This is a genomic window from Kitasatospora sp. NPDC085895 (genome assembly GCF_040702125.1).
Classification (GTDB): domain Bacteria; phylum Actinomycetota; class Actinomycetes; order Streptomycetales; family Streptomycetaceae; genus Kitasatospora; species Kitasatospora arboriphila.
The window spans coordinates 263,843-318,968 of sequence record NZ_JBFBJY010000001.1 but is presented as its reverse complement, the minus strand read 5'-3'; the positions used below and the strand labels follow the sequence as shown (position 1 = coordinate 318,968).

53 protein-coding genes and 1 tRNA gene (2 of these 54 cut by a window edge) are annotated in these 55,126 nt (G+C 75.2%); 36 read left to right on the top strand and 18 right to left on the bottom strand.

Annotated features, from left to right (window positions below):
- Nucleotides 1–1,069: the 5' portion of an acyl-CoA dehydrogenase family protein gene (locus tag AB0442_RS01510; protein ID WP_366159909.1), read on the bottom strand. The gene continues 89 nt to the left of window position 1, outside the view; 1,069 of the gene's 1,158 nt are visible here — the first part of the coding sequence; it begins with the start codon at nucleotides 1,067–1,069; the stop codon falls past the left edge of the window.
- A 158-nt stretch (nucleotides 1,070–1,227) separates the two neighbouring features.
- On the opposite strand from AB0442_RS01510, the gene AB0442_RS01505 reads away from it, so the two are divergent.
- The 6 genes from AB0442_RS01505 (at nucleotide 1,228) to AB0442_RS01480 (ending at nucleotide 11,276) form a co-directional block, all read left to right on the top strand.
- A complete protein-coding gene (locus AB0442_RS01505) occupies nucleotides 1,228–2,475 on the top strand; it encodes a helix-turn-helix domain-containing protein (RefSeq protein WP_366159908.1) in 1,248 nt (415 codons plus the stop codon).
- A gap of 23 nt (nucleotides 2,476–2,498) precedes the next feature.
- Nucleotides 2,499–4,331, top strand: coding sequence for an ATP-binding protein (locus tag AB0442_RS01500; RefSeq protein WP_366159907.1), 1,833 nt, complete (start codon nucleotides 2,499–2,501; stop codon nucleotides 4,329–4,331).
- Between the two features lie 49 nt (nucleotides 4,332–4,380).
- Nucleotides 4,381–6,732 carry a hypothetical protein gene (locus AB0442_RS01495; protein WP_366159906.1) on the top strand — a complete coding sequence of 784 codons (2,352 nt, stop codon included), beginning with the start codon at nucleotides 4,381–4,383 and terminating at the stop codon, nucleotides 6,730–6,732.
- A 200-nt stretch (nucleotides 6,733–6,932) separates the two neighbouring features.
- Nucleotides 6,933–8,687 carry a threonine/serine exporter family protein gene (locus AB0442_RS01490; RefSeq protein WP_366159905.1) on the top strand — a complete coding sequence of 585 codons (1,755 nt, stop codon included), beginning with the start codon at nucleotides 6,933–6,935 and terminating at the stop codon, nucleotides 8,685–8,687.
- Between the two features lie 56 nt (nucleotides 8,688–8,743).
- Nucleotides 8,744–9,862 carry a hypothetical protein gene (locus tag AB0442_RS01485; protein ID WP_366159904.1) on the top strand — a complete coding sequence of 373 codons (1,119 nt, stop codon included), beginning with the start codon at nucleotides 8,744–8,746 and terminating at the stop codon, nucleotides 9,860–9,862.
- Nucleotides 9,863–9,971: 109 nt separating this feature from the next.
- Nucleotides 9,972–11,276: a GNAT family N-acetyltransferase gene (locus tag AB0442_RS01480; protein ID WP_366159903.1), complete on the top strand. Its 1,305-nt coding sequence runs from the start codon at nucleotides 9,972–9,974 to the stop codon at nucleotides 11,274–11,276.
- 41 nt (nucleotides 11,277–11,317) lie between these two features.
- Here the strand turns inward: AB0442_RS01480 and AB0442_RS01475 are convergent, their stop codons facing one another.
- Nucleotides 11,318–12,097 (bottom strand): TetR family transcriptional regulator, encoded by a 780-nt coding sequence (locus AB0442_RS01475; RefSeq protein WP_366159902.1) that lies wholly within the window; start codon nucleotides 12,095–12,097, stop codon nucleotides 11,318–11,320.
- A 231-nt stretch (nucleotides 12,098–12,328) separates the two neighbouring features.
- On the opposite strand from AB0442_RS01475, the gene AB0442_RS01470 reads away from it, so the two are divergent.
- Nucleotides 12,329–12,856, top strand: coding sequence for a GNAT family N-acetyltransferase (locus AB0442_RS01470; RefSeq protein WP_366159901.1), 528 nt, complete (start codon nucleotides 12,329–12,331; stop codon nucleotides 12,854–12,856).
- On the opposite strand, the gene AB0442_RS01465 is transcribed toward AB0442_RS01470, so the two are convergent.
- Nucleotides 12,844–13,323 (bottom strand): macro domain-containing protein, encoded by a 480-nt coding sequence (locus AB0442_RS01465; protein WP_366159900.1) that lies wholly within the window; start codon nucleotides 13,321–13,323, stop codon nucleotides 12,844–12,846. The genes AB0442_RS01470 and AB0442_RS01465 overlap by 13 nt on opposite strands.
- 201 nt (nucleotides 13,324–13,524) lie before the next feature.
- Complete coding sequence (locus AB0442_RS01460; RefSeq protein WP_366159899.1) at nucleotides 13,525–14,808, bottom strand: MFS transporter; 1,284 nt, start codon at nucleotides 14,806–14,808, stop codon at nucleotides 13,525–13,527.
- Between the two features lie 131 nt (nucleotides 14,809–14,939).
- On the opposite strand from AB0442_RS01460, the gene AB0442_RS01455 reads away from it, so the two are divergent.
- Nucleotides 14,940–15,911: a LysR family transcriptional regulator gene (locus tag AB0442_RS01455; protein ID WP_366159898.1), complete on the top strand. Its 972-nt coding sequence runs from the start codon at nucleotides 14,940–14,942 to the stop codon at nucleotides 15,909–15,911.
- A 28-nt stretch (nucleotides 15,912–15,939) separates the two neighbouring features.
- On the opposite strand, the gene dmpI is transcribed toward AB0442_RS01455, so the two are convergent.
- The 3 genes from dmpI to AB0442_RS01440 all read right to left on the bottom strand — a co-directional run bounded on the left by dmpI (nucleotide 15,940) and on the right by AB0442_RS01440 (nucleotide 17,908).
- Entirely contained in the window at nucleotides 15,940–16,224 is a 285-nt protein-coding gene (gene dmpI, locus AB0442_RS01450) for a 4-oxalocrotonate tautomerase DmpI (protein ID WP_359979005.1), read from the bottom strand.
- 38 nt (nucleotides 16,225–16,262) lie between these two features.
- Complete coding sequence (locus AB0442_RS01445; RefSeq protein WP_366159897.1) at nucleotides 16,263–17,171, bottom strand: LysR family transcriptional regulator; 909 nt, start codon at nucleotides 17,169–17,171, stop codon at nucleotides 16,263–16,265.
- Between the two features lie 128 nt (nucleotides 17,172–17,299).
- Nucleotides 17,300–17,908 (bottom strand): YceI family protein, encoded by a 609-nt coding sequence (locus tag AB0442_RS01440; RefSeq protein ID WP_366159896.1) that lies wholly within the window; start codon nucleotides 17,906–17,908, stop codon nucleotides 17,300–17,302.
- A gap of 177 nt (nucleotides 17,909–18,085) precedes the next feature.
- Between AB0442_RS01440 and AB0442_RS01435 the strand changes: the two genes are divergently transcribed.
- The 4 genes from AB0442_RS01435 (at nucleotide 18,086) to AB0442_RS01420 (ending at nucleotide 22,711) form a co-directional block, all read left to right on the top strand.
- Nucleotides 18,086–21,169, top strand: a complete 3,084-nt coding sequence (locus AB0442_RS01435; protein WP_366159895.1) for a DEAD/DEAH box helicase — start codon at nucleotides 18,086–18,088, stop codon at nucleotides 21,167–21,169.
- A gap of 8 nt (nucleotides 21,170–21,177) precedes the next feature.
- On the top strand, nucleotides 21,178–21,405 hold the full coding sequence (locus tag AB0442_RS01430) for a hypothetical protein (RefSeq protein ID WP_366159894.1): 228 nt from the start codon (nucleotides 21,178–21,180) through the stop codon (nucleotides 21,403–21,405).
- Nucleotides 21,406–21,496: 91 nt separating this feature from the next.
- The gene (locus tag AB0442_RS01425; RefSeq protein ID WP_363543500.1) at nucleotides 21,497–22,057 is read left to right on the top strand and encodes a carboxymuconolactone decarboxylase family protein; all 561 of its coding nucleotides are present in this window, start codon (nucleotides 21,497–21,499) and stop codon (nucleotides 22,055–22,057) included.
- An 81-nt stretch (nucleotides 22,058–22,138) separates the two neighbouring features.
- Nucleotides 22,139–22,711 (top strand): DUF4291 domain-containing protein, encoded by a 573-nt coding sequence (locus AB0442_RS01420; protein WP_366159893.1) that lies wholly within the window; start codon nucleotides 22,139–22,141, stop codon nucleotides 22,709–22,711.
- Between the two features lie 20 nt (nucleotides 22,712–22,731).
- Here the strand turns inward: AB0442_RS01420 and AB0442_RS01415 are convergent, their stop codons facing one another.
- Nucleotides 22,732–23,253 (bottom strand): MarR family winged helix-turn-helix transcriptional regulator, encoded by a 522-nt coding sequence (locus AB0442_RS01415; protein WP_366159892.1) that lies wholly within the window; start codon nucleotides 23,251–23,253, stop codon nucleotides 22,732–22,734.
- 64 nt (nucleotides 23,254–23,317) lie between these two features.
- On the opposite strand from AB0442_RS01415, the gene AB0442_RS01410 reads away from it, so the two are divergent.
- From AB0442_RS01410 to AB0442_RS01390, 5 genes are all read left to right on the top strand, one after another.
- Nucleotides 23,318–23,767, top strand: coding sequence for a MarR family transcriptional regulator (locus tag AB0442_RS01410; RefSeq protein WP_366159891.1), 450 nt, complete (start codon nucleotides 23,318–23,320; stop codon nucleotides 23,765–23,767).
- Nucleotides 23,764–24,606 (top strand): nucleotidyltransferase domain-containing protein, encoded by an 843-nt coding sequence (locus tag AB0442_RS01405; RefSeq protein ID WP_366159890.1) that lies wholly within the window; start codon nucleotides 23,764–23,766, stop codon nucleotides 24,604–24,606. The genes AB0442_RS01410 and AB0442_RS01405 overlap by 4 nt, the downstream gene beginning before the upstream one ends.
- A gap of 85 nt (nucleotides 24,607–24,691) precedes the next feature.
- Nucleotides 24,692–25,078, top strand: a complete 387-nt coding sequence (locus AB0442_RS01400; protein ID WP_344625233.1) for a helix-turn-helix transcriptional regulator — start codon at nucleotides 24,692–24,694, stop codon at nucleotides 25,076–25,078.
- 82 nt (nucleotides 25,079–25,160) lie between these two features.
- Complete coding sequence (locus AB0442_RS01395) at nucleotides 25,161–25,706, top strand: hypothetical protein (protein ID WP_366159889.1); 546 nt, start codon at nucleotides 25,161–25,163, stop codon at nucleotides 25,704–25,706.
- A 123-nt stretch (nucleotides 25,707–25,829) separates the two neighbouring features.
- Complete coding sequence (locus AB0442_RS01390) at nucleotides 25,830–26,171, top strand: DUF2516 family protein (RefSeq protein WP_363543489.1); 342 nt, start codon at nucleotides 25,830–25,832, stop codon at nucleotides 26,169–26,171.
- An 87-nt stretch (nucleotides 26,172–26,258) separates the two neighbouring features.
- Here the strand turns inward: AB0442_RS01390 and AB0442_RS01385 are convergent, their stop codons facing one another.
- The gene (locus tag AB0442_RS01385; RefSeq protein ID WP_366159888.1) at nucleotides 26,259–27,881 is read right to left on the bottom strand and encodes a SpoIIE family protein phosphatase; all 1,623 of its coding nucleotides are present in this window, start codon (nucleotides 27,879–27,881) and stop codon (nucleotides 26,259–26,261) included.
- Nucleotides 27,882–28,118: 237 nt separating this feature from the next.
- On the opposite strand from AB0442_RS01385, the gene AB0442_RS01380 reads away from it, so the two are divergent.
- A complete protein-coding gene (locus AB0442_RS01380; RefSeq protein WP_366159922.1) occupies nucleotides 28,119–28,667 on the top strand; it encodes an O-acetyl-ADP-ribose deacetylase in 549 nt (182 codons plus the stop codon).
- A 276-nt stretch (nucleotides 28,668–28,943) separates the two neighbouring features.
- Here AB0442_RS01380 and AB0442_RS01375 read toward each other — a convergent pair whose 3' ends face one another.
- Entirely contained in the window at nucleotides 28,944–29,762 is an 819-nt protein-coding gene (locus AB0442_RS01375) for a class I SAM-dependent methyltransferase (RefSeq protein ID WP_366159887.1), read from the bottom strand.
- Between the two features lie 470 nt (nucleotides 29,763–30,232).
- On the opposite strand from AB0442_RS01375, the gene mshA reads away from it, so the two are divergent.
- Both mshA and AB0442_RS01365 read left to right on the top strand, forming a co-directional pair.
- Nucleotides 30,233–31,513 carry a D-inositol-3-phosphate glycosyltransferase gene (gene mshA, locus AB0442_RS01370; RefSeq protein WP_363543524.1) on the top strand — a complete coding sequence of 427 codons (1,281 nt, stop codon included), beginning with the start codon at nucleotides 30,233–30,235 and terminating at the stop codon, nucleotides 31,511–31,513.
- A 93-nt stretch (nucleotides 31,514–31,606) separates the two neighbouring features.
- A complete protein-coding gene (locus AB0442_RS01365) occupies nucleotides 31,607–32,158 on the top strand; it encodes a YbjN domain-containing protein (protein ID WP_366159886.1) in 552 nt (183 codons plus the stop codon).
- Nucleotides 32,159–32,171: 13 nt separating this feature from the next.
- On the opposite strand, the gene AB0442_RS01360 is transcribed toward AB0442_RS01365, so the two are convergent.
- Entirely contained in the window at nucleotides 32,172–33,515 is a 1,344-nt protein-coding gene (locus AB0442_RS01360; RefSeq protein WP_366159885.1) for an MFS transporter, read from the bottom strand.
- Nucleotides 33,516–33,664: 149 nt separating this feature from the next.
- Here AB0442_RS01360 and AB0442_RS01355 point away from each other — a divergent pair, with 149 nt between their 5' ends.
- The 4 genes from AB0442_RS01355 (at nucleotide 33,665) to AB0442_RS01340 (ending at nucleotide 37,027) form a co-directional block, all read left to right on the top strand.
- On the top strand, nucleotides 33,665–34,423 hold the full coding sequence (locus tag AB0442_RS01355; RefSeq protein ID WP_366159884.1) for a phosphoglyceromutase: 759 nt from the start codon (nucleotides 33,665–33,667) through the stop codon (nucleotides 34,421–34,423).
- Between the two features lie 153 nt (nucleotides 34,424–34,576).
- Nucleotides 34,577–34,978, top strand: coding sequence for a YciI family protein (locus AB0442_RS01350; RefSeq protein ID WP_366159883.1), 402 nt, complete (start codon nucleotides 34,577–34,579; stop codon nucleotides 34,976–34,978).
- Nucleotides 34,975–36,234, top strand: a complete 1,260-nt coding sequence (locus tag AB0442_RS01345) for a DUF6596 domain-containing protein (RefSeq protein WP_366159882.1) — start codon at nucleotides 34,975–34,977, stop codon at nucleotides 36,232–36,234. The genes AB0442_RS01350 and AB0442_RS01345 overlap by 4 nt, the downstream gene beginning before the upstream one ends.
- 205 nt (nucleotides 36,235–36,439) lie before the next feature.
- On the top strand, nucleotides 36,440–37,027 hold the full coding sequence (locus AB0442_RS01340) for a lytic polysaccharide monooxygenase (RefSeq protein WP_366159881.1): 588 nt from the start codon (nucleotides 36,440–36,442) through the stop codon (nucleotides 37,025–37,027).
- A gap of 112 nt (nucleotides 37,028–37,139) precedes the next feature.
- Here the strand turns inward: AB0442_RS01340 and AB0442_RS01335 are convergent, their stop codons facing one another.
- Nucleotides 37,140–37,322: a hypothetical protein gene (locus tag AB0442_RS01335; RefSeq protein ID WP_366159880.1), complete on the bottom strand. Its 183-nt coding sequence runs from the start codon at nucleotides 37,320–37,322 to the stop codon at nucleotides 37,140–37,142.
- A 225-nt stretch (nucleotides 37,323–37,547) separates the two neighbouring features.
- Nucleotides 37,548–38,225 (bottom strand): phosphate signaling complex protein PhoU, encoded by a 678-nt coding sequence (gene phoU / locus AB0442_RS01330; RefSeq protein WP_366159879.1) that lies wholly within the window; start codon nucleotides 38,223–38,225, stop codon nucleotides 37,548–37,550.
- Nucleotides 38,226–38,523: 298 nt separating this feature from the next.
- Here phoU and AB0442_RS01325 point away from each other — a divergent pair, with 298 nt between their 5' ends.
- Nucleotides 38,524–39,825: an ATP-binding protein gene (locus AB0442_RS01325; protein ID WP_366159878.1), complete on the top strand. Its 1,302-nt coding sequence runs from the start codon at nucleotides 38,524–38,526 to the stop codon at nucleotides 39,823–39,825.
- Entirely contained in the window at nucleotides 39,822–40,517 is a 696-nt protein-coding gene (locus AB0442_RS01320; RefSeq protein WP_366159877.1) for a response regulator transcription factor, read from the top strand. Before AB0442_RS01325 ends, AB0442_RS01320 begins: the two co-directional genes overlap by 4 nt.
- A gap of 91 nt (nucleotides 40,518–40,608) precedes the next feature.
- Here AB0442_RS01320 and AB0442_RS01315 read toward each other — a convergent pair whose 3' ends face one another.
- Nucleotides 40,609–41,271 carry a DUF461 domain-containing protein gene (locus tag AB0442_RS01315; protein WP_366159876.1) on the bottom strand — a complete coding sequence of 221 codons (663 nt, stop codon included), beginning with the start codon at nucleotides 41,269–41,271 and terminating at the stop codon, nucleotides 40,609–40,611.
- Nucleotides 41,272–41,730: 459 nt separating this feature from the next.
- On the opposite strand from AB0442_RS01315, the gene AB0442_RS01310 reads away from it, so the two are divergent.
- From AB0442_RS01310 to AB0442_RS01285, 6 genes are all read left to right on the top strand, one after another.
- A complete protein-coding gene (locus AB0442_RS01310; protein WP_014136563.1) occupies nucleotides 41,731–42,213 on the top strand; it encodes a CarD family transcriptional regulator in 483 nt (160 codons plus the stop codon).
- A 308-nt stretch (nucleotides 42,214–42,521) separates the two neighbouring features.
- Nucleotides 42,522–43,307, top strand: coding sequence for a 2-C-methyl-D-erythritol 4-phosphate cytidylyltransferase (gene ispD, locus AB0442_RS01305; protein ID WP_366159875.1), 786 nt, complete (start codon nucleotides 42,522–42,524; stop codon nucleotides 43,305–43,307).
- Nucleotides 43,297–43,824, top strand: coding sequence for a 2-C-methyl-D-erythritol 2,4-cyclodiphosphate synthase (gene ispF / locus AB0442_RS01300; protein WP_366159874.1), 528 nt, complete (start codon nucleotides 43,297–43,299; stop codon nucleotides 43,822–43,824). Before ispD ends, ispF begins: the two co-directional genes overlap by 11 nt.
- Nucleotides 43,825–43,982: 158 nt before the next feature.
- On the top strand, nucleotides 43,983–45,374 hold the full coding sequence (cysS, locus tag AB0442_RS01295) for a cysteine--tRNA ligase (RefSeq protein WP_366159873.1): 1,392 nt from the start codon (nucleotides 43,983–43,985) through the stop codon (nucleotides 45,372–45,374).
- Nucleotides 45,375–45,509: 135 nt separating this feature from the next.
- Nucleotides 45,510–46,502, top strand: a complete 993-nt coding sequence (gene rlmB / locus AB0442_RS01290; RefSeq protein WP_363543467.1) for a 23S rRNA (guanosine(2251)-2'-O)-methyltransferase RlmB — start codon at nucleotides 45,510–45,512, stop codon at nucleotides 46,500–46,502.
- Nucleotides 46,503–46,782: 280 nt separating this feature from the next.
- Nucleotides 46,783–48,321 (top strand): DoxX family protein, encoded by a 1,539-nt coding sequence (locus AB0442_RS01285; RefSeq protein ID WP_366159872.1) that lies wholly within the window; start codon nucleotides 46,783–46,785, stop codon nucleotides 48,319–48,321.
- Nucleotides 48,322–48,482: 161 nt separating this feature from the next.
- Here AB0442_RS01285 and AB0442_RS01280 read toward each other — a convergent pair whose 3' ends face one another.
- The 3 genes from AB0442_RS01280 to ugpC all read right to left on the bottom strand — a co-directional run bounded on the left by AB0442_RS01280 (nucleotide 48,483) and on the right by ugpC (nucleotide 51,306).
- Nucleotides 48,483–49,256 carry a nucleotidyltransferase family protein gene (locus AB0442_RS01280; RefSeq protein WP_366159921.1) on the bottom strand — a complete coding sequence of 258 codons (774 nt, stop codon included), beginning with the start codon at nucleotides 49,254–49,256 and terminating at the stop codon, nucleotides 48,483–48,485.
- A gap of 255 nt (nucleotides 49,257–49,511) precedes the next feature.
- Entirely contained in the window at nucleotides 49,512–49,940 is a 429-nt protein-coding gene (locus AB0442_RS01275; protein WP_366159871.1) for a hypothetical protein, read from the bottom strand.
- A gap of 274 nt (nucleotides 49,941–50,214) precedes the next feature.
- Nucleotides 50,215–51,306, bottom strand: a complete 1,092-nt coding sequence (ugpC, locus tag AB0442_RS01270) for a sn-glycerol-3-phosphate ABC transporter ATP-binding protein UgpC (RefSeq protein ID WP_363499271.1) — start codon at nucleotides 51,304–51,306, stop codon at nucleotides 50,215–50,217.
- Nucleotides 51,307–51,613: 307 nt separating this feature from the next.
- On the opposite strand from ugpC, the gene AB0442_RS01265 reads away from it, so the two are divergent.
- From AB0442_RS01265 to AB0442_RS01255, 3 genes are all read left to right on the top strand, one after another.
- Nucleotides 51,614–51,687, top strand: a tRNA-Thr gene (locus AB0442_RS01265).
- Nucleotides 51,688–51,935: 248 nt separating this feature from the next.
- On the top strand, nucleotides 51,936–52,169 hold the full coding sequence (locus tag AB0442_RS01260) for a hypothetical protein (protein ID WP_363543429.1): 234 nt from the start codon (nucleotides 51,936–51,938) through the stop codon (nucleotides 52,167–52,169).
- A 216-nt stretch (nucleotides 52,170–52,385) separates the two neighbouring features.
- On the top strand, nucleotides 52,386–52,934 hold the full coding sequence (locus tag AB0442_RS01255; protein ID WP_366159870.1) for a methylated-DNA--[protein]-cysteine S-methyltransferase: 549 nt from the start codon (nucleotides 52,386–52,388) through the stop codon (nucleotides 52,932–52,934).
- A 31-nt stretch (nucleotides 52,935–52,965) separates the two neighbouring features.
- Here AB0442_RS01255 and AB0442_RS01250 read toward each other — a convergent pair whose 3' ends face one another.
- Nucleotides 52,966–54,033 (bottom strand): ATP-grasp domain-containing protein, encoded by a 1,068-nt coding sequence (locus AB0442_RS01250; RefSeq protein ID WP_363543425.1) that lies wholly within the window; start codon nucleotides 54,031–54,033, stop codon nucleotides 52,966–52,968.
- A gap of 488 nt (nucleotides 54,034–54,521) precedes the next feature.
- Here AB0442_RS01250 and AB0442_RS01245 point away from each other — a divergent pair, with 488 nt between their 5' ends.
- Nucleotides 54,522–55,126: the beginning of a family 2B encapsulin nanocompartment shell protein gene (locus AB0442_RS01245; protein ID WP_366159869.1), read on the top strand. It continues 820 nt past the right edge of the window; only the first 605 of its 1,425 coding nucleotides appear in the window; its start codon is at nucleotides 54,522–54,524; its stop codon lies off the right edge, out of view.

The window sequence follows — 55,126 nt, the reverse complement described above, 5'->3', positions numbered from 1 at the left end:
GGGCGATCGGGTACTCCAGGATGTAGCCGTAGCCGCCGTGCAGCTGCAGGCACTTGTCGATCACGTCGGAGGCCGACTCGGTGCAGAACAGCTTGGCGGCCGCCGCGTCCGCGACCGTCAGGTCGCCGTTCTGGTAGAGCTCCAGGGCGCGGTCGACCATCGACTGCTGGGCGACCACCTGCGCCTCGCAGTCGGCCAGGGTGAACTTGGTGTTCTGGAACTCGGCGACGGCCTGGCCGAAGACCTTGCGGTCCTTCACGTACTGCACCGCGAAGCGCACCGCGGCGGCCGCCGCGGCGTACGCGCCGACGGCGATCGCCAGACGCTCCTGCACCAGGTTGTGGGTGAGGTAGCCGAAGGCCTTGCCCTCCTCGCCCAGCAGGTCCTCCACCGGCACCTTGACGTCGGTGAAGGAGAGCTCGGCGGTGTCGGAGGTGCGCAGGCCGATCTTCTGCAGCTTCCGGCCGACCGCGTAGCCCTCCGACGTGGTGTCCACGCAGAGGATCGACAGGCCCGCCCGGCGGTTCGCCGGGTCGTACGGGGCGGTGCGGGCCACCACCAGGACGAGGTCCGCCAGCACACCGCCGGTGATGAAGGTCTTGGCGCCGTTCAGGACGTAGTGGGTGCCGTCCTCGGAGAGCTTCGCCGTGGTCGCGATGCCGGCCAGGTCGGAGCCCGCGCCCGGCTCGGTCATCGCGATCGCCGTCATGATGTCGCCGGAGACGAAGCCGGGCAGCCAGCGCTGCTTCTGCTCCTCGTTCGCGTACTCCAGCAGGTACGGCAGCACCAGGCCGGTGTGCACGCCGGACGAGCCGAAGCTCACGCCCGCCCGGGCGACCTCCTCGGTGACGACCGCCTGGTACTTGAAGCCGCTCTCGCCGGCGCCGCCGTACTCCTCCGGCACCTCGATGCCGTACACGCCGAGGGCGCCGAGCTTGCGGTAGAAGTCGCGCGGCGGGTGGCCGGCCGCCTCCCAGCTCTCGTAGACCGGGACGACCTCCTTGGCGATGAAGTCCCGGATGGTCGCCCGGAACGCCTCGTGGTCCTCGTTGAACACCGTCCGGCGCACGGCGGCGCTCCCTTCGTTCGGCGGCTGATCGCCAGACAAGTTAATCGCCGGTAGCTGCGGCTGTAAAGCATCCCGGCGGCTTTTCCGCGCAGGTCACAGGCGCATAAGTGAATCCTTGCTACCCTGGCGTCGATCATTGGCGAGGTGGAGGAGCGCACGTGGCGGCGGAGCGCGTACCCGGGGCGGGCGCGGCGGGGCGGGTGGTGCGCCGACCGCCCGGACGGAAGGCGCAGATCCTCGCCGCCGCCGCGGAGCAGTTCCACCGGCGCGGCTACCACCTGGTGTCCATGGCCGACGTCGCCGCCGAGGTCGGCATCACCGCCCCCGCGCTCTACCGGCACTTCCGCAGCAAGCCCGAACTGCTGCTGCGCGCCGTCGACACCGACCTCCAGGCGCTGCGGACGGCCGTGCGGGCGGGCGCCGGCAGCCCCGCCGACCTGTGCGCCGCACTCGCCCCGGCCGCCGTCGACCACCGGGCCCTCGGCACCCTCTGGCACCGTGACGCCCGGCTGCTCGCCCCCGCGCAGCGCGCCGCACTCCGCCGGGAGCTGCGCACCGACGTCCGCGCGATGGCCCGCACCCTCGCCCGCTCCCGTCCCGAACTCTCCGCCGAACAGGCCGAGTTCCTCTGCTGGTCGCTGCTCTCCGGGTACGGCAGTCTCTCGTACCACACCTTCGCGCCGCCGCGGCGCTGGTTCGAGACGCTGCTGCGGCGGATCGGCGGCGAACTGCTCGCCGTCGCCCCGCGGGCCGAGGACCGCACCGGGCCGCCCGCCGCACCCGCCGGACAGCCCGCCGCCCCGGCCGCCGGCGAGTCCCGCCGGGAGGAACTGCTGCTCGCCGCCGTCCGGCTGTTCCACGAGCGCGGCTTCGACAACGTCTCCACCGACCGGATCGGCGCCGCCGTCGGCATCGCCGGGCCCAGCGTCTACAAGCACTTCGCCACCAAGGCCGAGCTGCTCGCCGCGGCCCTCGTCCGCAGCCGCGAGCGGCTCTGGCACGAGGTCGAGGGGGCGATCGCCGACAGCACCGGGCCGGCCGGGGCACTGGACGCCGGCCTGCGCTCCTACCTGGACTTCGCCCGCAGGCACAGCCACTACCTCGGCGCCATGCTCAGCGAGACCGAACGGCTCGACCCGGCCGACCGGCGGGCCGCCGTCGACTTCCGCCGGGACTTCCTGCGGGTCTGGGTCGGCCTGCTCCAGCAGGTGCGGCCCGACTACGACACCGCCGAGGCCCGGATCCGGGTGCACGCCATGTTCGCCGTCGTCAACGACGGCGTCCGGCACCGCCCGGGCGGCAGCGGGACGGCCGCGGCCGGACTCCTGGAGCCCGCCGCCCGCGCCGTCCTCGGACTGCCCGCGGCCTCCCCGTCCGGTACGGGAAAAGAGCTGGTCGACGGATAGTCGTACTGGCAGAATCCGGCCTCATGTCCCAAGGTCTGCCGCCCGCCGACAATCTGCGTACGACCGAGGTCGACCTCGGCGGGCTGGTGAGCGTGCTCGCCACCCACCTCTACTCCACCCCGCTGGTCGCCCTGCGCGAACTCGTCCAGAACGCCCACGACTCGCACACCCGCCGCCGGCTGGAGGACCCGGAGTCCACCGCCGCCCCGGTGATCCGCGTCCGGGCCGACGCCGCCCGCCGCACCCTCACCGTCGAGGACACCGGCGCGGGCCTCACCGAGCCCGAGATCCACGCCTACCTCGCCACCGTCGGCACCGGCTACACCCGGATGCTGCGCGACCTGACCGGCAACCAGGACCTCATCGGCGCCTTCGGCCTCGGGTTCCTCTCCGCCTTCTCGGTCGCCGACGAGGTCACCGTCACCACCACTTCGCACCGCGAACCCGGCCTCGGCCACCGCTACCGCAGCCGCGGCGGCGAGCAGTACAGCGTCGAACCGGTCGAACCGCGGCCCGCCCCCGGCACCGCCGTCGAACTCCGCCTCAAGGCCGAACACGGCCACCTCGCCGACGAGGAGGCGCTGCGCGAGGTCCTCGGCCGCTACTGCGTCCTGCTGCCGATCCCGGTGCACGTCGGCGAGGACGAACGCCCCGTCAACGACGTCCCGGTGCCCTGGCGGCAGGACGTCGACGGCGACCCGCACACCGCCCGGATGCGCTTCGCCTCCGCCTTCGGCCGCCGCTTCGAGCCGCTCACCGCCTTCCCCGTCGCCCCGGTCGAGGGCGCCACCGACGCCGTCGGCCTGCTCTGGGTCCAGGACGGCGGCACCTACGGCTCCACCGACAACCGCGACCTCGCCGTCTACCTGCGCGGCATGCTGCTCGCTGACGACGCCCGCGACCTGCTGCCCAGCTGGGCCGGGTTCATCGGCGGCGTCGTCGAGTCCAGCCGGCTCACCCCCACCGCCAGCCGCGAGGACCTGCAGCGCGACGAGCACTACCGCGCCCTGCAGAAGGCCCTCGCCGACGCCGTCGTCGACGGCCTCTACGAGACCGCCAGGCTGCACCCCGCCGCCTGGCGCCGCATCCTCGCCCGGCACGGCCAGGACCTCCTCGGTGCCGCCCTCTGCGACGACCGCCTCTTCACCCTGCTCGCCGACGACGTCCCCGTCCCCACCTCCCAGGGCGACCTCACCGCCGGCGCCCTGCGCGCCGCCGGACGCGGCGCCCTGCACGTCGCCCTCGGCAGCGGCGGCGGCTTCGAGGAGATGCTCTACCGCGCCATGCAGGTGCCGATCGCCCGCGGCGACCGGTACGCCGTCCTGCCGTTCCTGCGGCGGTACGCCCAGCTCAAGGACTGCCGGATCGTCGAACTCGGCAGCGAGAGCGGCAACCGCGAACTCTTCCGCGACCCCGCGGAGCCGCTCGCCGCGGAGGAGACCGCCTGGCTCGCCGCCGCCCTCGCCGACGACGGCGAACAACTCGTACCCGCCCGCTTCGACCCGCCGGGGCTGCCGCTCGTCCTCGTGCCCGACCGGGAGGCCGAACTCAAGGCCCGCATCGAGGACGACCAGGCGGACGCCCGGATCCCCTCCGCGGCGCTGCGGCTCGCCCGGGCCTTCACCGCCCGCACCGACGGCACCGTCAAGGCCCGGCTCTACCTCAACCTCGCCTCGCCGGCCGTCCAGGACCTGCTCACCGCCTACCGCGCCGGGCACACCGGGAGCGCCACCGCCGCGGGGCTGCTGCGGTCGCTCAAGGTGATCATGGCCGCCGCGGGCGGCTCCGCCAACGGCGACCTCACCGCGGCCCTCGCCGGCATCGGCACCGCGGTGGCCGCGCTCACCTGGGCTTGAGGCCGGCTCTGCGGGGGCGCACCCCACTCATCCGAGGAGTTCAGACCGTATGACCACCGACATCTGGGCCTGGGTGCGGGACACCCACGAGCAGCTGTCCGAGGCGGGCCACCACCGGCTCGCCGCCGCCCTGGTGGAGATCGCCGGGCACGCCGTCGAGGGCCGCAACGAGCAGCTCGACGCGATGTACCCGGAGGCGCTCGCCTCCGCCCGGGCGCTCGGCCTGCCGTGGGTCGAGGTGTTCCTGCGGCACTGGCGGATGCAGAACCTGCTGAACAAGCGCCACCAGGGCGAGGCCGCGATGGCCGAGGCCGTCGACCTGCTGGAGTTCGCGCACCGCGAGGAGACCGCCTCCTGCCCGCAGTCGGTCTGCGCCGTGCAGGACTTCACCATCTGCCACGCCAACATCGACGGCCCCGGCTACGTCGCCGAGCGGCTGGCCGTGCTGGAGGAGACGCTGGCCCGGGTCGAGCCCGCCCGCGCCTGCTTCGACTGCCTGTCCCGGGAGTACGCCGACACCCTGGAGGACGACGGCCGGCCCGCCGACGCCCTCACCCACCTGGACCGCGCCCAGGCCCGGATCCAGGCCGCCGGCGACCAGGTCTCGCTGGCCTTCGGGCACAGCCGGGCCACCGCGCTGCTGAACCTCGGCCGCCCCGAGGACGCCCTGGCGGCCTACGACACCGCGGAGCGGGCCTACGCGGCCCGCCACCAACTCGACGACGACGACCGGCGCAAGCTCGCCGCCGGCCGGGCCGTCGCCCTGGCCGCGCTCGGCCGCAGCGCGCAGGCGCTGGAGCAACTGCCGGACGGCGAGGAGGCGGACCGCTACCCCGACATCCGCCACCGCTGGGCGACCGCGGTGCAGACCCTCGCCGAGGCCGGTGCGCTGCCGCACGGCGAACTCGACAACGACGCCGCCCTCGGCGTCCGGCTCGCCCGGTGGGTGGCCTACCTGGACACCGCCGGCTCGCACCGGCCCTGCCTGGACCTGCTGTTGATCGCCGGCCGGCTGGCCGTCGCCCGCGGCGCCCGGACGGTCGCCCTCACCCTCGCCGCCACCGGCGAGCGCAAGCTCGGGCAGCTGCGCCGCACCGACGGCGTCGCCGAACGGCTCGCCGGGCTGAGGGCCGCCGCCGAGGCGCTGCCGCTGCCCGGGACCCCGGTGCCGGCCGCCGAACTGCCGGAGTGGCTCGGCACCCGCCGGGTCACCTTCGAGCAGGCGCTGGACCACTTCACCGCGGCGAGCGCCGAGTCGGCGGAGGCCGCGGCGGCGCTCGTCCTGCAGCGGGCGCGGGCGTTGGACGCGCTCGGCCACCCGCGGGCCGCCGCCGACCTGCTCTGGGCCCGCCTCGACGAGGACCCGGCGGACGAGCACCTGCCCGGCATGCTCGGCCAGGTGCTGATCGACGCCGAGGACGGCGACGGCGTCCGCCGGCTCGCCGACCGGCTGATGCCCGCCAACCCCTCCGAGGCGCACTGGATCCGGGCCCGCTGGGCCGCCGAGCAGGGCCGCTGGGAGGAGGTCGGCGAGCACTGCGACGGCGTCCTCGCGCACGAGCCGGACGCGCTGAACACCCGCCGGCTCGCCGCCACCGCGGCCACCCGCCTCGGCGACCACGCGCGGGCCCAGCGGCTCTACCAGGAACTGCTGGAGCACGCGGTGCCCGCCGACCGGGCGGGCGAGGACGAGGAGCACCGCACCGTCCAGGAGCCCGACCTGTGGCACCTGATCACCGCCGCGACCGCCAACCGGGACTGGGCGGTCGTCCGCAGCACCGGCGCGCTGATCGGCATCGAGTTCGACGCCGACGAGGGCCCGGTGGACGAGGAGTGGCAGATGGTCACCGTCCGCACCACCCGCGCCAACGGGGCGAGCGTGGACCTGCCCGCCGTCCGCACCGGGCCGGCCACCGCGCGGATCGTGCCGGTGCTCGGCGAGGACGTGCCGCTCAACCACCGGGACGTCGTCGTCTTCGGTCCGGCCGTGCTCAACGAGCGCCCCGAGGACGGGACCGAGCGCGAGTCGTGGCGCCCGGTCTTCCGGCAGCTGGCGCTGCTCGACCCGGCCGGCTACACCACGCACTGGCTGGACGGCGCCTGGCCCGGCGAGGACGCCTGGTTCGCGCTCCGCGGTGCGCTCGCCGAGGAGCGCTACGGGCTGTGGGCGTACAGCGGCGACCAGTACGCCGTCACCGACCCGGCCGGCGGGGACGCCGGCCTGCCCGGCGTCTACGCCGCCCTCGGCGTGCCGCCGACCGCCACCTCGGCGGACGCCGACGCGCTGCTGCAGCGGCTGACGGCGGACTGGGAGCACCCGCTGAGCTGGCTCGACCTGGCGAAGGCGGCGGGCGCGGACACCGCCCGGCACGAGGACGTCGTGCGCCGGTACGGACTCTGAGGCGCGGGGGCACCGGCCGGCCGGTGCCCCCGCCCCGGGGCGGATGTCCGTGATGTCCGTCACGTCCGCCCGCCGGCCCTGCGGTTGCCGCGCCCCCGGCCTCGATGGACATGTGCGTCCGCGCGTTCGATCGGGCAAGGTGGGGCGCAGGATCGGAGCGTGGCCGGCGCGGCCACCAGGGGCGGCGAGGAGTGGCGGACGTGCCGAAGCGGGGCCGGCCGGGCGGCGGCAAGAAGGCCAGGGGCGGCCGCGGACGGCCCGCCCCGGCCCCTGCTGCGGCGCCCGCGGACCGGGCACCGGAGCGGGCCGTCCGCGGCCCGGCCGGGCAGGCGCCGCCCACCGAGGGCCTGCTCGGGCCCGCCGTCCCCGCCGCGTCGCCGCGGACCGCGGTGCCGCTCGCCCCGCCGCCCCCGCCGACGGAGGGCCTGCTCGCCCCCGCCGGCGGACCCGAGGACACCCTCACGCCGGAGGACTGGCGCGCCGCCGGTTACACCCCGGCGCACGGCGTGGACCTCTCCGAGCTGCAGGCGGGCGCCCCCGGGTCCGCGCCCTGGCCGGACCGGATGCGCACCCTGCTGCGCACCCCGATGACCGAGCGGCCCGCCTTCGAGCGGACCCCGCGCGACCTGCACCCGTCGGCCGCCCGGCACGTCCCCCGGGTGCTCGACCTCACGCTGCGGATCGGCGAACTGCTGCTCGCCAGCGGTGAGGCCGCCGAGGACGTCGAGGCGGCGATGCTGGGCATCGCGCACGCCTACCGGCTGGACCACTGCGAGCCGCAGGTCACCTTCACGCTGATCTCCATCTCCTACCACCCGTCGCTGATCGACCCGCCGGTGAGCGCCGCCCGGACGGTCCGCCGGCGCACCTCGGACTACACCCGGCTGGCCGCGGTGCACCGGCTGGTCGCGGACATCACGGCGGAGAAGATCCCGGTCAACGACGCCTACCGACGGCTCGCCGTGATCCGCCGCAACCGGCACCCCTACCCGGTCTGGCTGCTGGCGCTGGCCACCGGACTGCTGGCGGGCGCGGCGACCTTCCTGGTCGGCGGGCGGATCGACGGCAAGGCGTGGCTGGTGTTCGCCGGCGCCTTCCTCGCCGCGGTGGTCGGCGACCGGCTGGCCTCGACGATCGCCCGGCGCGGGCTGCCGGAGTTCTACCAGTTCGTGGTCGCGGCGACGCCGGCCGCGCTGATCGGCATCGTGCTCTCCTTCAACGACCTGCACCTGCGCGGCTCGGTGGTGATCACCGGCGGCCTGTTCGCGCTGCTGCCCGGCCGGGCGCTGGTCTCCGCCGTCCAGGACGGCCTGACCGGCTTCTACATCACCGCCGCCGCCCGCCTGCTGGAGGTGCTCTACCTGATCGCCGGCATCGTGATCGGCGTGATGTCGGTGCTCTACCTCGGCGTCAACTACAACGCGAAGCTCCGCCCGGACGAGTCGATCGGCGGCGCCGTCGACCCGCCGATCCAGCTGCTCGCCGCGATGGTGCTGGCGCTGGCCTTCGCGGTGCTGCTGCAGACCGAGCGGCGGACGCTGCCGATGGCCGTGCTGATGAGCGGCATCGGCTGGTCGACGTACGGCGTGCTGACGAACGCCGGGGTCTCGCCGATCGCGGCGACCGGCGCCGCGGCCGGCCTGGTCGGCCTGTTCGGCCAGCTGACGGCCCGCTACCGGCGGGCCTCCGCGCTGCCGTACGTGACGGCGGCGATCGGCCCGCTGATGCCCGGTTCGGCGCTCTACCTCGGCATGCTGGCCTTCGCGCAGGGGCACGCCAGCGCCGGGCTGGTCTCGGTCACCCGGGCCGCCGCGCTGGCGATGGCCCTGGCGGTCGGCGTCAACCTGGGAGGCGAGGTCGCCCGGCTCTTCCTGAAGACCCCCGGCGCGACCGATCCGCTCGCGCCCCACCTGCTCGTCCCCCGCCGGGCCGCCAAACGCACCCGCGGGTTCTGACCGGTCGTTGGCCCCTCGACGCCCCGGAGCACCACCCGAGAACGAAGGCACCACCCGTGATCAACGACCTGCTGGACGGCTACCGCGAGCACATCGTCGACGCGCACAAGCAGCCGCTCTTCCTGCTGCTCGTCGGCTTCATCGTGTCCTTCGTCGGCATCCGCTTCAGCGTGCGGATGATCCGCGCCCAGGTGCGCTGGTGGCCGGGCAACATCACCCCGGGCGGACTCCACATCCACCACATGGTGTTCGGGCTGGGCTTCCTGCTGGTCGGCGGGATCGGGGTGTTCGCCACCAACGGCGGCCACCCCTGGATCGACTGGTTCGGGCTGTGCTTCGGCATCGGCTGCGGCCTGGTGCTGGACGAGTTCGCGCTGATCCTGCACCTGGACGACGTCTACTGGAGCGAACAGGGCCGCAAGTCCGTGGACGCCGTGGTGCTCGTCCTGCTCGGCACGGCGCTGCTGCTCACCGGCTACGTCCCGCTCGGCGTCGTGCCCGGCCAGACCTCCGCGACGGGCGAGGGCCGGTGGGGCCTGGTCGCGGTGATCTCGGTGAACGCGCTGGTCTCGGTGGTCGCCCTGGTCAAGGGCAAGATGTGGACGGGCCTGCTCGGCATCATGGTGCCCGGCCTCGCCTGGGTCGGTGCCGTCCGCCTCGCCAGGCCGGGCAGCCCGTGGGCCCGCTGGCGCTACCCCTCCCGGCCGCGCCGGATGCAGCGCGCGGTGCGCCGCGAGCGGCGGCTGCACGCCCGCGCCGACGTGGCCCGCACCTGGCTGTTCGACCTGATCGCGGGCGCCCCGGACAAGGTGCCCGCGCACCACACCGCCACCCACCGGGTCGCCGAGCGGATGGCCGCCCGGGCCACCGCCCACCTCGACGTGCAGCACGCCCGGGCGCTCGCCCGCCGCTCGGCCCGGCTCGCCGACCGGCGGGCCGCCGCGCTGGCCGCCGCCCGGCGGGCCGGAGGGGCCGCCGCGGTGCTGCCCGCCGGCCACCCGGCCGCACCGCCGGAGCCGGAGCGCCAGGCCCTGGCGCACGCCCGCCGGCGGACCGTCCGGGCCGGCCGGCAGCGGGTGTACGCGGCCCGTCCGTCCGCCGCGGAGTCCCCCGAGCCGTACGCCCCCTACCGCCACCCGAAGCTGCCGCACCCGCAGCCGCGCCGGCAGGGCTGACCGCCGGGCCGCGCCCGGGGCGCGGGAGGTGACCGCCGCCGGTGCCGCGGGCCGCGGGCCGCGCCGAAATTCGGATGCCGGCCCCCGGGACCCGCCGTACCGTGGCCGGATGAGCAAGGACGCACCGGCCGGGGCCGGCCGGCACACCGAGGGGCGGCCGACCGCGCCGGACGCCGTCGAGGTCCGGGCCGTCACCGAGGACGAACTCCCGCTGTGGGACCGTGCGGTGGCCCGCGGATTCCTCCGCCCGCACCTGGCCGAGGGCACCGAGTACCGACGGCTGACCTTCGAGCCGGGCCGCTTCCTCGGCGCCTTCGACCCGTACGACCCGTCCCGCTGCGTGGCCACCTTCCGCAGCTTCGACACCGGGCTCACCGTGCCCGGCGGCGCCCTGCTGCCGGTCGACGCGATCACCGCCGTGACGGTCAACTCCACCCACCGCCGCCGCGGCCTGCTCCGCCGGATGATGGGGCAGGACCTCGCGGCCGCGAAGGAGCGCGGCAGCGCCGCGGCGATCCTGATCGCCGCCGAGCACCCCATCTACGGCAGGTACGGCTTCGGCCCTGCCACCCGCAACCAGTCCTGGACGGTCGACCTCGGCCGCGGCCGACTCCGCGAGGACCTGCCCGCCTCCGGCGGGCGGACCGACTTCGTCACCATGGCCGAGGCCCGCAAGCACGGCGCCGAACTGCACGAGCGCTGGCGGCGGCGGCAGCCCGGCGCGATCGGCCGCAGCGACACCTGGTGGAAGCTGCACACCGGCGAGGTCACCCTGCCCGGCTTCGACTGGAAGGAGCCCTTCCTCGCGCTGCACCGCGACGCCGAGGGCACCGTCACCGGTCTGATCGCCTACACGGTGGACGACGTGTGGGAGGGCAACCTGCCGAACTGCACCCTCACCGTCCAGGACTTCCTGGCGCTGGACCGCGAGGCCGCCGTGGCGCTGTGGCGCCTGGCGTTCTCGGTGGACTGGGTCCGCACCGTCGCGATCGGCAACCTCGCGCCCGACGACCCGCTGCCGCTGCTGCTCACCGACCCCCGCGCGGCCGTCCCCGGGCGGGACAGCTCCGACTTCCTCTGGCTGCGGCTGCTCGACCTGCCCGCCGCGTTCACCGCCCGCAGCTACCGCGCCCCCGGCCGGCTGGTGCTGGAGGTCGCCGACCCGGACGGCTTCGCGGCCGGCCGCTGGGCGCTGGAGACCGCCGCCGACGGCACCGGCCGCTGTACCCCGACCGAACAGGCCCCCGACCTCGCGCTGGACGCCTCGGCGCTCGCCGCGCTGTACCTGGGCACCGAGTCCGCCGTCCGGCTGCACGCGGCAGGCCTGCTGGCCGAGCTGACCGGCGGCGCGGCGGACCGGGCCGACCTGCTGCTGCGCACCGCCGTACAGGCCTGGAACCCGGACGGCTTCTGACCGGTGGGCCCCGGGCCGGCGCGGGACGCCGGCCGGGGGCCTCAGGTCGCGGTGCGGCCTATCGTCGGCAGGATGAAGTCCTGGATCAGGCCCTTCACGTCCCGCACCAGCGGGCGGAACACCCGGTAGCGGGAGAGCACGACCACCTTGGCGACCATCGGGGTGGACCGGCGGACGAACTCGCGGGTGCGCTCCTGGCCGGGGGTGTGGTCGAAGACCCAGTACAGCACGATGATCATCAGGTGCAGCCAGAGCAGGTCCGGCAGCAGTTCGGCCAGCTCCTTGTCCAGCTTGGGCGCGACGTCGGAGCCGGTCAGCACGTCCCGGAAGAGCCCGACGGCGGTGGCCCGGGCCCGGTGCGACTCGTTGGCGAACGGGCTGAGCGAGCTGTTCGGGTCGGCGGCCGTCCGGAAGAACTGGGCGGCGAACTCGTGGTACGGCGCGGCGGTGTCCAACCAGGAGGACAGCGCCAGGTGCAGCCGGTCGGCGAACTCGGTGTGGCCCTGCATCCGTTGCGCGGCGTCCACGGCGTGCTCGACCGTCATCCCGTCGTAGAACCCCTGGATGAGGAATTCCTTCGAGGCGAAGTAGTAGTACGCGTTGCCGACCGAGATCCCGGCCTCGGCCGCGATCGCGCGCATGGTGGTCTTCTCGTAGCCGCGCTCCTGGAACAGGCGCATCGCGGTCTCGAGGATCAGCGCCCGGGTCTGCTCGCTCTTGCCGGTCTTGGGGCGCGCCCGGCCACCCGGGAGCTCCGCCCCGAGCCCGGCGTCCTGGGCGCTCTCGTCCATGCCTGGGGTGCCGCCCTTCTGCTCGTCCACGGCCCTGAGCCTAGCCGGGCGCGGGGGGTGTCCCGCCCGGCCCGGGCGGCGCGGGTCGGGCGGACCGCACCGGATCTCCCCTCCGTACCCGGTGCGGTCCACCCGAGCAGGTTTCGAACGCGTTCAAAACCTGCTCCGGGAGACTCTAGGGCCGTGCCCGGGACGACTTCAAGCGGAACCGGCCGCGGCCGCGCCGGACCGGGCCCCGACGGGCCGTGAAAGGCTCGGGACATGACCGCCGAGATCACCGTCCGCGAGGGCGGACCCGCCGACGCCCCCGCCGTCGCGGCCCTGCACGCCGACAGCCGGCGTACGGCCTACGCCGGCCTCGTCCCCGCGGAGGCGCTCGGCGACGGACCGCCCGCCCAGCGCCTGGAGATCTGGGAGCTGCGCCTCACCGCCGACTACGGCGGCCCCGAGCACACCCCCGTCCTGCTGCTCGCCGAGGAGCCCGGCGGCGCACCGGTCGGCTTCGCCTACCTGGTGCCCGAACCCGACGGCCGCGTCCTGCTCGACAACCTGCACGTCCGCCCCGGCCGCACCGGCGGCGGCATCGGCACCCGGCTGCTGCGCGCCGCCCTCGACCGCGCCGCACCCGCCGCCCTCCGCCTGGAGGTGCTGCGCGACAACCACCGCGCCGTCGCCTTCTACGAGCGCGAGGGCGGGGTGCGCACCGCCGAACGGACCGCGGTGTTCCCCGGCGGCCACGAGGTCACCGAGTACGAGTACAGCTGGCCCCGGCCGGCTCACCGGTCGTAGACCGTCACGGCCACTCCCTGCTCGGCCAGCCGGGCGCGGACCAGCGGCTCCACCCGCTCCCAGCGGCCGCCGGCCAACCCGCAGCCGATCCGCGGCATGTGCACCGACGCCCCCAGCCGCAGGGCGTGCCCGGCGAGCTCCGCCAGCCCCGCGTCGATCGCCTCGTACCGCACCGGCACCCCGCTGGAGCGGCCCGTGCGGATGCCCCGCTGGCCGACGAGGTTCGCCACCCAGACGTACCTCTCCACCTGGACCAACTGCACCGCGCCGAGCCCGAAGCCGTTCCGGGCCCGGTCGCGGTGCCACGCCCGGTAGGCGGCCTCCGGCTCCGGCCAGCGCCGCGACAGCGCCAGCACGAAGCCCTTGCCCCAGCCGCCCAGGTCGTTGCAGACGTGCGCGATCACCTTGACCCCGGCGCCCTGCGGCGCACTGGCGTCCCCCCGTACGTACGTGATCCCTGCGGTCATGCCCGCGACGCTAACGCCCGGCGCCGACAGCGGGCACGGGGATTTCCGCCGGCGCGCGGCGGGTGACGCGGGGTCGGCCGGGGGGTGGCCGGGACGGCGCGGTGGTGTCTGCGTGCAGGGGCGTGGTCCCTTCGGCGACGGCCTGCGGTGCCGGTGGCCGGTGGGACGGGCGGGTGCCGGGGTTTCGTGCGTGCGGTGGGGTCAGTCGACGCAGGCCGCAGCGGGTACGGCCCGGTCGGTGGTCCGGCGCTCGGCGGGGGAGGGGGCCGCGGCGCGCAGCCGGCGGGCGCCGGTCGCGGCGATCAGCAGGGCGGTGGCCGCGGCCGCGGCCGGGACGAGGTAGCCGGCGCCCGCGGGGAGGCGCTGGGCGACCGCGCCGCCGATCGCCGAGCCGGCCGAGATGCCGACCAGGATCGCCGAGACCGCCGCGGCCATCGCCTCGTTCAACCGGCCGGCCGGCACGAGCCGCTGGACGAGCGTCATCCCGCTCACCATGGTCGGCGCGGTGCCCGAACCCGCCAGGAAGAGAGCCGCCGCCAGCACCGCGGGCCCCGCGCCGAAGAGCCCGGCCGCCGCGGGCAGCAGCATCAGGCCGGCCATCGCCGCGACCCCGCCGAGCAGCCGGGCGGCCGGCCCGCGGCGCGGCCGCAGCAGCCCGGACACCAGCCCCGACACGCACGATCCGGCCGCCACCAGGCCCAGCAGCAGCCCGGCCAGCGAGCCGTGCCCGGTCGCGTCGGTGTACGCGATGGTGGTGACCTCCATCGAGCCGAACACCACCCCGGTGGCGAGGAACATCGGCAGCAGCACCCGGAGGCCGCCGCGCCCGCCCGCCGGCCGGCCGGCCCCGCTCGTCCCCTCCCCGCCGGCAGCGCCCGCGGACGCCGGGGCGAGCGGTGGTTCGGTGCCGCGCTGCACGGCCAGCAGCAGCACACCGGCCGTGCAGAGCACCCCCGCGGCGAGCAGCCCGGTCTCCGGGGTGAACGCCCGGCAGAGCAGGACGGCCAGCACCGGGCCGAGCATGAAGCAGAGCTCGTCCAGCGCTTGCTCCAGGGAGTTGGCGAGGTGCCGGCCGGCCTCGTCGCCGCGCAGCAGGTGCGCCCAGCGCGCCCGGACCATCCCTCCGACGTTGGGCGCCGTCGAGGAGGCCGCCCAGCACAGGAACAGCGTCCAGTCGGGTGCGCCGGACCGGACGCAGAGCAGCAGCCCCGCCGTCGGCACCGCGGCCGCCAGGACGGAGGGCACCGCGACCCGGGCCTGCCCGTACCGGTCGACCAGGCGGCCCAGCAGCGGCAGCAGGACGGCGAGGGAGACCATCCCGGCGGCGGAGACGGCCCCGGCCAGTGCGTAGGAGGCGCGCCGTTCCGAGATCAGGACGACGGCACAGACCCCGCTCATCGACATCGCGAGGCGGGCCGGCAGCGCGGCGAGGGTGAAGGCGAGCGCCCCGGGCAGGGCGAGGATGCGGCGGTACGAGGCGGACACGGGTCTCCCGGTCGAGGATCGGCGGTGCCACCAGCCTCGCCGCCGCGCGGGCCGCAGGTCCAACACCTGTTCGGCCCGATTCACGCACCTGCGTTGTCAATCGGAGGCCGGTTGCCTACGCTGCCGTGATCATGCCCCAGGACCTGCACCCCCGGCTGCTGCGCGGATTCGTCGCGACCGCCGAGACCCTCCACTTCGGCCGGGCGGCCGCGCTGCTGCACCTCGCCCAGCAGGTGCTCAGCCGGGACGTCCGGGCGCTGGAACGGCAGTTGGGCGTGGTGCTGTTCCACCGCACCACGCGCAGCGTCCAGCTGACCCCGGCCGGGGAGGCCCTGCTGCCGCAGGCCCGCCGCCTGCTGGCCCTGCACGACGAGATCGTCTCCGCCGTCCGGGCCCGGCCCCTGCTGGTCGACCTCGGCAACGACGTGGACGGCGTCGACCTCACCCCCGGCCGGCTGCTCGCCGCGGCCCGCGCCGCGGAGCCGGAGGCCGAGCTGCTCGCCCGGTTCCACGGCGGACTGGCCGCCGCCGCGGCGGAGTTGCTCGCGCACCGGCTGGACGTGGCCTTCGGCCGGCAGCCCGGCCTGCCCGCCCGGGTCCGGGCCCAACTCGCGCACGTCCCCGTCCGGCTGGAGCCGATGGCGGTCTTCCTGCCGGCCGACCACCCGCTGGCCGGCCGGGCGGCCGTCCCGGTGGCGGCCCTGGCCGGCCACCCCGTGGACGTCCTGGCCGGCAACCCGGCCACCACCGAGTGGACGGACCTGGGGCTCGACCTGCTGGCCGCGCACGGTCTGACGGCCGCACCCGGGCACGCCCCGCCGGTCGGCGTGCCGGAGCTCGCCCGCTACCTCGCCCGGCACCGCGAGCCGGTGCTGACCACCGTCGGCGGACCCGAAGTGCCGGGGTGCGTCACCCGGCCGCTGGTCGACCCGGTGCCGCTCAGCCTGGTGGGCCTGGTGCACCGGCTGGGCCTGCGCCACCCCGGGCTGACCGCGCTGCTCGCCGCGGCGGCGGACCTGGGGCGCCGGGAGGGCTGGCTGCGGCGCCCGCCGGGCAGCTGGCTGCCGGCGGAGGACGCCGCCCTGCTGCCCGGAACGGGATGACCCGCGGCCCCCGGCGGCGCGGTCGCGGCTACTTGTCCGCGATCAGGGTGCCGGCGGCGCCCCAGCTGTCGGCCGGGACCTCGTGGATCCACACCTGGACGGTCTCGGCCGGGATCTCGTAGGCCTCGACGAAGGCGTCGGTGATCTTCTTGACCAGCTCGCGCTTCAGCTCGACGGTGCGGGGGCCCTGCTGCACGGTGACGATCGGCATGGTGCTCTCCTCGGTCCTCGGCCGTCCGGTGCGGCTCCTCCGCCCGGCCCGGCCTCCTGGGAGGAGTCCACACCCGGGGGTGGGCCGCGACCCAGACCCGATCGGCTCTGGCAGCGATCACGAACCCTGATCGTTGCGGGTCAGCGGCTTTTCTCCGGGGGCGCGGCGGACTGTGCCCGGTCCTGCCGGCAGGCGCTGAGCAGCAGCCGGGGCAGCGGTGCGCCGCGCCGGACGGCCAGCGAGGTGGGCAGGGCGAGGCGGGGGGTGCGCAGCGGACGGAAGGCCACCCGGCCCGCCACCGTCCTGCGGGCGTTCTCCGTGTAGACCACCGTCCAGGTGGCCGGGCCGGAGCCGATGGCGGCGAGGGTGTCCTGCAGGGTGCCGGAGGCCGGGCCCGGGACGGGCTCGAAGCCCGCCCCGCGGCAGGCGGCCGTCACCAGGTCGACCAGGGCGGGGTGGTTGCGCCGCTCGGTGAGCCGCAGCGGGAGGTCGGCGAGGTCGGCGAGGTCGATCGTGTCCTGCTCGGCGAGCGGGTGCCGGGCGGGCAGCGCGACGGTCAACTCGTCCTCCCAGAGCGCGAGGAGGCGCAGCTCGCCGTCCCGCTCCGGCGGGACGCCGCGGACGAAGGCGGCGTCGAGCCGGCCGTCGGCGAGCCGGGCCAGCCGCTCGGCGGCGGGCAGCGCGCAGAGTTCCACCTCCACGCCGGGGGCGTGCCGCTCGTAGGCGTCGAGGATGCGGTCGAGGCGGGTGCCGAGGCCGGTGACCGTGCCGAGGCGGAGACGGTCCGGGGCGGTGAGCGTGGCGGCGAGGGCGCGCGCGGACCGTTCGGCGTCCAGGACGGCGCGGGCCGCGGGCAGGAAGCGTTCTCCGCTCGGGGTGAGCCGGACGTGGCGGGGCGAGCGGTCGAACAGCTCGACCTTCAGCTCCCGCTCCAGGCGGCGGACCTGCTGGCTGACGGCGGGCTGTCCGAGCAGCAGCCGCTCGGCGGCCCGGCCGAAGTGCAGTTCCTCGGCGACGGCGACGAAGCAGTGCAGCTGCCGCAGTTCCATGGCCGTACCCCCCGCTCGACCTGTGACTGTAGCCGACGGCGGAGCGGGCCGACCGGGCCCGGGCGCGGCGGCGCCCCCGCCGTCGGTGTCGGCGGGGGCGTGGCCGGGTGTCGCGAACCGTGCTGCCGTCAGGCGGACTTGACGGCGGAGATGTCGAAGGTGAGCTTGACCTTCTCGCCGATCAGCACGCCGCCGGTCTCCAGCGCGGCGTTGTAGGTCAGGCCCCACTCGGTGCGGTCCACGGTGGTGCGGCCCTCGAAGCCGATCCGGGCGGCACCGTACGGGTCGGTGGCGTGGCCGGTGTAGTCGAGGTCGAGGACGACCGGCTTGGTGACGTCCTTGATGGTGAGGTCACCGGTCATCCGGTAGGTGTCCTCGCCGATCCGCTCGGCGGAGGTGGAGGTGAACCGGATCTCCGGGTACGTCTCGGCGGCGAAGAAGTCGCCGGTGCGCAGGTGCTCGTCGCGCTGGGCCTGGCTGGTGTCCACGCTGGCGACCTTGATGACCAGCTCGGCGGAGGAGTTGCCGGGCTCGGCGCCGTCCAGCTTGAGCTTGCCGTCGTACTCGGTGAACTCGCCCCGGACGTTGGTCACCATCGCGTGGCGGACGGCGAAGCCGATCCGGCTGTGCGCGGGGTCGATGGCCCACTCGCCGCTCAGGTGGCCCAGGTCCGGGCCGTTGACGGCGGCCGGGGCGGTGGCGACGGCGGTGTCGTTGCGGCGGCTGAAGATGCCCATGGCTTCCTCCTCTGGTGCGAAGCCATATTGTTTAGGCTTCAACTTGTTGGCTCCACCATAACCCCATCTGGTTCAAAGTTCAACCACCAGTTTCGTCCGGCCGGCGAACGGCGGCCGGGCTGCCCCCAAAGACCCCCCGGCTATGGTGAACCGGTCGGCCCACGGAAGGTTCCACCCATGGACGCGCTGCACGCCCTCTGGCAGGACGGCGGCCGGCTCGCCCTCTGGGCCGAGAGCGGCGCCGCGTACCACGACCGGCCGACCCGCCCCGGGCCCGGAGCCGGCCCCGCCGCACACCCCTACGCCCTCCCCGCCGCCGCCGTCGCCCGGCTGCTCGCCGGCCTCGGCCCCGGCCCCGGCTGGCTCGCCGCCCAGGCCGCCGAACGCTGGGCGACCCTGCACCTGCCCTCGCTCGGCGGCGCCCCCGCCCCCTCGCCCCAACTGCCCACCGGCACCCGCCCGCAGGGCGCCGCCCCCACCCCCTGGCGGGTCCCCGTCCTCGTCCTCGAAGGCCCGCACACCGCCCAACTCCTCGGCGCCCTCTTCGACCCGCACCGCGCCACCGCCCACTGCCAACCCGACGACGGCCCGCCCACCGAACTCGCGTACGGCTCCTCGCTGCGCTGGCTCACCGCCGTGCACGACCTCGCCTGGCGGCTGGTCGGCCGCGGCCGCGTCCTGCCCGCCCTCCACGAGGCCGACGGCACCCCGTACGCCCGCTGGCGGCCCGCACCCGACGGCGAGGACCGCGCCGAGGCCGCCGCCCTCGCCGCCGGCTGCCCGCGGGTCTGCCTCGCCACCGACCCGGCGGCCGCCGCCGGCCGCCGCCGGGCCGACACCCTGCTCGCCGACGCACTCGACACCCTCACCGACCTGGAGGCCCGGGCCACCCTCGCCGACCTGCCGCCCCCACCCGGCGACGACCCCTGGCTGACCGCCCTGCACGCCCCCGACGGCCGCCTCGACACCGTCCCGGACGGACTCGCCGAACGCCTCGCCGCCTGGCACGCCCGGGTCCCCGCCGACCCCGCCGTCCGGCTGGTGCTGCGGCTCGTCGAACCGCTCGGCCCCACCGAGGAGGAACCCGAGGGCCGCCCCGACGACGACTGGCGGCTCGACCTGCTGCTCCGGGCAGCCGACCGGCCGTCCCTGCTCGTCCCCGCCGCCGACCTGTGGGCGCAGGGTCCCGGCCACGCCGCCCTCGCCCGCACCGTCCCCGACCCCGCGGCCGCCCTCGCCGCCGAACTCGACCGGGCCGCCCTGCTCCACCCCGCCCTGCGCACCACCGCCCGCGAGATCCGGCCCACCGGCCTCGCCCTCGACCGGGCCGGCGCCCTCGCCTTCCTCCGCGACGCCGCCCCCGCACTCGACCGCGCCGGCTTCGGCATCCTGCTGCCCACCTGGTGGCAGCGCCGCCCCCGGCTCGGACTCACCCTCACCGCCCGCACCGCCACCCCCGGCGCCGTCGACCGGCCCTCCCGCATCGACCGCGACGACCTGCTCGCCTTCCGCTGGCAGGCCGCCCTCGGCGACACCCCCCTCACCGAGGACGAACTCGCCGAACTCGCCGCCGCCCAACAAGGGCTCGTCCGCCTCCGCGGCCGCTGGACGGAGGTCGACACCGCCCAGATCCGCGCCGCCCACGCCTTCCTCACCCGCCACGCCACCGGCACCATGGACCGCGCCGACCTGCTCCGGCTCGCCCTCGACGAGACCGCGCACGTCGCCGGTCTCCCCGTCACCGCCGTCCACGCCGACGGACCGATCGGCGACCTGCTCGCCGGCCGCGCCGGCACGGACCCCGCCGCCACCTCGGACGAGGCCGCCCCGCCCGGATTCCACGGCGAACTCCGCCCCTACCAGCGGCGCGGCGCCGACTGGCTGCACGCCCTCGGCGGACTCGGCCTCGGCGCCGTCCTCGCCGACGACATGGGACTCGGCAAGACCGTCCAGACGCTCGCCCTGCTCGCCCGCGAGCACGCCGAGGGCGCCACCGGACCCACCCTGCTGGTCTGCCCGACCTCCATGGTCGGCACCTGGCAGCGGGAGGCCGCCCGCTTCACCCCCGGCCTGCGCGTCCGGCTCCACCACGGCCCCGAACGCGGCACCGCCCGCACCGCCGCGGCCGCCGACCTCGTCGTGACCAGCTACGACACCGTCCGCCGCGACGCCGCCGACCTCGCCGCCGTCCGCTGGCGCCGGATCGTCGCCGACGAGGCCCAGGCCGTCAAGAACACCGCCACCGACCGCTCCCGCGCCCTGCGCTCGCTGCCCTCCGGCCCGCGGATCGCCCTCACGGGCACCCCCGTGGAGAACCGGCTCGCCGAACTCCACGCCGTCCTCGACTTCGCCAACCCGGGACTCTTCGGCAGCGCCGAGTCCTTCCGCGAACGCTTCGCCGTCCCCGTCGAGCAGAACGCCAACCCGGCCGCCGCCGAACGGCTGCGCCGGCTCGCCGGGCCGTTCCTGCTGCGCAGGGTCAAGAGCGACCCCGCGATCGCCCTCGACCTGCCCGCCAAGCAGGAGTTCACCGTCCCGTGCGGGCTCACCGCCGAACAGGCCGGCCTCTACCGGGCGGTGGTCGCCGACCTGATGCAGCGCCTCGACGGGACCCGCGGCGTCGAACGCAAGGGCGCGGTGCTCTCCGCCCTCGGCCGGCTCAAGCAGGTCTGCAACCACCCCGCCCAACTCGTCCGCGACCGCGGCCCGCTGGCCGGCCGCTCGGGCAAGATCGACCGGCTGGAGGAGATCCTCGCCGCGGCCCTCGCGGGCGGCGAGCGCACCCTGGTCTTCAGCCAGTACACCGAGTTCACCGCCCGGCTCCGCCCCCACCTCGCCGAGCGGCTCGGCACCGAGGTCCTCCACCTGCACGGCGGCACGCCCCGGCCGGAGCGCGAGCGGCTCGTCCGGCGCTTCCAGGAGCCCGACGGGCCCGGGGTGTTCCTGCTCTCGCTGCGGGCCGGCGGCACCGGACTCACCCTCACCGCCGCCAACCAGGTCGTCCACCTCGACCGGTGGTGGAACCCGGCCGTCGAGGACCAGGCCACCGACCGGGTCCACCGGATCGGCCAGCGCCGCGGCGTGCAGGTCCGCCGGCTGGTCTGCACCGGCACCGTCGAGGAACGGATCGCCGACCTCGTCGAGGCCAAGCGGACCCTGGCCGGCACCGTCGTCGGCGAGGGCGAGCAGTGGATCACCGAACTCTCCGCCGACGCCCTGCGCGACCTGCTCACCCTCTCCGCCGACGCCACCGGAGCCTGACCGCCGCCATGACCGCCGAACGCCCCGCCGAACGTCCCGACACCCGCCCCGCCGCCGGCCCGGCCGGGGCGGACCGCGCCTTCTGGGACGGCGACTTCACCCTCCGCACGGACGGCGACGACCGCCCGGCGGCCCCCGCCCTGGACCCGCTCGGCCCGTCCGGCAGCACCGTGCGCGGCCGCGACCTCGCCGACCTCCTCGCCCCCGCCTACCGGCGGTTCACCGGCACGGGCTGAGCGCACCGCGCCCCCGGCCGCCCGGTGTCACGTTTCCGGGCGCCGCGCCGTCCCCTTGCGAGAACAGCGCGACGACCCAGGAGGCACGGCCATGGCCCGCATACCGCTCACCCCGCCCCGCACCCTGCTCAACCGCATCGGCGCCTGGTACTCCCGGCGGACGTACGGCAAGGTCCTCGACCCCGGGCTCGCCCTCGGCCACAACAGCCGGGTGCTGCTCACCTTCGTCCGCACCGAGCGCGGCGTCGCCCGCTGGAACGCCCTCGACCCCGGCCTCAAGCACCTCGCCGTGATGGCCGCCGCCGCCCGGATCAACTGCTCCTGGTGCCTGGACTACGGCCACTGGGCCGCGGACGGACTCGGCCTGCCGCTCGACAAGATCGCCCTGGTGCCGCAGTGGCGGGAGCACACCGAGGCGTTCACCGAACTCGAACAGCAGGTGATGGCCTACGCCGAGGCGGTGACCGAGACCGAGCCCGCCGTCACCGACGAACTCGCCGCCGCCCTGCTCGCCCGGCTCGGCGAGGCCGCCTTCGTCGAACTCACCGCCATGGCCGCGCTGGAGAACTTCCGCTCGCGCATCAACAGCGCCTTCGGCCTGACCAGCCAGGGCTTCTCCGCGGCCTGCGCCGTCCCGGCCCCGACCGCGTAGCCCCGCGGCCGCCCGCCCCGTCCGGCCGGTGCGGCGGAAAACCCCCTGCGCGGCCGGGCGGCCGGCTGACAGGGTGGGCCGGTGACCGAACTGCGCCAGATCCGCGCCGACTTCGACGAGCGCACCATCGTCGTCTACCAGGCGTACGGGCCGGCGATCGCCGGCCCGGCCGTCGCCGCCGGGCGGTTCGTCGAACCGTTCTCGCGCGGCCGGATGACCTGGATCAAGCCCTCCTTCCGCTGGCTGATGCACCGCAGCAACTGGGCCCGCAAGCCGGGGCAGGAGCGGGTGCTGGCCGTCCGGATGACCCGTGAGGGCTGGGAGAGCGCCCTGGCCGCCGCCGCCCCGACCACCGGGGACCCGGACGTGCTCGCCCGGGCCGCCGTGCACGTCCAGTGGGACCCGGAGCGGTCCGCGGCGGGCGCCCCGCTCAACCACTACAGCATCCAGATCGGGGTGGGCCGCGGCATGATCGGCGCCCTGGTCGACGAGTGGACCGTCTCGGTCACCGACCTCACGCCCCAGGTGCACCGGATCGCCGGGCTCATCCGGGCGGGGCGCAACGCCCAGGCCGTCCGGCTGCTGCCGCCCGAGCGCCCCTACCCGCTGGCACCCGAACTGGCCCGCCGCCTCGGGATCGCCCCGCGCCGCTGACGGCCGTCCGGGCAGGGGCGTCAGACGGGGCGGCGGCCGGTGCCGGTGGCCGCGGTGAAGTCGGCGACGAAGCGGCCCAGCAGCCGGGCCAGGTCGGCGCGGTCCTCCGGGCTCCAACCGGTCGTGGTCTCGGCCACCACCCCGCGGCGGAAGGCGTGCACCCGGTCGAGCAGCGCCCGGCCGTCCGCGGTGAGCCGCAGCAGCGAACGGCGGCCGTCCGCCTGGTCGGCCTCGCGGCGCAGCAGCCCCGCGGCCAGCGCCTGGGCGGCCAGCCGGCTGGCCCGCGGCTGGTCCACGCCGAGCGCGGCGGCCGCTTCGGTCACGGTGAGCGCGGAGGCGTCCTCCACCGCGTCCAGCAGTTCCACCACGCCGTCCGGCGGCGCGGTCGACGCGCCGCCGGCGGGCGGTCCCGTCCGGTGGGCGGCGAGCCGGGCGAGCGCCCGCCGGGACTGGCTGCGGCGCAGCGCCACCAGCGCACGGGCGATCTCGGCGACCTGTGCGTCGGCCGCCGGCTGCGCCTCGGGAACGTCCTTGCGGTCCATCGCCGTCCCGGTCCATAGTGGAGAACAATTACATGTCATTCTACATGGATACGAGGGAGCCGCCATGGCCGCCGACCCGACCGACCGCCCCATCGGCTACTGGCTGAAGCACCTGCACGACCTCCTGGAGGACGGGTTCGCCGCCGACCTCGCCGACCTCGGCGTCGACCGGCGCCGGTGGCAGGCGCTGCACACCCTGGCCGGCGGCCCGCACGCGCCGGACGGGCTCGCCGCCGCCCTCGCCCCGTTCCGGACCGGCGCGCGGGCCGGCGACGGCGGCCCGCTGCACGGCCCCGACGGGCTGGTGGCACGCGGCTGGGCCGAACCCGCGGACGGCGGTGCGTTCCGCCTCACCGCCGCCGGCCGCGACCTCCACGACGCGGTCGAGGCCCGGGTCGCCGAGCTGCGGACCGCCGTCCTGGCCGGCCTGACCCGTGATCAGTACGCGGAGACCGTCCGCGTCCTGGCCGTCATGGCGGCCAACCTCGAACGCCGGGCCGGGGCGTCCGCGTGACCGGCGGCTCGGACGGCTCCGGTGGTGGGCAGCGGGACGACCGCGGGCTCGCCGAGGACGGAACCATCGCCCGCGAGGGCTCCCTCGACCGCGTCCCGACGGCCTTCCGCCCGCTCGTCGACGCGGTCCGCACCCGGACGTCCGCCCTCTTCGGGGCCGACCGGCTGCACAGCGCCTACCTCTACGGCAGCATCCCGCGCGGGACGGCCGTCCCCGGGGTCTCCGACCTCGACCTGCTGCTCGCCCTGCACCGGGAGCCGACCGGGGCCGACCGTGCCGACGCCGAGGCCCTCGGTGCCGGCCTCGACCGGGACTTCCCGGTGGTCGACGGCGCCGGGGTGCTCGTCCACGGCGCGGCCACCCTGCTCGGTCCGCTCGAGCGCCACGACCTGGGTTTCTTCGTGGCCTGCCTGTGCACCCCGCTGATCGGGGACGACCTCGCCCGGGAGCTGCCCCGCTACCGGCCGAGCCGCCTGCTCGCCCGCGAGACCAACGGCGACCTGGCGCTCGCCCTGCCCCGCTGGCGGGAACGCCTGGCCGCCGACCCGGACGAGGAAGAGCGCCGGCGACTCGCCCGGGGGATCTCCCGCCGGCTGGTGCGGACGGGATTCACCCTGGTCATGCCCGACTGGAACGGCTGGACGAGCGACCTCGCCCGGTCCGCCGAGGTCTTCGCCGCCCGCTACCCCGCCCGCGCCGACCAGATGCGCCTGGCCGCCGCGACCGCCCGCACCCCCACCCCCGACCCCGCCGTGCCGGCCCTTCTGGTGACCGACCTCGCCCCCTGGCTCGCCGCCGAGTACACCGCCGTCCACGGCGCCAAGGCGCCCCGCCCGTGACCGGCGGCAGGCCGGGGGCGGCGCGCTGATTGCTGCAGTTAGCAGTGTGCTTGCAATTGCAAGCGGCGCTGTGCATGCTGGAGGCATGGCCTCACTGAACGTCGGCTCGCTCGGCGAGTACATCCGCGAGCAGCGCCGGAACGCGCAGTTCTCGCTGCGGCAGCTGGCCGAGGCGGCCGGGGTGTCCAACCCCTACCTCAGCCAGATCGAGCGCGGACTGCGCAAGCCCAGCGCGGAGATCCTGCAGCAGATCGCCAAGGCGCTGCGGATCTCGGCCGAGACGCTCTACGTGCAGGCCGGAATCCTGGAGGAGCGGCGCGAGGAGGGGCTCGAACTCCGCGTCGCGATCCTCGCCGACCCCCTGATCAACGAGCGGCAGAAGCAGGCCCTGCTCGCCGTCTACGACGCCTTCCTCAAGGAGAACCGCGAGAGCGCGCCCGCGCCCGACGCGTCTCCTGCCGCAGAGGACTGACCCGCCGCCGGGGCGACGGCGCCCCGGCCGCGGCACCGCACCAGACCACCGCACGCACCAGCGACGCCCGGGAGGACCGGCCATGCCGATCACCGACGACATCAAGAAGACCCTCAGCGACCCGACCCCGCTCTACGCCCTCGCCGGCGCCGGCGACCTCGCCTACGAGAAGCTCCGCGAAGTCCCCGGCAAGGTCGAGGCCCTCGCCGCCGACCGCAAGGCCGCCCAGGAGAAGGCCGCCGCCCGGCTGCAGGAGGCGCAGAGCCTGCTGGTCGAGGCCCAGGGCAAGGTCACCGAGGCCGTCACCGCGCTGCCCGCCGAGCTCAAGGACCTGAAGGAGCTCCAGGAGAAGGCCCAGACCTTCGCCCTGCAGCAGGTCGGCCGTGCCGCCGAGTTCGCGGTCAAGGCCAAGGAGGCCTACGACGAGCTGGCCGAGCGCGGCAAGGCCGTCGTCGAGAAGAACCGCACCGGCACCGTCGAGCCCGCGGGCGAGGTGGCCGCCGAGGCGGCGGTGACCGAGGTCGCCCTCGACGCCGAGCCGGCCACGGCCCCCGAGGAGGGTGCCCAGGACGGGCCGGCACCCACCGCCAAGAAGGCCGCCCGCGCCCGCAAGTCCACCGGCAAGTAACGGGAAGGCCCGCAGGTCCGCCGTCCCGGGCACGCCCGGGCGGTTCGGATCGTTGTCCCCGAGGCGGGCCGTCCGCCGTGCCACCATGGGCGGAGGAGCCGAGGCCGCAGTGAGGAGTCCGCAGTGTTCCACATCCTGCTCTTCGACGTGCTCAACCCCTTCTGGTGGTTGTCCGTCGCGATCATCGGCTTCAAGCTGTTCGCCTTCGTGGACGCGGCGATCCGCCGCGAGGACGCCTACCGGGCCGCGGACAAGAAGACCAAGGGCTTCTGGCTGATCGTGCTGGGTCTCGCGCTCGGCATCGACCTGCTCCTCGGCGCCAACGTCCTCGGCAACTTCCTCACCCTGATCGGCCTGGTCGCGGCCATCGTCTACGTGGTCGACGTGCGGCCCGCGATCAAGCAGCTCACCGACGGCCGCGGCGGCGGCAACCGGCGGAACATCGGCCCGTACGGGCCCTGGTAGGAGCGTCCGCCCGACGACGCCCCGTCCGACGACACGCCGAGAGGGCGGCACCCCCGCAAGGGTGCCGCCCTCTCGGCGTCCGGTGGTTCAGCCCATCAGGGCGGGCACCGGACTGCGCTCCAGCAGCAGCACGGCGACGTCGTCCGTCAGGGCACCGCCGTTCAGCTCCTCGACCTCGGCGAGCGCGCTGTCGACCAGCCGACCCCGGGTGAGCCCGGTCGCGTGGTGGTCGGCGATCAGCTCGATCAGACCGTCCTGGCCGAGCCGGCGCGACCCGGCCCCGACCCGGCCCTCGACCAGGCCGTCGGTGTAGAGCAGCAGACTCCACCCGGGCCGCAGCTCCAGCTCCACCGCTGGCCAGGCGGCCAGCCCGTCGTCGCAGGGCAGCAGGCCCAGCGCCGGACCGGCCTGGTCCGCCGGCAGCAGCCGCGGCGGCCCGTCGGGGCCGAGCAGCAGCGGCGCCGGGTGGCCCGCCAGGAACAGCCGCACCGTCTCGACCGGCAGGGTGCCGGCAGCGCCGTCCGCGGCCGTGACGCCCACGGCCGTGCCGTCGGCCGGGTCGGCACCGACGGTCTCCGCGCCCGGGACGAGGACCAGCATGCACAGCGTCGCGAAGATCTCGTCGCTGCGCCGCTCGTGCTCCAGCACGTGCTGGAGGGTGGTGAGCAGCTCCTGCCCGGTGAGCCCGGCGAAGACCAGAGTCCGCCACGCTATCCGCAGGGCCACGCCGAGCGCGGCCTCGTCCGGCCCGTGCCCGCAGACGTCGCCGATGACCACGTGCACCGTGCCGTCGTCGGTGCGGACGGCGTCGTAGAAGTCGCCGCCGAGCAGCGCCCGGCGACGGCCGGGCCGGTAGCGGCGGGTGAAGGCCAGGCCCGCGCCGTCGAGCAGCGGGGTCGGCAGCAGATGCCGCTGCAGGCGGGCGTTCTCCTGGCCGCGGAGTTCTGCCTCGACGAGCCGGCGCTGCGACTCGTCGGCCCGTTTGCGCTCGACCGCGTACCGCAGGGCGCGGGCCAGCAGCGGGCCGTCCGTCTCGCGCTTGACCAGGAAGTCCTGGGCGCCGGCGGCCACGGCCGCGGCACCGAGTTCGGCGCCGGCCGCGTCGGTGAGGACGACCAGGGCGACGTGCGGGGCGCGGCGGCGCAGCTCGCGCAGCCCGTCCAGCCCGTCGGACGGGAAGTGCTCGTCGGCGGCGGGCCCGCCCCGGGGGCCGTGGGCCGGGGCGGCGAGGTCGAGCAGGACGCAGTTGAAGTCCACCGGGCGCTGGCGGGTGCGCCGGGCGACCATCGGGACGGGGGCCAGCAGCGCGGCGGCCTCCTCGATGCCCCCGGCGCGGTGCAGCTCGACCCGGGCGCCGCTCTCGGCGACCAGCGACTCGATCAGGCTGACGTCCCCGGAGCCGGTGTCCGCGACGACCAGCAGCCGGTACGGCGCCTCGTCGGAGGGCTCGCCCCGCTCGGACGGGGTCGTCCGCGGATGCGGTATCGGCGCCGGCTCGCGGGCCCCGTCGGGGCGGGCCGACCTGGGGACGCCGGTCTCCGCGGCCGCCTTGGCGCGCTGGGCGACCGGTCGGCCGGCGGCGGGGCGCCCGGCCGCGTCGGTGGTGGGCGTGCTCGTTCCGGTGCCCGCGCGGCGCGCGGTGTCCGCGGCATCGGCGGCGCCGAGCCTGGCAGCGGCAGCGGATGCCCGCCCGTCTCCCGTTGCGGGCATTGGTCGATCCTTCCTTTCCCCGACTGCCCAACGGCTGACGTCCGTGCGCAGTGCCCGCCTGGCACCGCGGGTCGGGGAGCTTCTCGCGACCATAACGTGATCTCCGGGGATTTCTCTGACTGGCGGCCGCTGCTGTGGTTATTGCCACGCTCTCGGCGGCGTTCGCGATTACCGTGAGGGCCCTGCGAGGGGGGACTGAGGAGGACTGCGGAGGGGACTGACAGGAGGTCGGTGGCGGTGACGCAGATCACGCTTGTGCAGGGTGACATCACGGATCAGCAGGTGGACGTGGTGGTGAACGCCGCGAACTCGTCGCTGCTGGGCGGCGGCGGGGTGGACGGCGCGATCCACCGCAGGGGCGGTCCGGACATCCTGGCGGACTGTCGTCGGTTGCGGGCCTCGCACTACGGCAAGGGGTTGCCGACCGGCCGGGCCGTCTCGACGACGGCCGGGCGGCTGCCGGCCCGGTGGGTGGTGCACACCGTGGGGCCGGTGTTCCTGGCGGAGGATCGGGCGGAGCGGGCTGGGCTGCTGGCCTCCTGCTATCGGGAGTCGCTCAGGGTCGCGGTGGAGCTGGGTGCGCGTTCGGTGGCCTTCCCGGCGATCTCCGCCGGGATCTACGGGTGGCCGCTGGACGACGCGGCGCGGATCGCCCTCACGACGGTCGCGGGCGAGGTGGCCGCAGGCCGGGCGGGCGAGGTCGCCGAGGTGCGCTTCGTGCTGTTCGGGGCCGAGGTCTACGGGGTGTTCGAGCGGGTGTGGCGCGCGCTGGAGTCGGAGGTCTGAGGGCCGGCCCGTCCGCGGCGGTGCCGGCGCCGTGCGTGGTCGGGAGGCCCGTGGTGTGTGCAGTGTGTGCGGTGTGTGCGGTGTGACGCAGCGGAGCTGACGGAACCTCACGTGGCGGCCGGCAGTTCGTGCGATCGATTCCATGGTGGCGTGACGAGGCGTCAACACGCCAGAGGAATTCGATAACTCGTTCGAGTGAATCCGCCGCTCCGCACAGCCGAGCCGTTCCGCAGGCCCGTCCCGCGCCGACGGGCGGACCCGTGCCGGGCCGGCCCGCTACGGTGCCAGGGCGGACCAGGCCACGGTGACCTCCCCGTGCCGCCACCGGCGGGTGTCCACCAGCGGCCAGCCCTGCGCCATCGCGGCGCAGGCGGCCGTCCAGCGCTGCCGGGCGCCGAAGGCGGCGTACGGCGCCGCCGCGGCCCAGGCCCGGTCGAACTCGGTGAGGAAGGCGTGCACCGGCCGCCCCGGCACGTTGTGGTGGATCAGCGCCTTCGGCAGCCGTTCGGCCAGGTCGGAGGGGGTCTGCAGATCGGCGAGCCGGGCCGCGAAGGTGACGGTGCGGGGCCCCTCCGGTCCGAGCGCAACCCACACGTGGCGGCGGCCGATCTCGTCGCAGGTGCCCTCGACCAGCAGGCCGTCCGGGGCCAGCCGGCCGCAGAGCCGCTCCCAGACCGCGGCCACCGACTCCTCCTCGTACTGCCGCAGCACGTTGGCGGCCCGGACGAGGTGCGCCGAGGCACCGTCCAGCGGCACCTCGAAGCCGCCCCGCCGGAAGGTCAGCAGCGGCGGGTCCGCGTACGGCAGGGCGGCCGCCACCCGGGCCGGCTCGATCTCGATGCCCACCACCCGGACGTCCGGCCTCCCGGCCCGCAGCCGGGAGGCGAGTTCGACGGCCGTCCACGGGGCCGCCCCGTAGCCGAGGTCCACCGCGATCGGCGGCTGCGGGGCCGCGCGCAGCGTCCGGGCCATGGTGTGGACGATCCAGCGGTCCATCCGGCGCAGCCGGTTGGTGTTGGTGGTGCCCCGGGTCACCGTCCCGACCGGCCGGGTCGAACGCGGCCCGCGGGCGGGGGAGGGGTCGAAGGCGGCCATGCCCGCAGCGTACGCGGCGGCCCGGGCGGCGGTGGCGGCCGTCCGGCCCCGGCCCGGAGCCCCGGCGTCGGATCCGGGCCGCGTGCGCCGGGCCACGGGCGCCCGGCCGTGGGCGCCTGACCACGGGTTCCGGCCGTGGCGGGCCCGCCGGCGGCCTCACCGGTCATCCGGGAATACCCGCCGCAGCTCCCCTGGTTGGCACACTGGACGTCCGTCCGCCCGGAACGACCGGTTCCGGGCGGCTGCGCGTCGGACGCGGACCGCCGCGGCCGGGCCCACCGCCCGCCGGGGCCCGTGACCCTGCCCGCACGACCGGATGCACCATCGACCGGGGAGCACGAGGAGGCTTCAGCCAGGTGACGCAGCACCCCGTACGCGCGGCCCGCCGCGAGCGGCTCGCGCAGCTGGGCACGGGCCCGGCGCAGACCGCCGGCACCGCCCCGTCGGCCCGTCGCGGCCGCCTCCAGGCGCTGATCGGCGGGCGGCCGCGGCGTCCGCGGCGGATCGCCATGCTGAGCGTCCACACCTCGCCGCTGCACCAGCCGGGCACCGGCGACGCCGGCGGCATGAACGTCTACATCGTGGAGCTCGCCAAGCGCCTCGCCGAGCTGGACATCGAGGTCGAGGTGTTCACCCGGGCGATCGCCTCCGACGACGCCCCGACCGTGCAGCTCGCCCCCGGCGTGCTCGTCCGCCACGTCACCGCCGGGCCGTACGAGGGCCTGGTCAAGGAGGACCTGCCGGCCCAGCTCTGCGCCTTCACTCACGGGGTGCTGCGCACCGAGGCGGGCCACCGCCCCGGCCACTACGACCTGGTGCACTCGCACTACTGGCTGTCCGGGCAGGTCGGCTGGCTGGCCGCGGAGCGCTGGGGCGTGCCGCTGGTGCACACCATGCACACCATGGCGAAGGTCAAGAACGCCTCGCTGGCCGAGGGCGACACCCCCGAGCCGGTCGCCCGGGTGATCGGCGAGACGCAGGTCGTGGAGGCCGCGGACCGGCTGATCGCCAACACCGCCGAGGAGGCGGCCGAGCTCTCGCACCACTACGACGCCCGCGGCGACCAGCTCGCGGTCGTCCACCCCGGCGTCAACCTGGACGTCTTCCGTCCCGGCAGCCGGTCGGCCGCCCGGGCCGCCCTCGGGCTGCCGCAGGACGCCGCGGTGCTGCTGTTCGCCGGCCGGATACAGCCGCTCAAGGCGCCCGACGTGCTGCTCCGCGCGGTCGCCGTGCTGCTGGCCCGGCGGCCCGAGCTGCGCGAGCGGCTGGTCGTCCCGGTGGTCGGCGGGCCGTCCGGCACCGGCCTCGCGAAGCCGGAGAGCCTGCACAAGCTGGCCGCCCAGCTCGGCATCTCGGACGTCGTCCGCTTCCACCCGCCGGTGGGCCAGGCGCGGCTCGCCGAGTGGTACCGCGCCGCGACCGCGTTGGTGATGCCCTCCTACAGCGAGTCCTTCGGCCTGGTCGCCCTGGAGGCGCAGGCCTGCGGCACCCCGGTGGTGGCGGCCGCGGTCGGCGGCCTGCCCGTCGCCGTCCGGGACGGCGTCACCGGCAGCCTGGTGCACGGCCACGACCCCGCCCGGTGGGCGGCGGCGCTGGAGCCGTACGCCACCGCCCCCGAGCTGGTGCGCGAGCGCGGCGCGGCGGCGGCCCGGCACGCGGCGGGGTTCGGCTGGGACACCGCGGCGGCCGCCACCGCGGAGGTCTACGCCCAGGCGATGGCCCGCCCGGCCGGCGGGCTCCGGCTCGCCTGAGGCACCGCACGGGGCGCCCGTCGCCCCGTGCCCGCCGGGTTTCCCCGCGCCCTTGCTGGGTGCCGGGCCGTACCGCCGAGTAGCGTCGACGTCATGGCATTCCGTACCAAGGACGAAGCGCTGACCCTGCTGCGCACCGCGCTCGACGAGGCCGGGGTGGGGTGGGAGCCGGCCGTGACCGACCCGTACACGCTGGTCGCGACGCTGCCCGGCACCCGCAAGCTGTCCACCACCTGCGCGCTGCGGGTGGGCGACCACACCCTGTCGGTCAACGCGTTCGTGATCCGCCGGCCGGACGAGAACCACGAGGCCGTCTACCGCTGGCTGCTGGAGCGCAACACCAGGCTGTACGGCGTCGCGTACGCCGTCGACCGGCTCGGCGACGTCTACCTCGCCGGGCGGCTGCCGCTGGAGGCGCTCACCCCGGACGCCGTCGACCGGCTGCTCGGCACCGTCCTGGACAACGCCGACGAGCCCTTCAACACCCTGCTGGAGCTGGGCTTCGCCACCGCGATCCGCCGCGAGTGGGAGTGGCGCACCAAGCGCGGCGAGTCCACCCGCAACCTCTCGGCCTTCGCCCACCTGGCCGGCCCGGCCGGCGACGGTCCCGTGGCGGACGCCCCCGGGCCGGTCGCGGCCGACTGAGCGGGACGGCCGGTCAGGCGCCCGCGGTGCTCGCGGCCGGCTCGGCGGCGACGGTGTCGGCCGCCCGGTCGGCCGCTGCCGGGGTCCCGGCAGCGGCCGGAGCCGCAGCCGGTGCGGGCCGCCGGCCGAGCAGCAGGAAGGCCCCCGCCGCGACCGTGCCGAAGACGGCGCAGGCACCCCAGACCGCCCGGCCGCCGGCGTGCTCCAGCAGGTAGCCGCCGGCCGCCGGGCCGACGAACGAGGCCAGCGACCAGGAGAGCGAGTAGACGCCCTGGTAGCGGCCGCGGGCCCGGGCCGGGGACAGCTCGGCGACCAGGCCCATCATGGTCGGCGCGGCCATGATCTCGCCGATCGTCCAGACCGCCACGGTGGCGGCGTAGAACCCGGCCGAGCCGCCGGCCAGCGCGGTCAGGCCGAAGCCCCAGCCGGTCAGCAGGGAGCTGGCGACCAGCAGACCCGTCCGGCTGCGGCCCTCCATCGCCCGGGTGAGCGGCAGCTGCAGCAGCACGATCAGCACGCCGTTGAGGCCGATGACCAGGCCGTACCGGGCCGCCGAGATGCCGGCCAGGCCCATGTCGACGGCCAGCGTGGTGCTGCCCTGCTGGGCGACCACGGCCAGCAGCAGGTTCACCGCCACCAGCGCCATGAACCGGCCGTCCCGGAAGACCGTGCCCAGGCCCGCCGGGGGCTCCGCCGCAACGGCGCCGGCCGCGGCCGCTCCCGCCGGTCGCTGCTCTGGACGGGACTCGGGGCGTGACTCGGGCCGGGACTCGGGGACGCGGACGAAGACCACCACCGCGCAGGCGAGCGTGGAGGCCGCGTCGATCAGGAACAGCGCGAGGTAGCCGTGCGCGGCGATCAGACCGGCCACCGCCGCGGAGACGCCGAAGCCGATGTTGATCGCCCAGTAGTTCAGCGAGTACGCCCGCACGCGGTGCTCGGCGGGGACGAGGTCGGCGATGATCGCCGAGATCGCCGGCCGGGAGGCGTTGCTCGCCAGGCCGACCAGGAAGGCCGTCACGGCGATCGCCACCCGGTCCTGGCAGAAGCCCAGGGCGGCGGTCGACACCGCGGTGCCGAGCTGCGCGGCCAGCAGGGTCGGCCGCCGGCCCCAGCGGTCGGCCAGCACCCCGCCGCCGACGGCGGCGATCGCCGAACCCAGGCCGAAGAGCGAGGCCACCAGGCCCGCGTAGGCGGGGGAGAAGCCGCGGTCGCCGGTGAGGTAGAGGGCCAAGAAGGTCACCACGAAGCCGCCGAGGCGGTTCACCAGGGTCGACGTCCAGAGCCACCAGAACCGGCGGGGCAGCCCGCCCACCGCCTGGGAGACGGTGCTGCGCAGGCGGACGGCGGCGGACATCGGCGGCTCCCGGGGCATGACCGACCGGCGCGCCCGGGAGGCGGGGTGGACCGCCCGGACGCTCGGTAAGTGGCACAAGTGGTAGCCGCACATTACCCGGGATGAGACGGTCCGACCAGCGGATAACCGGCTCCTCTAAACTGGCGCCCATGGCTGACACGACCTACCGACTCATCCTGCTCCGCCACGGCGAGAGCCAGTGGAACCAGAAGAACCTCTTCACCGGATGGGTCGACGTCGACCTCAACGAGAAGGGCGAGAAGGAGGCCGCCCGCGGCGGCGAGCTCCTCCTCTCCGAGGGGATCCTCCCCGACGTGGTGCACACCTCCCTCCTGCGCCGCGCCATCCGCACCTCCCAGATCGCGCTCGACAAGGCCGACCGCCACTGGATCCCGGTCCACCGCAGCTGGCGCCTCAACGAGCGCCACTACGGCGCCCTGCAGGGCAAGGACAAGGCCCAGACCCTCGCCGAGTTCGGCGAGGACCAGTTCCAGCTGTGGCGCCGCTCCTACGACACCCCGCCGCCCGCGCTCGCCGACGACGCCGAGTACTCGCAGGCCGGAGACGCCCGCTACGCCGAGATCCCGAGCGAGATGCGTCCGCGCACCGAGTGCCTCAAGGACGTCGTCGAGCGCATGCTCCCCTACTGGTACGACGCGATCGTCCCGGACCTCGCCGCCGGCAACACCGTCCTGGTGACCGCCCACGGCAACAGCCTGCGCGCCCTGGTCAAGCACCTGGACGGCATCTCCGACGCCGACATCGCCGGCCTGAACATCCCCACCGGCATCCCGCTCGTCTACGAGCTCGACGCCGACTTCAAGCCGGTCACCCCCGGTGGCCGCTACCTCGACCCGGAGGCCGCGGCCGCCGCCATCGAGGCCGTGAAGAACCAGGGCAAGAAGTAACAGCCCCACGCCATCGGCCCCCCGTCCGGCGCTTCCCGCGCCGGGCGGGGGGCCGATCCGCGTCCTCGGCCGGGTCGGTGTAGAGAACCGGGTGACGGCTCCGTCCACGGAGCGGGTGCGCCACCGCGGCGCGCCGAAGAGCGAGGAGTCCACGTGCCGAAGTACCTGCTGATGGTCAACCACGACGGCGGAGCGTTCGAGGAGCCCATGGACCGGTGGGCCCCGGGCGACGTCGCGGCGCACTTCGACTACTACGCGGCGCTGACCGAGGAACTGGTCGCGAGCGGGGAGATGGTGCAGTTCACGCCGCTCGCCGACCCGCGGCTGGCCAGGATCGTGCGCTCGGACGGGGCCTCGGCCCCGGTGGTGACCGACGGCCCCTTCCCGGAGTCCAAGGAGGTGCTGGCCGGGTTCAACCTCGTCGAGGTGGAGTCCGAGGCCCGTGCCCTGGAGATCGCCGCCAGGATCTCGGCGGTGCCCGGACCCGGCGGGGTGCCCACGCAGCAGCCGGTCGAGGTGCGCCAGGTGATGACCGACGCGGCGTTCGACCTGTGACCGACCGGCCCGTCGTCGAGGACCTGCTGCGCTCGCTGGCGCCGCAGGTCCTCGGCGTGCTGACCCGGCGGTGGGGCGACTTCTGCGCCTGCGAGGACGCCGTCCAGGAGGCCTTGATCGCCGCCGCCCGGCACTGGCCCGCGGACGGCGTCCCGGACAATCCGCGCGGCTGGCTGCTGCGGACCGCCGAGCGCCGCCGCACCGACCTGATGCGCAGCGAGGCGGCCCGGCGGCGGCGCGAGGAGCACGTGGCGCGGGAGCCGGCCGCGGCGCAGGCACCGGCGGCCGACGACTCCCTGGCCCTGCTGTTCATGTGCTGCCACCCGGCGCTCACGCCCGCCTCGGCGATCGCCCTGACGCTGCGGGCGGTCGGCGGCCTGACGACCGCCCAGATCGCGGCCGCCCACCTCGTCCCCGAGGCGACGATGGCGCAGCGCATCAGCCGGGCAAAGCAACGGCTCAAGGGGTCCTCGACGGTGTTCGACGTGCCGGAGCCGGGCGCGTCGGACCGGCCGGAGCGGCTCCGTCGGGTGCTCCACGTGCTGTACCTGATGTTCAACGAGGGCTACACCGCCTCCGGCGGGCCCGTCCTGCACCGGGCCGACCTGACCGGCGAGGCCGTCCGGCTGGCCCGGGAGCTGCACCGGAGCCTGCCGGCCGACGGCGAGACGACCGGGCTGCTGGCACTGATGCTGCTGACCGAGGCCCGCCGGCCGGCCCGCACCGGCCCGCACGGCGAGCTCGTCCCGCTGGACCGGCAGGACCGCACCCGCTGGGACCGCGACCTGATCGCCGAAGGCACCGCGCTGCTCAGGGGCTCCTTCGGCCACCGGGGGCGGCCGGGCGAGTACCGGCTGCTGGCCGCCGTCGCGGCCGTCCACGACGCGGCCGCCCGCGCCGAGGACACCGACTGGCCGCAGATCCTCGGTCTGTACGGACTGCTGGAGCAGGTGGCCGGCAGCCCGCTGGTCACGCTCAACCGGGCGGTCGCCCTCGCCATGGTCAACGGTCCGGCCGCCGCCCTGGAGCTGATCGACGGACTCGACGCGGAGGGCGGGCCGCTCGCCGGCCACCACCGGGTGCACGCCGTGCGGGCCCACCTGCTGGAGACGGCGGGCGACACGGCGGGCGCGCTGGACTCGTACCGTACGGCGGCGGCCCGGACGACCAGCACGCCGGAGCGGCGCTACCTCACCGCCCGGGCCGCGCAGCTGCACGGGCGGGCCGCGGAGGGGCCGCCCGGCCGCGAGGGGTGAACCCGCCGCCGGCGGCAATCCGCCGACGCTCCGTCAGTCCGCCTGCGCCGCAGACTGGTTCAGACCATTGACGGGGCGGGCGGCCGCTCCTAGCGTGGTGGTCCACACCTGGCGCGAGCACGCCAAACCCCATGCCGCGCGCTGCCCGCCGGGGCCTTCCCTGCACGCACACGCACACTCCATCCACCCCCACGGAGGGAGCACCATGCGCAAGCGTCACGTCCTGGCGGCCGCGGCCGCCGCCGCGGCCGTCCCCCTGGCCACCGCGATCCCCGCGTACTCGCACGCCTGGATCACCACCCCGCCGAGCCGGGCCGCCCTGTGCGCCGCCGGCACCGTGAAGAACTGCGGCGACATCCAGTGGGAGCCGCAGAGCGTCGAAGGGCCGAAGGGGTTCCCGGCCCAGGGCCCGGCCGACGGCACCCTCTGCGCGGGCGGCAACAGCCGCTTCGCCCCACTCGACGACCCGCGCGGCGGGGCCTGGCCGGCCACCCGGGTGAGCGCCGGCCAGCGGCTGACCTTCACCTGGAAGTTCACCGCCCGGCACGCCACCACGCAGTTCCGCTATTACCTCACCAAGCCGGGCTACAACGCGGGCAGCAAGGTGACCCGGGCGAACCTGGACAGCACGCCCTTCCTCACCGTCCCCTACAACGGCGCGCAGCCGCCCGCCACGCTGAGCCACACCGCGACCCTGCCCTCCGGCCGCACCGGCCACCAGGTGGTCCTGGCGATCTGGGACGTCGCGGACACCGGCAACGCCTTCTACCAGTGCATGGACGTCACCTTCTAGGCGTCCGGCCCGATCCGCCCCGGCACGGCGACGCCCCGGCACGGCGACGCCCCGGCACGGCGACGCCCCGGCCGGACGGTGCAGCAGCGCCGTCCGGCCGGGGCGTCCGGCGTCAGTGGCCGCCGCCGCAGCAGCCGCCGTCCGCGCCGCCGCACTGGCAGGGGGCACCGGACTGGCAGCCGCAGCCGCACCCCGGCCCGCAGCCGCAGCCCGCGGCGACGACCGGCAGCAGCTTCACGGAGGGCGGCGCGGCGGGTCCCGCCGCGGCCGTGGTCGGGTTCTGGTCAGCCTTCATCGCGGTCGGGTCCTCCTCATCGACGGCTGTCGACGGCAGTCGACGGCACACCACAGCACGCCGCAGCACCCGCCGGCATGCCCAGAACGAGTGAAAACCGGTCCCGGACGGGGCGTCAACGGGCGCGCGGAGGTAGGGCGCCCGCGCACGCGTGCGCCCCCGGCCGACGCGCCCCCGCCGCCGGTCCCGTTCCCGGGCCCGCCGAACCTCGTCCGCGTCCGCGGATCACTCGGCCTGCAGGGCCGCCTCCGCCGCGAACTCGTCCGCGTGCTCGCCGGTCACCAGGAAGACCACGCGCTTGGCCACCGACACCGCGTGGTCCGCGAACCGCTCGTAGTAGCGGCCCACCAGGGTCACGTCGACCGCGGTCTCGATGCCGTGCTGCCAGCGGTCGTCCAGCAGGTGCGAGAACAGCTCGCGGTGCAGGGCGTCGATCGCGTCGTCGTCCCGCTCCAGCTCCAGGGCGGCGTTGGCGTCCTTGGTGGAGATCACCAGGCCGGCCTTGGCGACCAGGCGCTGGGCGAGCTGCCCCATCTCCAGCACGATCGGGTGCAGGTCGTTCGGCACCGCCGACGCGGGGTAGCGCAGCCGGGCCACCTTGGCCACGTGCCGGGCCAGGTCGCCGCATCGCTCCAGGTCCGCGCTCATGCGCAGGCTGGTGACCACGATGCGCAGGTCGGTCGCGACGGGCTGCTGCCGGGCCAGCAGGTCGATGGCCCGGTTCTCCAGGTCGTGGTGGAGGTCGTTGACCTTCTCGTCGGCGGCGATCACGCTCTCCGCCAGGGCCAGGTCCGCGTCGAGCAGCGCGGTGGTGGCCCGGCCCATGGCCGAGCCGACCAGCCGGGCGAGCTCGACCAGGCCGTCGCTGATCGAGTCGAGTTCCTCGTGGTACTGGTCGCGCATGCTCTCTCCTCCTGGCCGCCCGTCCCCCCGCAAGAAGGGTCGGCCGGTCCGTCAGTAGCTCTGTCGGTGGCGGTGCCGACCGGTCCGTCCGGAAGGGACGGCCGCTGCTGGTGGCGCGAATGGTAGCCGCGTCACCGCCCGCACGGGCTTGCTTGACCACACTGGGCCGCCCGGGCGACCGCGCACGACCCCCGCAGTGAACCGGCGAAGGACTGAAGGTGAATTCTCGGCAACGTGCGGCCGAGCCCTTGATCGCACCCTTGGGGAGCGTGCCCGACCTGCGCTTAGGCTGAGTGGCATGGACGTGAATGTGGCCACCGCCGCTGCCTGCGCCATAGCCGGGCTCGGCGTCGGTCTCACGGCCGCCATCGCCTTCCGCTGGAGCGAGCGCGAGCAGGCCCGCGGCGCCTCCCCCCGGGGCGGCTCCGCCGGCAGGACCGGAGGCAGCGGGCTCCTGGCGTACGAACCCCCGTTGCCGGCAGGCGTGGACACGGTGCTCTCCGTGCTGCGCTCCTGCGCGATCGTGCTCGGCGAGGGCGACGAGGTGGTCAAGGCCAGCTCCGCCGCCTACGCGATGGGGCTGGTCCGCGGCGGTGCGGTGGCCGTGGAGCAGATGCTCTCGCTGGCCCGGGCGACCCGCCGCGACGGCGAGATCCGCCAGGTCGAACTGGAGGTGCCCCGCCCCGGCGGGGCACGCGCGGCCGATCCGCTGGCCGTCTCCGTCCGGGTCGCCCCGCTGGGCTCCCGGCTGGTCCTCGTCCTGGTCGAGGACCTGACCGAGCGGCGCCGGATCGAGGCGATCCGCCGCGACTTCGTGGCCAACGTCTCGCACGAGCTCAAGACCCCGGTCGGCGCGCTCTCGCTGCTCTCCGAGGCCGTCGCGGACGCCTCCGACGACCCGGAGGCCGTCCAGCGCTTCGCCGGCCGGATGCAGATCGAGGCGACCCGGTTGGCCAGCCTCGTCCAGGAGATCATCGACCTGTCCCGGGTCCAGGACGACCAGCTGCTGGTCGACCCCGAGCCCGTCCCGGTCGACGAGCTGATCGCCGAGGCGATCGACCGCTGCCGCCAGCCCGCCGCCGCCAAGCAGATCCTGATCGCCGCGGGCGGCACCGGCGGCCTCTACCTGCACGGCAACCGCGGCCAGCTCGCGGCCGCGCTCGGCAACCTCGTGGAGAACGCCGTCAACTACAGCCCGCCGCGGACCCGGGTGGCCATCGCCACCCGCCGCATCTCCAGCGCCGCCGCCCTCGGCGAGGCCGACGGCGAGCTGATCGAGATCTCGGTGACCGACCAGGGCATCGGCATCTCGGAGAAGGACCGCGAGCGGATCTTCGAACGCTTCTACCGGGTGGACCCGGCCCGGTCAAGGGCCACCGGCGGAACCGGCCTCGGCCTCTCCATCGTCAAGCACGTCGCGGCCTCCCACCGCGGCACCGTGGCGGTGTGGAGCGTCGAGGGCCAGGGATCCACCTTCACCCTGCGGCTCCCGGCCGGGCAGGTGCCCGCCGGCGGCCGCGCTACCGTCCCGCCGACCGAGGCGGACGAGACCGACACCACAGCACCAACCCCCCTTCCTGCCCCGGAGGCCCGATCGTGACCCGAGTACTGGTGGTCGAGGACGAGGAGTCGTTCAGCGACGCCCTCTCGTACATGCTCCGCAAGGAGGGATTCGAGGTGGCCGTGGCCGCCACCGGCCCCGACGCCCTGGAGCAGTTCGAGCGCAACGGCGCCGACCTGGTCCTGCTCGACCTGATGCTGCCGGGCCTGCCGGGCACCGAGGTCTGCCGCCAGCTGCGCGTCCGCTCCAACGTGCCGGTGATCATGGTCACCGCCAAGGACAGCGAGATCGACAAGGTCGTCGGTCTGGAGATAGGTGCGGACGACTACGTCACCAAGCCCTACTCCACCCGTGAGCTGGTCGCCCGCATCCGCGCGGTGCTCCGCCGCCGCGGCGAGGACGGCAACGGCAGCGGCGACGGCAGCGGCCCGGGCGCGCTGGAGGCCGGCCCCGTCCGGATGGACGTCGACCGGCACGTGGTGACGGTGGACGGCGCCAAGGTCGACCTGCCGCTCAAGGAGTTCGACCTGCTGGAGATGCTGCTCCGCAACGCCGGCCGGGTGCTCACCCGCATGCAGCTGATCGACCGGGTCTGGGGCGCGGACTACGTCGGCGACACCAAGACCCTGGACGTCCACGTCAAGCGGCTGCGCGCCAAGATCGAGCCGGACCCGGGCGCGCCGCGCTACCTGGTCACCGTCCGCGGCCTGGGCTACAAGTTCGAGCCGTAGGCCGGCCCGGGCCGACCGGCCCCGTGACGCCGACGGCCGAGGGCCCCGCTCCGTGCGGGGCCCTCGGCCGTGGTGGCCGGTGCGCCGGGGCTCAGTGCGCCGAGGCGCTCGCCGTCGCGGTGGCCGAGCCGGTCGCCGTGGCCGAGGGCGAGCCCGAGGCGGGGGCGGAGGGCGAGCCGGTGGCGGTGGCGGTGGCCGAGGCGCTCGCGGAGGCCGACGGCTTGGCGCTCACCTCGGGCGCCTTCGGGCCGAACGAGGCGTACAGGCCCTCGGCCGGCACGACGCCGACCGGCAGGCCGACCTTGCCCGCGGTCTTGAAGGTGAAGTCGGTGTCGGCGTAGCCGCCGAGCGGGAGCTTCGCCGAGGACAGGTGGACGGCGGGCTGGCCCTCGCCGCCGATCAGCACGGAGCCGCCGGCCGGGATGGTGATCTCGGACACCTCGGCGCCCTTGGCGTCGGTGAAGGTGGCGTTGCCGGCGCCCTCGACCGACACGGACTGCAGGACCTCGGGGGCCGAGCCGGTGTTGGCGATGTTGACCGTCAGGTTGACCGGGCCGGCCTCGTCCGAGGAAGCACCCTTGGCGGTCACCAGCAGCACGTTGTTGAGGCGCAGGTTCTGGCCGACCGAGGTCGCCGCGTTGTCCGGCTTGATCTGCAGGGTCTCCGCCTGGTTGCCGGCCGCGCAGGCGGACAGCGGCAGAACAGCGGCGAGGACGATGGCGGCGACCGCGCCGCGTCGAAGGCTCCGGCTCACGGCGGCGGCTTCTCCTTGGGTGTGGATCACGGATGTGGATCACGTGGGGTGGTCAGCGATCAGACTACCGACCGCTTACGCCCGCCTCCCACGGGGTGGCCCCGTGTCGCGGTCCTCCGTCCGTGCGCACCCGCAGCACGCCGCCGCGGCGATCCCGGACGTCCACGAACCGGCGCAGGTCGCACGGGTCCCACCGGGAAGGTCGCCGGATAACGGTTCGGACACGGCGACGGATCGGACGAAAACTCAAGATCCAATCATGGTTTCGGCGGTGTTGCCAGAGGTTTCGCCGAGCTGTCGAACCGCCTCCGACCTGCGGGAAGCTCTCCTCGAACACCGGTCGCAGCACGTCATGGGGGTGGTTGTCAAGCCCTGAGACCTGCCCTGACCTGCGAAAACGCCCTTCGGGTGCGCCGAGAAGCGTGTTATTCTGGAAAGCCACGGAAGGGGTCCTGTCACATGACGTTCAAGGTTGGCGACACGGTGGTCTACCCCCATCACGGGGCCGCGCTGATCGAGGCCATCGAAACTCGCCAGATCAAAGGTGTGGACAAGACCTACCTGGTGCTCAAGGTGCAGCAGGGAGACCTGACACTGCGTGTGCCCGCCGAGAACGCGGAGTTCGTCGGCGTGCGCGACGTGGTCGGTCAGGAAGGTCTCGACCGGGTCTTCGAGGTGCTGCGTGCGCCGTACACCGAGGAGCCCACCAACTGGTCGCGTCGCTACAAGGCGAATCTCGAGAAGCTCGCCTCGGGCGATGTCATCAAGGTCGCCGAGGTCGTCCGCGACCTGTGGCGCCGCGAGCGTGAGCGCGGCCTGTCGGCCGGCGAGAAGCGGATGCTCGCCAAGGCTCGCCAGATCCTGGTCAGCGAACTCGCGCTGGCCGAGAACACCAACGAGGACAAGGCGGAGACGCTGCTCGACGAGGTCCTCGCCTCCTAAGCGGCTTCGCAACGCCCAGCGCCCGATGCCGGTGCGCGATCCCGGTCACACCGCTGTCCGGGTCGGTCTCCGGCACCTCGGGCGCTTCGGCGTGCCCGCCCGCGGTACAGCCGGGCATCCGGCCACGGGTACCGGCCACATGACGGCGCGTTCGGCGGGCCCGCGCGCCCGTCGTGCGGACGCCCCGCACGGGCCGACGCACCCCGGTCGCACGCCGGCCCTGCGCGCGGGGGTGTCGGACTCGTCGGAGCGGTTTGGCTAACGTGCAGTCGGAAGGGGTCCGTCGCGTACGCCGTGCGGCGCACGCCATGGCCATACCCACTTCGCCGAAGGAGCGAAACCTGAACGGGTCAGCAGCAGTTGCAGCGGCGGTGGTGCCCGCCGCCGGGCGCGGGGAACGGTTGGGGCCCGGCGCCCCGAAGGCCCTCCGCGAACTCGGCGGGGTGCCCCTGCTGGTCCACGCCGTCCGGGCGCTGGCCCGCAGCCGGGCGATCGGCCTGGTCGTGGTCGCCGCCCCGCCGGACGGGGTCGCCGAGGTGGTCGCCCTGCTCGGCAGCCACGGCCTCGACGGCAAGGACGTCCGCGTGGTCGCCGGCGGCGCCACCCGGCAGGAGTCCGTCCGGCTCGGACTCGCGGCCATCCCCGAGGAGGTCGAGGCGGTGCTGGTGCACGACGCGGCCCGGCCGCTCGTCCCGGTCGAGGTGGTGGACGCCGTCGCCGCCGCCGTCCGCGCCGGGGCCGACGCCGTCGTCCCCGCCGTGCCGCTCGCCGACACCGTCAAGCGGGTCGACCCGCAGGAGCCCGGCGTGCCCGAGCCGGTGCTGGAGACCCCGGACCGCTCCGCGCTGCGCGCCGTGCAGACCCCGCAGGGCTTCCGCCGCTCGGTGCTGCACGAGGTGCACGAGAAGGCGGTCGCCGAGGAGTCGGCCGGCGGCCTCCCGCCGGTCACCGACGACGCCGGACTGGTCGAACGCTTCGGCGGCCGGGTCGTCGTGGTGCCCGGCCACGAGGAGGCGTTCAAGGTCACCCGTCCGCTGGACCTCGTGCTCGCCGAGGCCGTGCTCGCCCGCAGGAGGGCCTCCGATGGTTTCTGACCCCACCGGCGCCGCCGGCTCCGCCACCCCGGCCGCTCCCGTCATGCCGCTGGTCGGCATCGGCACCGACGTGCACGCCTTCGAGGCGGGCCGCCCGCTGCGGGTCGCCGGACTCGACTGGCCGGACGCCGGTGACGGCCTGGCCGGGCACTCGGACGCCGACGTCGCCGCGCACGCCGCCTGCGACGCGCTGTTCTCCGCCGCCGGCCTCGGCGACCTCGGCGCGCACTTCGGCACCGACCGCCCGGAGTGGTCCGGCGCAGCCGGCACCGCCCTGCTCGCGGAGGCCGCCCGGATCGTCCGCGCCGCCGGCTTCGAGATCGGCAACGTGGCGATCCAGGTGATCGGCGTCCGTCCGAAGATCGGCAAGCGCCGCGCCGAGGCGCAGGCCGCGCTCTCGGCCGCGGTCGGCGCCCCGGTCGCCGTCTCCGGCACCACCACCGACGGCCTCGGCCTGACCGGCCGCGCCGAGGGCCTGGCCGCGATCGCCACCGCCCTGGTGTACCGGACCTCCTGACGTCCCGCCGGTCCGCCCGGCCCGCCGCCCTGACGGCCCGTCCGCCGGGGCGGCCCGCCCGGGCACGGGCCGGCGGGCCCCGGAACCGCTGCGGCGGCGGGAGTCCCGCGCCCGTATAGGTGGCGGGGCACCCCCGTGGGCCCACTACGCTTGACGCTGTGACCCTTCGCCTGTACGACACCAACACCCGCCAGGTACGCGACTTCGTCCCGCTTGTACCGGGCTGTGTCTCGATCTACCTGTGCGGTGCCACCGTGCAGGCCCCGCCCCACATCGGGCACATCCGGTCCGGCCTCAACTTCGACGTGATGCGCCGGTGGTTGGGCTACCGCGGCTACGACGTCACCTTCGTGCGCAACGTCACCGACATCGACGACAAGGTGATCGCCAAGAGCCGTGAGTTCGGCATCCCCTGGTGGCAGATCGCGTACGCCAACGAGCGGGCGTTCAACGACGGCTACGCCGCCCTCGGCTGCCTGCCGCCCACCGTCGAGCCGCGGGCCACCGGCCACGTGCCCGAGATGATCGAGATGATGCGCGGCCTGATCGAGCGCGGCCACGCCTACGCCTCCGAGGGCAACGTCTACTTCGACGTGAAGTCCTACCCGGACTACCTGGAGCTCTCCAACCAGCAGCTGGAGAACCTCCTGCAGCCGGAGGGCGAGGGCGAGACCGGCAAGCGGGACGCCCGCGACTTCGCCATGTGGAAGCGGGCCAAGGAGGGCGAGCCCAGCTGGGAGACCCCCTGGGGCCGCGGCCGCCCCGGCTGGCACCTGGAGTGCTCGGCCATGGCGCACAAGTACCTCGGCCGGGCCTTCGACATCCACGGCGGCGGGATCGACCTGATCTTCCCGCACCACGAGAACGAGATCGCGCAGTCCAAGGCCTACGGCGACGACTTCGCGGCGTTCTGGGTGCACAACGCCTGGGTCACCATGAGCGGCGAGAAGATGAGCAAGTCGCTCGGCAACTCGGTGCTGGTCTCCGACATGGTGCAGCGCTGGCGCCCGATCGTGCTCCGCTACTACCTGGCCTCCCCGCACTACCGCTCGATGATCGAGTACAGCGAGGAGTCGCTGCGCGAGGCCGAGACCGCCTTCGCCCGCATCGAGGGCTTCGTCGAGCGGGCCGTCGAGCGCTGCGGCGCGGTCGACCCGGCCCCCGAGGTCCCGCTCGCCTTCGCCGAGGCGATGGACGACGACCTCGGGGTCCCGCAGGCCCTCGCGGTGCTGCACACCGCCGTCCGCCAGGGCAACAGCGCGCTGACCGCGGACGACAAGGACAGCGCGGTGGCGCGGCTCGCCGAGGTCCGTGCGATGCTCGGAGTGCTGGGCCTCGACCCGCTCGACGACTTCTGGGCCGGCGGCAGCCGCGGCGACGACCTGCACGGCGTGGTCGACTCGCTCGTCCGGCTCGTCCTGGACCAGCGCCAGGCGGCCCGGGACCGCAAGGACTACGCCACCGCGGACGCCATCCGCGACCAGCTCGGGCTGGCCGGGCTGGCGATCGAGGACACCCCGTCCGGCCCCCGCTGGACGGTCAACCAGTAGATCCCGCCCACGGGCGGGACCGGCGAACCAGTAGCCCCGGCCACGGGGCGAGCGTGGGCCGCAGCCGGTGCTCCACCGGCTACGGCCCATCCTCATGACGAACCTCAAGACGTAGAAGAGACAGGAAGTACAGCCATGGCCGGCAACAGCCAGCGCAGGAACCGCCGCAACCCCGGGTCGAAGAAGGGCGCGAGTGTCGGTACCGGCGGCCACAGCCGGAAGGCACTGCAGGGCAAGGGCCCGACCCCGCCCGGGGAGGCCCGCAAGGGACACCCCAAGCAGCGTGCGGCCAACGCCGCGCTCAAGCGCGAGCGGGACGCCAAGTCCCGGGCCGGCATGCGCCGGGCCGGCGGCGCCGGCCGGGGCGGGCGCGGCGGCGCCGGTGCCGCCGAGCTGGTGGTCGGCCGCAACTCCGTGGTCGAGGCCCTGCAGGGCGGCGTGCCGGCCAACGCGCTGTACGTGATGCAGTTCATCGACACCGACGACCGGGTCCGCGACGCGTACCAGGCCGCCAACGAGCGCGGCGTCCCGCTCATGGAGGCCCCGCGCGCCCAGCTCGACCAGATGACCGGCGGCCTCAACCACCAGGGCCTGGTGCTGCAGGTCCCGCCGTACGAGTACGCGCACCCGGACGACCTGGTGGCCGAGGCCGCCGACGCCGGCGAGGACGCGCTGATCATGGCGCTGGACGGGGTCACCGACTCCCGCAACCTCGGCGCCGTCGTGCGCTCCGCCGCCGCCTTCGGCGCGCACGGCGTGGTCATCCCCGAGCGCCGCGCCGCGGGCATGACCGCCGGTGCCTGGAAGACCTCCTCGGGTGCCGCCGCCCGGCTGCCCGTCGCCCGTGCCACCAACCTGACCCGCGCCCTGGAGGCCTACCAGAAGGCCGGTCTGATGGTGGTCGGCCTGGCCGCCGACGGCGAGGCCGAGATCGGCGACCTCGACGCGCTCACCGGCCCGGTGGTCATCGTGGCCGGTTCCGAGGGCAAGGGCCTCTCCCGGCTGGTCGCCGAGACCTGCGACATCCGGGTCCGCATCCCGATGCCCGGCCAGACGGAGTCGCTGAACGCCGGTGTCGCCGCCGGCATCGTGCTGTACGAGGCCGCCCGGCTGCGCGCCCGCCGCTGACCGGCGGCGGGCGCCGGGGGCGGCCCGCCTCCGCCCGGCAGCGCCGCAACGGCGCCGTTCCGTCCGGAACGGACAGCTTCGTGGGAGGAACCGATCGGGGCCGGCCGGGCCCGACCGGTTTTCCCATGATCACTTCAAATCCACGCCGGGAATCCACCCGGGAGAGTGTCCTCCGGGCCCGTCACCCGGTTAGTGGGGTGTGGACACCAGAACACCTCGGCGCCCGGGAGAGGGCGGCACGGCGGGGATAGACCCCGGACCGGGCCTCAGCACGGTCAGGGTGCCGTCCGATCCCGCGAAGCTCAGCAGCACCCAGGCCAGCTTCCGCATCCGGCTCGCCGCCCCGGTGGCCCCGATGATCGACGTGCCGGTCGGCGCGGCCTTCGGGGACCCGTACGGCGTCCGGGCCGGCGCGGCCGGCCTCGGCGCCCGCCCCCTGGTCACGCCGCAGGTCGTGGTGCCGAGCGCGCAGATCCCCGCCCTCGCGGGGGCCGGCACCGCCGCGCCCCGGCGCAAGGGCCGGGTCACCACCGTCACCTGGAGCGGTCAGACGGCGCCCGGCGACATGGCGGCCACCCGGCTGCTGGAGGCCGTCCGGCTCACCACCGTCCCCGCCCCGGCGGGCGCCCCCGGCTTCGGCCCGACCGGGCCCGGCGCCGGCGGACCGGGCACCGCCGCCCCGGGCGACGAGACCCAGCCGCTGCACGCCGTGCCGCGCCAGGCGGGCCCGCCCCCGCTGCCGTACGAGCCGATCACCCGGGGCTGGACGCCCAGCGGCGACCTGCCCGAGGCCCCCGCCGCCGCGGGCCCGGCCGACGCCCGGCACGCCCGCTACCCGGGCCGCCGGGTCGACCTCGGCCTGGTGCTGCTGCCGCTGCGGGTCGTGCTCGGCTCGCTCTCCGTCTACGCCGGCTTCAGCAAGCTCTGCGACCCGGTGTACTTCGACGGTGGCGAGCGCGGCTCGATGATGCGCTGGCTCTCCTCGCTGCACCCCTGGAAGGTCGCCGAGCCGCTGCTCGCGTTCGCCATGAACCACCCGGTCGGTGCCGGGCTGGGCGTGGCGTTCACCGAGATCGTGGTCGGTGTCCTCACCGTCCTCGGCCTCTGGCAGCGGGTGGCGTCCGCCGCGGCGATGACGCTCTCCGCTGCGCTCCTCTTCACCGTCAGCTGGCGGTCGGTGCCGGTGTACGACGCTCCCGACCTGATCTTCCTGGCGGCGTGGAGCCCGCTGCTGATCGCCGGGGCGCCGTTCGGCTCGCTGGACGGCCGGATCGCCCTCGACGCCTGGCGGCAGTACGGCCCCGAGGCGGCGCAGGCGATCCGCCGGCGGGTGCTGCGGCGCAGCTCCGTGGTGGCGGCGGTGGTCGTCGGGCTGACCCTGCTGATCGGCTCGATGCTCGGAGCGGCCGTCCGCACCGGCGGCGGCACCGGCCCGGCGCCGGTCAAGCCGCCGACCGACTACGGCTCCCCGCTCTGGCCGGGCAACGGCACCGGCAGCTCGCCGTCGCCGAGCCCCTCCCCGTCGCCCAGCCGGTCGACCTCCCCGTCCCCCTCGGGGAAGTCCTCGCCGTCCTCTTCTTCGACCAGGGGCGGCAAGTCCAAGTCGACCAAGTCGGGTGCCACCGCGGGCAGCAGCGGCGGACCGGGCCGGTCCACCAGCACCCGCGGCAGCTCCTCGGGCGGCACCGGCGGCAGCGGATCCACCCCGCGGCCCGGCAGCAGCGCCGGCCTGATCGGCGGCGTGCTCGGCAGCGCGCCGCTGGGCGGCCTCACGTCCCTCGGCATGGACCGGCCCACCGGGCCGGCGGCCACGGCCTGAGACGACACCGGAGGAGTTGTCGGCGGCCCGGGGCACGGGCGGCGCACCGAACGGCGGAGGGGCCTCCCACCCGGAGTGGGAGGCCCCTCCGCCGTTCCCGTGCGTGCGGTCAGCCGTCCGTTCCCGTACGGGCGGTCCGTCGGCTCTTCCCGTACGGGCGGTCAGTCGTTGGCGGGACGGCCGGCCGCGGCGAGCTCCTTGGCGGCCTCCGTCAAGTCCTTGACGGTGTCGATCGCCCGCCAGTAGCAGCCCTGCGGCAGTTGATAGCCCGCCAGCTGCTTGGCCCGCGCCAACTGCGGGAAGGTCGTCCGCTCGTGGTCGCCCACGTCGGGCAGCAGCGCCCGGAACGACGGCCCGAAGACGTACAGGCCCGCGTTGATGAGGAAGGGCGAGGGCGGCGCCTCGACGAAGTCCAGCACGTTGCCGAAGCGGTCGGTCTCCACCGCGCCCCACGGGATCCGCGGGCGGGCCAGCGCCAGGGTGGCCACCGCGGCCCGCTCGTGGTGGAAGGCGGCCATCTCGCGCAGGCTGAACCGCGTCCAGATGTCGCCGTTGGTGGCGAACCAGGGCTCGGCCGGCCGGGGCAGGGCCGCGGAGGCGTACTTGAGGCCGCCGCCGCGGCCCAGCGGCTCGTGCTCGACCACCGTGCGGACCCGCACCGGCAGTTCGGTGCCGTCGAGCCACTCCTGCAGCACCTCCGCGAGGTGGCCGCAGGAGATCACCACATCGGTGACGCCCTCGGAGGCCAGCCAGGAGAGCTGGTGGCCGACGATCGGGATGCCCGTGCCGGGGATCTCCACCAGCGGCTTCGGACGGTCGTCGGTGTACGGGCGGAGGCGGGAACCCTGCCCGCCCGCCAGGATCACCGCCTGGGTGACGGTGGGCGCGGCGGCCAGGGTGACGGGGTCGGCGGCGGCTGCGAGCTCCGCGGCCATGTCGGCTGGCGTCTGATCAGCGGTCATAGCCAGAACAATAGGCTCCGCGGGAGCTGACCCCATGCGTCCGGCGGCACTGCACCCGAACGGGCCGCCGAGCCCGTCCGGCGGGATCGGCGGACAGCGGGCCGCGGGCACCGCGGAACGGGCCGCGGACAGCGGCCGTGGGCAGCCGGAAGCGCTGCGCCCGGGGTGCAGGGGGCGCAGCGCTCTCGGGTGGTCGGAACGGATCGGGCGGTGCCGCGGGAGGGGCCGTCAGGCGGTGACGCCGGCGGCGAAGGAGCCGTCGCAGACCGGGCGGGCGAAGGAGCGGGCCCGCTGCACGTCGCCCCCGTACTTGCGGACCGCCGCGCGGCCCAGCTCCGAGGCGAGCTCGGTGCAGTACGGCGTCAGCGACGGCTTCTCGCGCATGGAGCGCTCCAGCAGGTCCAGCGCGGTGCCCGGGTCGTGCGCGTCGAGCTCGTTGAGCAGGTCCGTGCGGAGGGCGTCCCGCGGGCTGTCGGCGGACCCGGCGGAGGTACGGCCGATGCTGCCGTCGCTGCTGGACGCTGCGACCACCTGCTGGTCGAGGCCCGTCGGAGGAGCCCACGGAACCCGGGTCACGGCGAGAGTGCCGGTGGTCACCAGGATCACCGGCAGGGTGAGGGCCACGGTCTGGCCGATACGGCGTAGGAGCTGCTTCACGCCACAGGAGCGTAGCGACAGGTGGCGGAAAGGTCGCGCTGCGTTACACCAATGAGTGACCGGTGTCCTGTTTTGTTCCGTCATGCGGTTGACGGCCGGACGGCCGGACGGTGGTCGGACGGGTCGCCGCCCGGGCCGGACGGGGGGCAGGCCTGCGGGATCCCCGCCGGTGGGCCCGGCATTTCGTCCGGACGTGCCGGGGCCCGGCGGAACGGTGTCCGCCGGGGCCCGGTCGTGCTGCGGTGGGCGCGGCCCGGTCGCCCGGGCCGTCGGCTCACTTGCTCAGGCGCAGGCCCGTGCTGGTGGAGAAGACGTGGGTCTCGCCGCCGGTCGGGACCACGTGGATCGTCTCGCCCTTCTGCGGGACCTGGCGGCCGTGGACGCGCACGACGATGTCGGTGTCGTCGCCGCCGATCTTGGTGGTGCCGTAGACGTAGCCGTCGGCGCCGAGCTCCTCGACGACGTTGACGGTGACCGCGACGCCCTCGATGCCGCCGCCGGAGACGATCTCGAAGTGCTCCGGGCGGATGCCGACCGTGACGGTCTTGTCGGTGCCGGCGCCGGCCAGGTCCTCGCGGGAGATGTTGATGACCGAGCCGCCGAACTTCACGCCGCCGTCGACCAGCGGGACCTCGACGAGGTTCATCGCCGGCGAGCCGATGAAGCCGGCCACGAAGACGTTGGCGGGCTTGTCGTACATGTGGCGGGGGGAGTCGACCTGCTGCAGCAGACCGTCCTTGAGCACCGCGACGCGGTCGCCCATGGTCATGGCCTCGGTCTGGTCGTGGGTGACGTAGACCGTGGTGATGCCCAGGCGGCGCTGCAGGCCGGCGATCTGGGTACGGGTGGAGACGCGGAGCTTGGCGTCCAGGTTGGACAGCGGCTCGTCCATGAGGAAGACCTGCGGCTCGCGGACGATCGCGCGGCCCATCGCGACACGCTGGCGCTGACCGCCGGAGAGCGCCTTCGGCTTGCGGTCCAGGTACTGGGTGAGGTCGAGGATCTTCGCGGCCTCCTCCACCTTCTGGCGGATCTCGGCCTTCGACACGCCCGCGATCTTCAGGGCGAAGCCCATGTTGTCGGCGACGGTCATGTGCGGGTACAGCGCGTAGTTCTGGAACACCATGGCGATGTCCCGGTCCTTCGGCGGCAGGTGGGTGACGTCGCGGTCGCCGATGCGGATGGCGCCGCCGTTGACGTCCTCCAGGCCGGCCAGCATGCGCAGGCTGGTCGACTTGCCGCAGCCGGACGGGCCGACCAGGACGAGGAACTCGCCGTCCTCGACGTGCAGGTCCAGGGCGTCGACGGCGGGCTTGGTGCCGCCGGGGTACAGGCGGGTCGCCTTGTCGAACGTGACAGAAGCCATGGCTGTGCTCTCCTTCACCGGCAGGAACGTGCCGGACGATCCGAGTAAAGGCTGGATTGTCGGGACCGGCGCTCCGCGTTCAGGAGTCGAACGGGGTCGGTCTCCCCGCGACCGTACCCGGACGTTCATCCGCTTGTCAGCCCCCGCCGGTGGCCGAATTCGGCATCGGTCCGATCACAAGCCGGACACATCACCCAAATCACCCGCCCGGCACCCCGTTCCACCGGCCAAAACCGACGGCGCCGCCCCGCACCGGCCCGCTACACTGCCCGTGGTACCGCCGTGGTCCGCCGCGGACGGTCACCGTGCCTCCTTAGCTCAGCTGGCCAGAGCACCGCTCTTGTAAAGCGGGGGTCGTCGGTTCGAACCCGACAGGGGGCTCCGTTCGGAATTCCGGAAGGGCCGGCTCGCGGGGCGTTCCCCGCGGCCGGCCCTTCCGTCGTCGTGGGGCGCCGGATGCTCCGTGGGCGTCTCAAAGGGTTGATCGGAGTGCCGGACGGGCGGTGCTCGCTGCGGGCCCGACCGGGGCGGTTCCGGCTGGGCGCGCCGGGGGCCGCCGGGCGGTCGTACGGTGGACGGGGGGCCGAAGACGCCTGGCAGCAGGCGTGCGAGACCCGCGGGAGGTCGCGATGCCCGGTTCTGTCACGATCGGCCACACCGATGCGCTGGTGATGCTGAGCCACGACGACGCCAAGCGGCTGTCGACGGTGCTCGGGGAGATGGCGAACATGCTGGAGTCGTCCGGCGACAGCCGGCTCGGCGACGCCCAGGTCGGCGAGCTCTGCCGGGGCAGGGCGGCGTCGCGCGAGGAGCTGACCGGCTGGTGCCGGAACCTCTCGCAGTACCTGGCCGAACACCTCTGACCCGACGCCCCCGGCCGGACCGGCGCCGATCGACTCCGGTCGGCTCTCCGGTCGGGATTCCGGGTGCGGGTCGCGGCCGGGACGGCGGCCGGAACCGTCGCCCCGGCCCGTGGCGTGCCCGCTCCGCGGAGGGCGCCGGGCGGCAGGGGCGGACGGTCCGCGGCGGTCTTCGACGGCCGGCCCCGCCGGGCGCCTGCGCGGGGTAGGTTCGCCGGTATGGAGCCGCTGTCCCGGATCACCGTGCCGACCCCGCTGCCGACCGGTCCGATGCGGCTGGCGGTCACGCCGGCGGGCGTCGCGGCGGTCTCGTACGCGGGTGAGCCGGCGGCCGGGGCGGGGGTGCCGGAGTGCACCGAGCGCCGGGTGGTCGACGCGGTCACCGGGCAGCTGGCCGAGTACTTCGGCGGCCGCAGGCGGCTGTTGGAGCTGCCGATCGACTGGCGCCTCGCCACCGGGCCGCACCGCGTGGTGCTGGAGCGGCTGGTGGCGGACGTCGGCTACGGGCGGACCATCACCTACGGCGAACTCGCGGCCCGCAGCGGGGTCTTCGAGGACGTCGCGGAACCCGGTCTGGCGGCCCGCACGGTCGGGCAGATGATGGGCGCCAACCCGCTCGCCCTGCTGGTGCCGTGCCACCGGGTGGTGGCCGCGGACGGGCTGGGCGGGTTCGGCGGCGGCCCGCAGGGTCTGGAGACCAAGCGCTGGCTGCTCACCCTGGAGGGTGTGCTGCCGCCGACGCTGGACTGGAACGGGCCGGTCGGCTGACCGGCCCGTCGGTCGCTCCGGGCCGGGCGGTTCAGACGGCGGCGGCCGCCGCACCGAGCTGCCACGCGTGGGTGCGCTGCCGCGGCAGCACCGGCTGGATGCCGGAGACCAGGGTGTACTCGGTGTCGAGCAGGTCGGCGGCGAAGGCGGTCGCGGGCGCCTCGCCGAGGGCCAGCTGCACCGCCGTCCACGGCAGGTTGAGCCCGCACAGCCGGAGCTGGTGCAGCCCGCCGGAGGGGCGGGTGTTGACGTCGAGCACCACCGGGCGGCCGTGGTGGTGCCGGTACTGGACGTTGGAGAGGTAGGACACCCCGAAGGTCTCGACGAGCCGGCGGGTGGGCTCCAGGTACCGCGGGTCGGTGGTGAAGGTCCGGCGGCGCCGGGTCTTCGTCCGGCCGACGGCGGCGAGCAGCCGGCCGTCCGGCGAGGTGAGGCAGTCGACCGAGACCTCCGGGCCCTCCAGCAGCGGCATCACCAGCAGGTCGGCCGGCTCCGGGCTCTGCTCCAGGGCGTTCAGCACCAGGTCGAGCTGGACGCTCGCGTCGGGGAAGCCGGTGAGCCGGCGCAGGCTGAACGGCTCCCTGGTGAGCACCCGGAAGCCCTCGCCGCCGGCCCCGGAGGCGGGCTTGAGGCAGGCCGTCGACCCCTCCTCCTCGATCTCCTCGACCGCGGCGAGCAGCTCGTCGGCGGTGCGGACGTGCCGCCACAGCGGCACCGGCAGGCCGGCCGCGGCCATCGCCGCGTAGCCGTCGGCCTTGCTCTCGAAGACGGCGATCGCCGCGGCCGACGGGCACACCAGCGCGGTGCCGATCGCCTCGAAGTCGCGCCGGCGCAGGGATATCGCGAGTTGGCCCAGCCGGGGGAGGAAGACGTCTATGCTGTGCCGGGCGCAGAATTCCAAGGCGAATTCCACGTAGGCCTCGGGGGAGAGGCCCTCGGGTTCGAGTGATCCGAAGTCCGCGGCGGCGAGCACCGGGGAGTCCGGGTCGACGTGCGTGGCATGGATCTCGACCGGGCGCGGAGCGGCGCGCAACAGGTCGATGAAGAAGACGTTCTCGGCGTAGGTACGGTTCAGCCAGACGCGAACGGGGGCGCTCACGGGGGTCTCCCTGGAAAAGGGCGCAACGGTGGGAGGGCGCGGTCGGGGCGGCCTGCCTGCCGGCGTGTTGCCGCGCTCTTGAGGTGGCACCTTAGCGCCCGCGCCGGGCCGGGCGGACGGGGGGTGGGGTGTCGTGCTGGCGGTCGATCAACATCACTGTGCATCAGGCTAGTTGGTGATCGATGACGGGCCGGTGACGTCGGGTTCCGGCATGTTGCGGTCAGATGAATTCAGCACCGGTCGGCGCGGGCGGGACGGCCGGCGGCCCGGTGACGATGGACGTGCCCGTGTCGGCTTCGGGCCGCGGCGGCGCCAGGGCGGCGTTCGGTCGGCGGGCCGCATTTTCGAGTGCGTGCTCTATTCATACTATTTGTAGGCGCGAATTGACCACTCGTACGAGTGATTGCGGACGGGGCCGAATGGGCGTCAGCATATTTTGACAAAGCGGCACGTCCGGTGTGCGCATGCCTCGCGCGAAGGGTTCCTCGATGTCGACCGAAACCAGCATTGGCGTTCATGCGCAGGAGGGCGAGCCGCAGCCGCGGCAGCAGTCCAGCCTGAGCACGGCCGGTGCGCGGAATCTGGCCAGCACCACCAAGTCGGCGCCCCAGATGCAGGAGATCAGCTCGCGCTGGCTGCTGCGGATGCTCCCCTGGGTGCAGGTGTCCGGCGGCACGTACCGGGTGAACCGCCGGCTCAGCCACGCGGTCGGCAGCGGCCGGGTGGCGTTCTTCCGCACGGGCTCCCGGGTCGAGGTCCTGCCGCCCTCGCTGCGCGAGCTGCCGCTGCTGCGCGACGTGCAGGACGACGCCCTGCTCGCCGCCCTGGCCGCCGGCTTCGTGCAGCGGGAGTTCCGGGCCGGCGAGCAGCTGGCGGCCGAGGGCGACCCGCTCGGCGAGCTGCTGCTGGTCGCGCACGGCAAGGTCGAGCGGCACGGCACCGGGCGCTACGGCGACGCCACCGTGCTCGGCTCGCACGCCGACGGCGACCACCTGGGCGACGAGGCGCTGCTCGGCCCGGACGCCCGCTGGCCGGTCGGCCTGCGCGCCACCACCGCCGGCACCCTGCTCACGCTGCCGCGTGCCGCCTTCGA

What these genes read in the sequence shown, in the direction of transcription:
- AB0442_RS01500 (WP_366159907.1), top strand. Translation starts at nt 2,499, where the DNA reads ATGTCCCAAGGTCTGCCGCCCGCCGACAATCTGCGTACGACCGAGGTC.
- AB0442_RS01495 (WP_366159906.1), top strand. Translation starts at nt 4,381, where the DNA reads ATGACCACCGACATCTGGGCCTGGGTGCGGGACACCCACGAGCAGCTG.
- AB0442_RS01480 (WP_366159903.1), top strand. Translation starts at nt 9,972, where the DNA reads ATGAGCAAGGACGCACCGGCCGGGGCCGGCCGGCACACCGAGGGGCGG.
- AB0442_RS01470 (WP_366159901.1), top strand. Translation starts at nt 12,329, where the DNA reads ATGACCGCCGAGATCACCGTCCGCGAGGGCGGACCCGCCGACGCCCCC.
- AB0442_RS01465 (WP_366159900.1), bottom strand. Translation starts at nt 13,323, where the DNA reads ATGACCGCAGGGATCACGTACGTACGGGGGGACGCCAGTGCGCCGCAG.
- AB0442_RS01455 (WP_366159898.1), top strand. Translation starts at nt 14,940, where the DNA reads ATGCCCCAGGACCTGCACCCCCGGCTGCTGCGCGGATTCGTCGCGACC.
- AB0442_RS01445 (WP_366159897.1), bottom strand. Translation starts at nt 17,171, where the DNA reads ATGGAACTGCGGCAGCTGCACTGCTTCGTCGCCGTCGCCGAGGAACTG.
- AB0442_RS01440 (WP_366159896.1), bottom strand. Translation starts at nt 17,908, where the DNA reads ATGGGCATCTTCAGCCGCCGCAACGACACCGCCGTCGCCACCGCCCCG.
- AB0442_RS01435 (WP_366159895.1), top strand. Translation starts at nt 18,086, where the DNA reads ATGGACGCGCTGCACGCCCTCTGGCAGGACGGCGGCCGGCTCGCCCTC.
- AB0442_RS01430 (WP_366159894.1), top strand. Translation starts at nt 21,178, where the DNA reads ATGACCGCCGAACGCCCCGCCGAACGTCCCGACACCCGCCCCGCCGCC.
- AB0442_RS01425 (WP_363543500.1), top strand. Translation starts at nt 21,497, where the DNA reads ATGGCCCGCATACCGCTCACCCCGCCCCGCACCCTGCTCAACCGCATC.
- AB0442_RS01415 (WP_366159892.1), bottom strand. Translation starts at nt 23,253, where the DNA reads ATGGACCGCAAGGACGTTCCCGAGGCGCAGCCGGCGGCCGACGCACAG.
- AB0442_RS01410 (WP_366159891.1), top strand. Translation starts at nt 23,318, where the DNA reads ATGGCCGCCGACCCGACCGACCGCCCCATCGGCTACTGGCTGAAGCAC.
- AB0442_RS01400 (WP_344625233.1), top strand. Translation starts at nt 24,692, where the DNA reads ATGGCCTCACTGAACGTCGGCTCGCTCGGCGAGTACATCCGCGAGCAG.
- AB0442_RS01395 (WP_366159889.1), top strand. Translation starts at nt 25,161, where the DNA reads ATGCCGATCACCGACGACATCAAGAAGACCCTCAGCGACCCGACCCCG.
- AB0442_RS01385 (WP_366159888.1), bottom strand. Translation starts at nt 27,881, where the DNA reads ATGCCCGCAACGGGAGACGGGCGGGCATCCGCTGCCGCTGCCAGGCTC.
- AB0442_RS01375 (WP_366159887.1), bottom strand. Translation starts at nt 29,762, where the DNA reads ATGGCCGCCTTCGACCCCTCCCCCGCCCGCGGGCCGCGTTCGACCCGG.
- AB0442_RS01365 (WP_366159886.1), top strand. Translation starts at nt 31,607, where the DNA reads ATGGCATTCCGTACCAAGGACGAAGCGCTGACCCTGCTGCGCACCGCG.
- AB0442_RS01360 (WP_366159885.1), bottom strand. Translation starts at nt 33,515, where the DNA reads ATGTCCGCCGCCGTCCGCCTGCGCAGCACCGTCTCCCAGGCGGTGGGC.
- AB0442_RS01355 (WP_366159884.1), top strand. Translation starts at nt 33,665, where the DNA reads ATGGCTGACACGACCTACCGACTCATCCTGCTCCGCCACGGCGAGAGC.
- AB0442_RS01340 (WP_366159881.1), top strand. Translation starts at nt 36,440, where the DNA reads ATGCGCAAGCGTCACGTCCTGGCGGCCGCGGCCGCCGCCGCGGCCGTC.
- AB0442_RS01335 (WP_366159880.1), bottom strand. Translation starts at nt 37,322, where the DNA reads ATGAAGGCTGACCAGAACCCGACCACGGCCGCGGCGGGACCCGCCGCG.
- phoU (WP_366159879.1), bottom strand. Translation starts at nt 38,225, where the DNA reads ATGCGCGACCAGTACCACGAGGAACTCGACTCGATCAGCGACGGCCTG.
- AB0442_RS01325 (WP_366159878.1), top strand. Translation starts at nt 38,524, where the DNA reads ATGGACGTGAATGTGGCCACCGCCGCTGCCTGCGCCATAGCCGGGCTC.
- AB0442_RS01310 (WP_014136563.1), top strand. Translation starts at nt 41,731, where the DNA reads ATGACGTTCAAGGTTGGCGACACGGTGGTCTACCCCCATCACGGGGCC.
- ispD (WP_366159875.1), top strand. Translation starts at nt 42,522, where the DNA reads ATGGCCATACCCACTTCGCCGAAGGAGCGAAACCTGAACGGGTCAGCA.
- ispF (WP_366159874.1), top strand. Translation starts at nt 43,297, where the DNA reads ATGGTTTCTGACCCCACCGGCGCCGCCGGCTCCGCCACCCCGGCCGCT.
- rlmB (WP_363543467.1), top strand. Translation starts at nt 45,510, where the DNA reads ATGGCCGGCAACAGCCAGCGCAGGAACCGCCGCAACCCCGGGTCGAAG.
- AB0442_RS01280 (WP_366159921.1), bottom strand. Translation starts at nt 49,256, where the DNA reads ATGGCCGCGGAGCTCGCAGCCGCCGCCGACCCCGTCACCCTGGCCGCC.
- ugpC (WP_363499271.1), bottom strand. Translation starts at nt 51,306, where the DNA reads ATGGCTTCTGTCACGTTCGACAAGGCGACCCGCCTGTACCCCGGCGGC.
- AB0442_RS01260 (WP_363543429.1), top strand. Translation starts at nt 51,936, where the DNA reads ATGCCCGGTTCTGTCACGATCGGCCACACCGATGCGCTGGTGATGCTG.
- AB0442_RS01255 (WP_366159870.1), top strand. Translation starts at nt 52,386, where the DNA reads ATGGAGCCGCTGTCCCGGATCACCGTGCCGACCCCGCTGCCGACCGGT.